This is a genomic window from Nostoc sp. JL34 (assembly GCF_017114945.1).
Lineage (GTDB): Bacteria > Cyanobacteriota > Cyanobacteriia > Cyanobacteriales > Nostocaceae > Nostoc.
This window is the reverse complement of the sequence record NZ_JABXKQ010000039.1, coordinates 1-57,671: the sequence shown is the minus strand read 5'-3', so window position 1 is coordinate 57,671 and position 57,671 is coordinate 1. Positions and strand designations below refer to the sequence as shown.

43 protein-coding genes and 1 tRNA gene (1 of these 44 running past the window's edge) are annotated in these 57,671 nt (G+C 42.3%); 25 read left to right on the top strand and 19 right to left on the bottom strand.

The window, feature by feature from the left end; all coding sequences use genetic code 11:
• The 3 genes from HWQ44_RS06840 to HWQ44_RS06830 all read right to left on the bottom strand — a co-directional run.
• On the bottom strand, nucleotides 1-1,685 hold the 5' portion of the coding sequence (locus HWQ44_RS06840) for a response regulator (protein ID WP_292716653.1). It extends 205 nt beyond the left edge of the window; the window shows 1,685 of its 1,890 coding nt (coding positions 1-1,685); its start codon is at nucleotides 1,683-1,685; the stop codon falls past the left edge of the window.
• Nucleotides 1,651-2,148, bottom strand: a complete 498-nt coding sequence (locus tag HWQ44_RS06835) for a response regulator (RefSeq protein WP_292716650.1) — start codon at nucleotides 2,146-2,148, stop codon at nucleotides 1,651-1,653. Before HWQ44_RS06835 ends, HWQ44_RS06840 begins: the two co-directional genes overlap by 35 nt.
• Nucleotides 2,149-2,471: 323 nt before the next feature.
• Nucleotides 2,472-5,822, bottom strand: coding sequence for a PAS domain-containing protein (locus HWQ44_RS06830; protein WP_292716647.1), 3,351 nt, complete (start codon nucleotides 5,820-5,822; stop codon nucleotides 2,472-2,474).
• 539 nt (nucleotides 5,823-6,361) lie between these two features.
• On the opposite strand from HWQ44_RS06830, the gene HWQ44_RS06825 reads away from it, so the two are divergent.
• The 3 genes from HWQ44_RS06825 to clpB all read left to right on the top strand — a co-directional run bounded on the left by HWQ44_RS06825 (nucleotide 6,362) and on the right by clpB (nucleotide 11,437).
• A complete protein-coding gene (locus HWQ44_RS06825; protein ID WP_292716644.1) occupies nucleotides 6,362-7,621 on the top strand; it encodes a DUF4912 domain-containing protein in 1,260 nt (419 codons plus the stop codon).
• An 86-nt stretch (nucleotides 7,622-7,707) separates the two neighbouring features.
• Complete coding sequence (locus tag HWQ44_RS06820; RefSeq protein ID WP_292716642.1) at nucleotides 7,708-8,634, top strand: phosphodiester glycosidase family protein; 927 nt, start codon at nucleotides 7,708-7,710, stop codon at nucleotides 8,632-8,634.
• A 184-nt stretch (nucleotides 8,635-8,818) separates the two neighbouring features.
• The gene (clpB, locus tag HWQ44_RS06815) at nucleotides 8,819-11,437 is read left to right on the top strand and encodes an ATP-dependent chaperone ClpB (protein WP_292716639.1); all 2,619 of its coding nucleotides are present in this window, start codon (nucleotides 8,819-8,821) and stop codon (nucleotides 11,435-11,437) included.
• Nucleotides 11,438-11,701: 264 nt separating this feature from the next.
• Here clpB and HWQ44_RS06810 read toward each other — a convergent pair whose 3' ends face one another.
• Nucleotides 11,702-12,256 carry an SRPBCC family protein gene (locus tag HWQ44_RS06810; protein ID WP_292716637.1) on the bottom strand — a complete coding sequence of 185 codons (555 nt, stop codon included), beginning with the start codon at nucleotides 12,254-12,256 and terminating at the stop codon, nucleotides 11,702-11,704.
• A 421-nt stretch (nucleotides 12,257-12,677) separates the two neighbouring features.
• Here HWQ44_RS06810 and HWQ44_RS06805 point away from each other — a divergent pair, with 421 nt between their 5' ends.
• The 5 genes from HWQ44_RS06805 (at nucleotide 12,678) to lpxD (ending at nucleotide 16,920) form a co-directional block, all read left to right on the top strand.
• The gene (locus tag HWQ44_RS06805) at nucleotides 12,678-12,872 is read left to right on the top strand and encodes a hypothetical protein (RefSeq protein ID WP_292716635.1); all 195 of its coding nucleotides are present in this window, start codon (nucleotides 12,678-12,680) and stop codon (nucleotides 12,870-12,872) included.
• Between the two features lie 76 nt (nucleotides 12,873-12,948).
• The gene (gene rd, locus HWQ44_RS06800; RefSeq protein WP_292716632.1) at nucleotides 12,949-13,113 is read left to right on the top strand and encodes a rubredoxin; all 165 of its coding nucleotides are present in this window, start codon (nucleotides 12,949-12,951) and stop codon (nucleotides 13,111-13,113) included.
• A 49-nt stretch (nucleotides 13,114-13,162) separates the two neighbouring features.
• Nucleotides 13,163-14,404, top strand: coding sequence for an NAD(P)/FAD-dependent oxidoreductase (locus tag HWQ44_RS06795; RefSeq protein ID WP_292716629.1), 1,242 nt, complete (start codon nucleotides 13,163-13,165; stop codon nucleotides 14,402-14,404).
• Between the two features lie 238 nt (nucleotides 14,405-14,642).
• Complete coding sequence (locus HWQ44_RS06790) at nucleotides 14,643-15,734, top strand: hypothetical protein (protein WP_292716626.1); 1,092 nt, start codon at nucleotides 14,643-14,645, stop codon at nucleotides 15,732-15,734.
• A 133-nt stretch (nucleotides 15,735-15,867) separates the two neighbouring features.
• Entirely contained in the window at nucleotides 15,868-16,920 is a 1,053-nt protein-coding gene (gene lpxD / locus HWQ44_RS06785) for a UDP-3-O-(3-hydroxymyristoyl)glucosamine N-acyltransferase (protein ID WP_292716624.1), read from the top strand.
• A 320-nt stretch (nucleotides 16,921-17,240) separates the two neighbouring features.
• On the opposite strand, the gene HWQ44_RS06780 is transcribed toward lpxD, so the two are convergent.
• Complete coding sequence (locus HWQ44_RS06780) at nucleotides 17,241-18,755, bottom strand: glycoside hydrolase family 18 protein (protein WP_292716621.1); 1,515 nt, start codon at nucleotides 18,753-18,755, stop codon at nucleotides 17,241-17,243.
• A gap of 341 nt (nucleotides 18,756-19,096) precedes the next feature.
• Entirely contained in the window at nucleotides 19,097-20,683 is a 1,587-nt protein-coding gene (locus HWQ44_RS06775; protein WP_292716618.1) for a calcium-binding protein, read from the bottom strand.
• Between the two features lie 360 nt (nucleotides 20,684-21,043).
• Here HWQ44_RS06775 and HWQ44_RS06770 point away from each other — a divergent pair, with 360 nt between their 5' ends.
• From HWQ44_RS06770 to HWQ44_RS06755, 4 genes are all read left to right on the top strand, one after another.
• Entirely contained in the window at nucleotides 21,044-22,474 is a 1,431-nt protein-coding gene (locus HWQ44_RS06770; protein ID WP_292716615.1) for an AAA-like domain-containing protein, read from the top strand.
• Nucleotides 22,475-22,522: 48 nt separating this feature from the next.
• On the top strand, nucleotides 22,523-24,928 hold the full coding sequence (locus HWQ44_RS06765; protein ID WP_292716612.1) for a CHASE2 domain-containing protein: 2,406 nt from the start codon (nucleotides 22,523-22,525) through the stop codon (nucleotides 24,926-24,928).
• A gap of 132 nt (nucleotides 24,929-25,060) precedes the next feature.
• Nucleotides 25,061-25,822, top strand: coding sequence for a DUF928 domain-containing protein (locus HWQ44_RS06760; protein ID WP_292716609.1), 762 nt, complete (start codon nucleotides 25,061-25,063; stop codon nucleotides 25,820-25,822).
• Nucleotides 25,823-26,052: 230 nt separating this feature from the next.
• The gene (locus HWQ44_RS06755) at nucleotides 26,053-26,499 is read left to right on the top strand and encodes a thioesterase family protein (RefSeq protein ID WP_292716606.1); all 447 of its coding nucleotides are present in this window, start codon (nucleotides 26,053-26,055) and stop codon (nucleotides 26,497-26,499) included.
• Here HWQ44_RS06755 and HWQ44_RS06750 read toward each other — a convergent pair.
• From HWQ44_RS06750 to menA, 3 genes are read right to left on the bottom strand one after another with little or no spacing between them, the layout of a single operon-like run.
• Nucleotides 26,492-27,958 carry a 2-succinylbenzoate--CoA ligase gene (locus HWQ44_RS06750; RefSeq protein WP_292716603.1) on the bottom strand — a complete coding sequence of 489 codons (1,467 nt, stop codon included), beginning with the start codon at nucleotides 27,956-27,958 and terminating at the stop codon, nucleotides 26,492-26,494. The genes HWQ44_RS06755 and HWQ44_RS06750 overlap by 8 nt on opposite strands.
• Complete coding sequence (locus HWQ44_RS06745) at nucleotides 27,943-29,010, bottom strand: o-succinylbenzoate synthase (protein WP_292716600.1); 1,068 nt, start codon at nucleotides 29,008-29,010, stop codon at nucleotides 27,943-27,945. Before HWQ44_RS06745 ends, HWQ44_RS06750 begins: the two co-directional genes overlap by 16 nt.
• A gap of 47 nt (nucleotides 29,011-29,057) precedes the next feature.
• On the bottom strand, nucleotides 29,058-29,954 hold the full coding sequence (gene menA / locus HWQ44_RS06740) for a 2-carboxy-1,4-naphthoquinone phytyltransferase (RefSeq protein WP_292716597.1): 897 nt from the start codon (nucleotides 29,952-29,954) through the stop codon (nucleotides 29,058-29,060).
• Between the two features lie 307 nt (nucleotides 29,955-30,261).
• Between menA and HWQ44_RS06735 the strand changes: the two genes are divergently transcribed.
• Nucleotides 30,262-31,677, top strand: a complete 1,416-nt coding sequence (locus tag HWQ44_RS06735; protein ID WP_292716594.1) for an isochorismate synthase MenF — start codon at nucleotides 30,262-30,264, stop codon at nucleotides 31,675-31,677.
• Nucleotides 31,678-31,757: 80 nt separating this feature from the next.
• The gene (locus HWQ44_RS06730) at nucleotides 31,758-32,267 is read left to right on the top strand and encodes a GNAT family N-acetyltransferase (RefSeq protein ID WP_292716592.1); all 510 of its coding nucleotides are present in this window, start codon (nucleotides 31,758-31,760) and stop codon (nucleotides 32,265-32,267) included.
• 63 nt (nucleotides 32,268-32,330) lie between these two features.
• On the opposite strand, the gene HWQ44_RS06725 is transcribed toward HWQ44_RS06730, so the two are convergent.
• Nucleotides 32,331-33,638 carry a glutamate-5-semialdehyde dehydrogenase gene (locus tag HWQ44_RS06725; RefSeq protein ID WP_292716590.1) on the bottom strand — a complete coding sequence of 436 codons (1,308 nt, stop codon included), beginning with the start codon at nucleotides 33,636-33,638 and terminating at the stop codon, nucleotides 32,331-32,333.
• A 408-nt stretch (nucleotides 33,639-34,046) separates the two neighbouring features.
• Here HWQ44_RS06725 and HWQ44_RS06720 point away from each other — a divergent pair, with 408 nt between their 5' ends.
• Nucleotides 34,047-36,044: a zinc metalloprotease HtpX gene (locus HWQ44_RS06720; RefSeq protein WP_292716587.1), complete on the top strand. Its 1,998-nt coding sequence runs from the start codon at nucleotides 34,047-34,049 to the stop codon at nucleotides 36,042-36,044.
• A gap of 99 nt (nucleotides 36,045-36,143) precedes the next feature.
• Here the strand turns inward: HWQ44_RS06720 and HWQ44_RS06715 are convergent, their stop codons facing one another.
• Nucleotides 36,144-38,438, bottom strand: a complete 2,295-nt coding sequence (locus HWQ44_RS06715; RefSeq protein ID WP_292716583.1) for an ATP-binding protein — start codon at nucleotides 38,436-38,438, stop codon at nucleotides 36,144-36,146.
• Nucleotides 38,439-38,787: 349 nt separating this feature from the next.
• Between HWQ44_RS06715 and HWQ44_RS06710 the strand changes: the two genes are divergently transcribed.
• Nucleotides 38,788-39,069: a hypothetical protein gene (locus HWQ44_RS06710; protein ID WP_292716580.1), complete on the top strand. Its 282-nt coding sequence runs from the start codon at nucleotides 38,788-38,790 to the stop codon at nucleotides 39,067-39,069.
• Nucleotides 39,070-39,145: 76 nt separating this feature from the next.
• Nucleotides 39,146-40,348: a transporter substrate-binding domain-containing protein gene (locus HWQ44_RS06705; RefSeq protein ID WP_292716577.1), complete on the top strand. Its 1,203-nt coding sequence runs from the start codon at nucleotides 39,146-39,148 to the stop codon at nucleotides 40,346-40,348.
• A gap of 52 nt (nucleotides 40,349-40,400) precedes the next feature.
• On the opposite strand, the gene mazG is transcribed toward HWQ44_RS06705, so the two are convergent.
• Nucleotides 40,401-41,219: a nucleoside triphosphate pyrophosphohydrolase gene (gene mazG, locus HWQ44_RS06700; protein ID WP_292716574.1), complete on the bottom strand. Its 819-nt coding sequence runs from the start codon at nucleotides 41,217-41,219 to the stop codon at nucleotides 40,401-40,403.
• A gap of 50 nt (nucleotides 41,220-41,269) precedes the next feature.
• Nucleotides 41,270-41,857 carry a metal-binding protein gene (locus HWQ44_RS06695; protein ID WP_292716571.1) on the bottom strand — a complete coding sequence of 196 codons (588 nt, stop codon included), beginning with the start codon at nucleotides 41,855-41,857 and terminating at the stop codon, nucleotides 41,270-41,272.
• A 185-nt stretch (nucleotides 41,858-42,042) separates the two neighbouring features.
• Between HWQ44_RS06695 and HWQ44_RS06690 the strand changes: the two genes are divergently transcribed.
• A tRNA-Val gene (locus HWQ44_RS06690) sits at nucleotides 42,043-42,115 on the top strand.
• A 139-nt stretch (nucleotides 42,116-42,254) separates the two neighbouring features.
• Here the strand turns inward: HWQ44_RS06690 and HWQ44_RS06685 are convergent.
• The 3 genes from HWQ44_RS06685 to HWQ44_RS06675 are packed head-to-tail and all read right to left on the bottom strand — an operon-like array spanning nucleotide 42,255 to nucleotide 47,483.
• Entirely contained in the window at nucleotides 42,255-43,643 is a 1,389-nt protein-coding gene (locus HWQ44_RS06685) for a TniQ family protein (protein ID WP_292716568.1), read from the bottom strand.
• Nucleotides 43,633-44,784 (bottom strand): ATP-binding protein, encoded by a 1,152-nt coding sequence (locus tag HWQ44_RS06680; RefSeq protein ID WP_292716565.1) that lies wholly within the window; start codon nucleotides 44,782-44,784, stop codon nucleotides 43,633-43,635. Before HWQ44_RS06680 ends, HWQ44_RS06685 begins: the two co-directional genes overlap by 11 nt.
• A 2-nt stretch (nucleotides 44,785-44,786) precedes the next feature.
• Entirely contained in the window at nucleotides 44,787-47,483 is a 2,697-nt protein-coding gene (locus HWQ44_RS06675) for a DDE-type integrase/transposase/recombinase (protein WP_292716563.1), read from the bottom strand.
• A gap of 173 nt (nucleotides 47,484-47,656) precedes the next feature.
• On the opposite strand from HWQ44_RS06675, the gene HWQ44_RS06670 reads away from it, so the two are divergent.
• Together HWQ44_RS06670 and HWQ44_RS06665 are read left to right on the top strand one after the other, a co-directional pair.
• Nucleotides 47,657-47,917 (top strand): helix-turn-helix transcriptional regulator, encoded by a 261-nt coding sequence (locus tag HWQ44_RS06670; protein ID WP_235115745.1) that lies wholly within the window; start codon nucleotides 47,657-47,659, stop codon nucleotides 47,915-47,917.
• 52 nt (nucleotides 47,918-47,969) lie between these two features.
• On the top strand, nucleotides 47,970-48,959 hold the full coding sequence (locus tag HWQ44_RS06665) for a TniQ family protein (RefSeq protein ID WP_292716557.1): 990 nt from the start codon (nucleotides 47,970-47,972) through the stop codon (nucleotides 48,957-48,959).
• Nucleotides 48,960-49,387: 428 nt separating this feature from the next.
• Here the strand turns inward: HWQ44_RS06665 and HWQ44_RS06660 are convergent, their stop codons facing one another.
• Both HWQ44_RS06660 and HWQ44_RS06655 read right to left on the bottom strand, forming a co-directional pair.
• Nucleotides 49,388-49,693 (bottom strand): hypothetical protein, encoded by a 306-nt coding sequence (locus HWQ44_RS06660; RefSeq protein WP_292716554.1) that lies wholly within the window; start codon nucleotides 49,691-49,693, stop codon nucleotides 49,388-49,390.
• A 400-nt stretch (nucleotides 49,694-50,093) separates the two neighbouring features.
• On the bottom strand, nucleotides 50,094-50,924 hold the full coding sequence (locus tag HWQ44_RS06655) for a DUF3800 domain-containing protein (RefSeq protein WP_292716551.1): 831 nt from the start codon (nucleotides 50,922-50,924) through the stop codon (nucleotides 50,094-50,096).
• Between the two features lie 242 nt (nucleotides 50,925-51,166).
• Between HWQ44_RS06655 and HWQ44_RS06650 the strand changes: the two genes are divergently transcribed.
• Nucleotides 51,167-51,601: a hypothetical protein gene (locus HWQ44_RS06650; RefSeq protein WP_292716548.1), complete on the top strand. Its 435-nt coding sequence runs from the start codon at nucleotides 51,167-51,169 to the stop codon at nucleotides 51,599-51,601.
• Between the two features lie 250 nt (nucleotides 51,602-51,851).
• Nucleotides 51,852-52,100, top strand: coding sequence for a hypothetical protein (locus tag HWQ44_RS06645; RefSeq protein WP_292716546.1), 249 nt, complete (start codon nucleotides 51,852-51,854; stop codon nucleotides 52,098-52,100).
• A 685-nt stretch (nucleotides 52,101-52,785) separates the two neighbouring features.
• Here HWQ44_RS06645 and HWQ44_RS06640 read toward each other — a convergent pair.
• The gene (locus HWQ44_RS06640; RefSeq protein WP_292716543.1) at nucleotides 52,786-56,064 is read right to left on the bottom strand and encodes a leucine-rich repeat domain-containing protein; all 3,279 of its coding nucleotides are present in this window, start codon (nucleotides 56,062-56,064) and stop codon (nucleotides 52,786-52,788) included.
• 591 nt (nucleotides 56,065-56,655) lie between these two features.
• Between HWQ44_RS06640 and HWQ44_RS06635 the strand changes: the two genes are divergently transcribed.
• The 3 genes from HWQ44_RS06635 to HWQ44_RS06625 all read left to right on the top strand — a co-directional run bounded on the left by HWQ44_RS06635 (nucleotide 56,656) and on the right by HWQ44_RS06625 (nucleotide 57,623).
• Nucleotides 56,656-56,949: a helix-turn-helix transcriptional regulator gene (locus HWQ44_RS06635; RefSeq protein ID WP_292716541.1), complete on the top strand. Its 294-nt coding sequence runs from the start codon at nucleotides 56,656-56,658 to the stop codon at nucleotides 56,947-56,949.
• 130 nt (nucleotides 56,950-57,079) lie between these two features.
• Entirely contained in the window at nucleotides 57,080-57,388 is a 309-nt protein-coding gene (locus HWQ44_RS06630; RefSeq protein ID WP_292716712.1) for a hypothetical protein, read from the top strand.
• A 76-nt stretch (nucleotides 57,389-57,464) separates the two neighbouring features.
• The gene (locus HWQ44_RS06625; protein WP_292716537.1) at nucleotides 57,465-57,623 is read left to right on the top strand and encodes a hypothetical protein; all 159 of its coding nucleotides are present in this window, start codon (nucleotides 57,465-57,467) and stop codon (nucleotides 57,621-57,623) included.
• Nucleotides 57,624-57,671 lie beyond the last annotated feature (48 nt).

The window sequence follows — 57,671 nt, the reverse complement described above, 5'->3', positions numbered from 1 at the left end:
TCAGTTAATACAAGAGAGATTTCATCTCGATGTTCTGCATATAAGGCTATTGCTTCAATGCCATCACTAGCTGTGATTGCTTTGTAGTTATGGCATTCTAGAGATGTTTTTGTCACATCTCGAATTGCGGCTTCGTCATCTACAACTAAAATTAATTCTCCTTGACCTGAAGGTAATCCCTGTTCTTGTTCTTCTATAGTTTCTTTCGCATCTTGTGCTGGCAAATACACCTTAAATTGGCTGCCTTTTCCTTGTTCGCTGTATACGTCGATAAAACCGCCGTGGCTTTTAATAATGCCAAGTACTGTAGAAAGACCAAGACCAGTACCTTTACCAAGTTCTTTGGTAGTAAAAAATGGCTCAAATATCCGATCTAAAATTTCTGTTGGAATACCAATTCCCCCATCACTAATAGTAATAACAATGTGATGACCAACTTTAGCATCTATATGCATCTTGGCGTAATTTTCATCAATTAAGAGATTTTCCGCCAATATTTTCAAAGTTCCACCATTTGGCATAGCATCACGAGCATTGACACACAAATTCATCAGTACTTGATGCAGTTGGGTCGCATCGCCGCATACAGTCCAAAGATTTTGGGGAATTTGAGTAGAAACCTCAATAGATTTGGGAAAAGTTTCTTTGATAATTTGCTGAATTTCTATTATTAAATGCTTTAATTGTAAAATTGTGCGATCGCCTTCAAGCCCGCGAGTAAAAGATAATACTTGTTTGACTAAATTTGCCCCACGTTTAGCGTTTGTAATTAATATTGGTAACAGTCGCCGAGAACGCTCATCATGAACTTGTGCTTCTAACAGTTGGGCTGTCATCAGAATCGGGGCAAGAACATTATTCAGGTCGTGGGCGATACCACTCGCTAAAGTGCCAATACTTTCCAATCGCTGGGCGCGGAGAAATTGCGCTTCTAATTGTTTTTTTTGTGTAATATCCGTGTTAACAACGAGGAAAGATTGTGCTTTATTACCAAATTCATGCACTAATGTCCAACGGCTTTCAACAATAATTTCTTTACCTGATTTTGTTTTTTGCTGTAACTCGCCCTCCCAAGAGCCATTTTTCATCAGAATACTGAGTGCTTCTTGAACTTGAGACAGATGTTTTTCATGCCAAAGAACTCGTGTCTTCTTATTAAGAGCTTCTTCTTTTTTCCAACCGTACAGACTTTGGGCAGCTTTGTTCCAAAATAAAATTTTATCGTCTAAATCACGGACAAAAATTGCATCGGTGGCAACATCTAGTAAGGCAGCTTGTTCGCGGATTTTCTGTTCTGTTTGTTTCCGCTCAATGGCATAGCGGATAGAACGCTCTAACAAAGGCGCAGTCAACTTACTTTTTTCGAGATAATCTGCGGCTCCAGCTTTCATCGCTTCGATATCTATTTCCCAGTCGCCTTGACCAGTCAGCAAAATTATCGGAGAACAACAGCCGTTGGCAATTGCTTCGCGCAAAAGTTCCAGTCCATTGTGTGGCCCCAAACGGTAGTCTACAAGATAAATGTCATGTTGGTAGCGAGCGATCGCATTCCTTGCTGCTTCATAATTGTTTACCCATTCCAGCTCACAGTTTGCTACCTGAAATTCATTAAACCAATAACGAGTCAAAATATAGTCGTCTTCGTCATCATCAATGAACAGAACTTTGATAGGGCTTTTGTCCATGTTTTTCTCCCACTGCTTCTAGTGGCAGTTTCACAATTTCAAACCAGTATTTAACTAAAGTTTTCATAACCTCAACCAATGAGGCAAAAGCCACTGGCTTAATGATGAAAGAATTCGCGCCCAAATTGTAAGTATTATATATATCTTCTTCTGCTCGTGATGTTGACAGTACTACAACTGGAATTTGCCGCAGTTGTGGGTCAGCTTTTATCTCTTTGAGTGCCTCAAGACCATCAATTTTCGGCATGTTCAAATCTAATAAAATCAAACCCGGATGCGGCGTCTTGCTGTTGTTAGCATATCGACCACGGTGGTACAGATAATCCATTAATTCTTCACCATTACTCACAATGTATAGTTCAATTGGCAATTGACTTTCTGCCAAGGCCTCACGAACTAAGATGCCGTCGTCTTCATCATCATCAGCCATTAAGATTGTGAGGTTTTTTTCTCGGCCCTTCACTATGCATCGTCTCCTTTGCATTGGTTTATTAGTATGAATCAAGTTGTTAACTTGGAACAGATGGCAACTGTTACGTTGACAAAAAGAATCAAATATGCAATCTATGTGTTTAGATATGAAAGTTTTATTTTTTCAATACTAAGAAGCGATATTTAACGACAAACCGCTGTGGTAGTCGCCAATAGTCTGAAATAATCGAATCCTATTAAGAATTAACATGATGGTTGATTTGTACAATGCATTAGTCCTACAAATTACAGAGTGCAGTTGTACAATTAAGCTAATTTTGGGATCTAGTATTAATCCCTCTCCAGGAAGAAAAATCAAGAATCAGAATTAATTGACAATGTGATCGTAAATTTTGCTCCTTCCCCAGGTTTGCTTTGGGCTGTGATATTTCCATGATGACGCTCGATAATTTTCCGGCAGATTGCTAAACCTATGCCAGTGCCTTCGTATTCAATGCTACTATGCAAACGTTGAAAAACATTAAAAATGCGCTCCAGATACTTTTCTTCAAAACCAATACCATTATCTTCTACGATGATTTGACAAACTTCAGAATTAGCAGATAGGTTATCTGCTTGATTGTCTAAAATATTACCATATATTTTGATCGCAGGTGGTGTCTGGGGGCGGTGAAATTTGAGGGCATTACCGATCAGGTTTTGCAGCAATTGGCGCATCTGTAGAGGATCAGCTTTAATGGTGGGTAATTGTGTTATTTCTACACTTGCGCCTGTTTGCTGGATATATACTTCTAAATCAGACAATACCTCTTGGGCAATCTTTGACAGATTTACTGATACAAAAGGCTGTGCCCTGGTAGTAACTCGTGAAAGTGTCAATAAGTCTTCAATCAATGTCTGCATTCTGTTGGCGGCATTCTGCATCCGTTCTAGGTAGTCACGTCCCTGTTCGGTTAACGTGTCGCCACAGGTGGTTTTGAGCCGATCGCCAAAAGTTGTAATCTTACGCAGTGGCTCTTGCAAATCGTGGGAGGCGACAAATGCAAATTGTTGCAGTTCTTTATTGGAACGAGCGAGTTCTTGCCGTTGCCGAGTTTCTTGTTCTAGAATCAGGCTTTGAGCTGAGGCAATGCCTATTTGATCTGCCAGTTGTTGTAAAAATTCAATTTCCCAGTGAGTCCACTGGCGGGGATGGGCGCACTGATGGGCAATTAGTAGCCCCCACAGTTGATTTTTGAGGAAAATCGGGACTATAAGGTTGGCGATGACGGCGTATTGTTGCAGCAATTCAATGTGGCAAGGTTGGATATCAGCTTCTTTGATGTCGCTAATAGAACTAATTCGCCCTTGGCGGTACTTTTGGATGTAATCGTCGCGAAAGCAAGGGTCGATAATTTGTTGACCCATAACAACAGGTAAACCAGGAACTACTGCTTCTTGAACTGCGATGAAAGAGCCGTTTGGCTGTAGCTGCAAGATTAGTACACGGTCGGCAAGCAGTAGCTTTTGTACCTCTGTGACGCTGGTTTGAAGAATTTCATCGATTTGTAAAGACTGACGAATTTTCAGAGTGATATTAGCGAACATTTGCGATCGCATATTTTGGCGTTCTAATTCTGCTTGTACCCGATTGCGATCGCGCTGTGCGGCTTGCCGTTCGCTAATATCCATCATCGCCCCGATCATCCGCACTGGCTTGCCTGTTTGGTCATGGACGACATAACCGCGATCAAAAACGTAAGCATAGGAACCGTTACCGCGGCGAAAGCGGTATTCATTTAACCAGAGTTTTTCACCGCTATCTATAAGTGCCATCGTTTCCGAGGCGATTTTCTGTCTGTCGTCTGGATGGATATGTTCATACCACCAATTAACATTGAATGTTATTTGCTCTATCGAGTAACCAAAGAGTGTTTGTAAAGCTTGATTCCACCACACCTCATCAGTCAGCAAATCCCAGTCCCATAAAAGATCATTGCTAGCACGGGCAACTAATTGAAAACGTTCTTCGCTCTGACGCAATTGTTCTTCTGCCTGTTTGCGTTCAGTGATATCTGTATAGCAACTTGTCATCCGCACTACATTACCATCTTCATCCCATACTGCCTGACCGCGATCCAAAACCCATTTGTAGGTGTGATCTTTACACCGGACTCGATGTTCGCTGATAAAAAACGGGGTAATTTTAGCAAAGTAATCAGCGATCGCTTCTCTGACAAATCCAATATCATCTGGATGCACTCGTGTTGCCCATTCGTCGAAATGATTGGAAATCTCATGTTCTTCGTAACCAAGCATTTCCTTCCAGCGAGTGGAGAAAAATACTTGATTATTTTCAACGTTCCAGTCCCAAATCCCATCATTATTACCCTGGACGGCTAACTGGCAGCGTTCTTCGCTTTGTTTGAGTGCGTCTTGCATCCGTTGGCGCTCAATGGCTGTAGCGAGAACGTTGGCAACAGCTTGCAGAAAAGAAATATCATCTCTGGTGAAGGTGTGGTGTCTGGTTGTGTGTGCCCCGAAGACACCAAAAGGACGCTCTTTGCCATGAATCACCACGCTAATACCGCTCACTACTTGATGGTCATGTAGCAGTGGTGGGCCATTAAATCGTGTTTCGGCACGGAGGTCATCAACAATCACTGGTTCTTTGGAAAGCAGGGTATAGCCAGCTTGAGAATTCATTCCCGCACTAACTGTTGCCTTTCCCACAAGTCCAGGTTGCCAACCTACTCCGGCGCGTAGCAGCAATCTTTGATCGTCTGGCAGTAGTTCCAAAATTTTGCAAGACTGAACTTTGAGACATTGGGCGACGATTGTCACACATGAGTTCATCAGTGTAGTCAAGTCTGTACTAGCTAAGGCCATTTGACTTAGTTCTGCCACCATCGCTTGCTGGTGAGCATGAACTTCTAGCGCCTCCTCCGCTTGCTTGCGCTTGGTGATGTCCATGTATACCCCAGACATTTGCACAGCCACCCCAGACGCATCCCCAAAGACAACTCCTTTACCTGCTAAAAAGCGAATTCTCCCATCGGGTAAAACAACGCGAAATTCGATGTCATATTTGACTCGCTCCTGAATAGCTTGCTGATGCGATCGCCTGACATAATCGCGATCGTGGGGATGAATGCAGCAGATAAAAGCTTCATACGTGTAGTTGAAAGTCCCTTTTTCTAAGCCAAAAAGTGCTTCCAGATTCTCTGACCAAGTAATTTTGTTCGTTAGCAAATCCCAGTTCCAGATGCCCATGCGAGCAGCGTCTAATGCCAGGCACAATTGTGCTTCCCGCAATTGTGCCTGGGCAGTTTGCTGTCGTAATTCCTGCACAGCCCGATGAGCTTCCAGAAGACGGTGCAATCTTTGACGTAATATTGGCCATTGAATTGGCTTGGTAATAAAATCAGCTGCACCCACAGCAAAAGCTTTCTCTACGGTAGCCTGATCAGAAAAAGCGCTAATTATTAACACTGGTGTATCTTTGCCATCGGGGAGTGCTTGCAGTTGAGCGCAGCAACTAAACCCATCCATCCCCGACATCAGGGCATCTAACAGTACTATATCTGGGTGGAGGCGAGTGTAGGTAGCGATCGCCTCTAAACCGTTACTCGCTTCTACCACTTGATACCCTGCTTCTGTCAATAGCTCACTCAGATGCATTCGCATGAAATCGTCGTTGTCTACAACCAGAATCAGGTTATTCATTAGAGTTTATGCTGGGAGCGATCGCCCTTCTTAATTTGGTCAAACTCAGTGCTTTTAATTCAGCACTCCTCATTTTCCTAATTATTTTAACCCCCTAGTCCCCAATGCCCCATGCCATTCCCTGTGAGCAGATTGCGGTTTTTGGCTAACCCACAACCCAATGTCATGAAAAACTTACATTATCCCCATCGCTCAACATGTAGCTAGCTGCTAATGTTATGAAAACGTGACATTGAGATCCCAGAAGGGCTGATAAATTCGTGAAACAGGCAAAAAACCTATTGAAAACACTTGATCCCTAGATATGCTTAGTGGTTAATATTAACTTAACAAAAAGAACTCCTTCGATCCCAAAGAAATGCTAATTTTGGCATAACTAGGAATTGCAAGGAAATGACCTCAATTTAAAAACAGACTAAAAAACTGGGCAAAAACCAGGAGTCAGGAATAAGAAATTCATCTGGAATGGATGACATTTTAAATAGCATTCTTTAACCAGGGGAAATCATTTACCGCTTAAACTACTGGAGGCCAAATTAATGGCAAAAGAACGCCCGCCACTAGAGGAGATGACCTTACGCCAACTACGCAAAGTTGCTAGCGAATATAGCATCTCTCGCTATAGCCGAATGCGTAAATCACAACTGCTGGCATCAATACAAGAAGTTCAGCGGAGCAAAAACTTACTCAGTCCATCTCGTTCATTGGAGGCACAAGAAACCGTGGAAGCTGCAAAGTTTGAATTAGGTCAGGAAGATCGAACAGGCGGATCTTTGGCTGATGTTGATGAAGGACTGGCAGATTTGCCATCTGGCTATGGTGACAGCCGGATTGTACTCTTACCACGCGATCCTCAGTGGGCTTACACTTACTGGGACGTTCCCAATGAACACAAAGAGGAACTGCGCCGCCAAGGGGGACAACAACTGGCACTACGGATTTATGATGTCACCGACATCGATATTGAATACCAAAGCCCCCACAGCATTCAAGAATATCCTGCTGATGAACTAGCTAGAGAATGGTATATACCAGTTCCAGTTAGCGATCGCGATTATGTGATCGATATCGGCTATCGGGCTGCTGATGGCCGCTGGTTGGTACTAGCTCGTTCTACTAGAGTACACATCCCTCCCGTCTATCCTTCTGACTGGATAGAAGATGTCTTCATCACTGTTGAATTTGAAGAAGATTTGCGTGGCAAAACTCAGTACGAACTAGTTCCCCCCGCCAAGAAGATTGCAGCTACCGCCAATGGTAATGCTGTTGTAAATGGTAACGGCAACAGCAACCCCATTTACGACGAAATATTTGGTTTAGCAGAATCTGCCGAAGCACTACGGGTTGCTGGTTCTATCTTCGGTTCCCAGCAGCAAGTACCAGGTGCAGCGCAAGCTATTAGCTCTTACATTTTCCCCTCTGGTGTGGGTCTGTGGGCACTTCCCACCGTGTCTGGCTTAACCGCTTCCGGTGCTGGAATGTCAGGTGTTGGCTTCTCGGCTTCCGCCGTCCCAGTGCGTCCGCGCCAGTTCTGGTTAATTGCTGATGCTGAGTTGATCGTCTATGGTGCAACCGAACCCGATGCTACCGTAACCATTGGCGGCCGGCCAATTCAGCTAAATCCAGATGGGACATTCCGCTTCCAGATGTCCTTCCAGGATGGTTTAATTGATTATCCGATTTTGGCTGTAGCCGCTGATGGTGAGCAAACTCGGTCAATTCAGATGAAATTTAATCGTGAGACACCATCTCGGAATACTAACACCAAAGAAGAAGCTGTTTTAGAATGGTTCCCTTAAGTTTTGGCTCTGAGATTAACTCGATACTAAAATTTTAAATTATTCCCCGCTATAGTAATTCTGTAGCGGTTTTTTTTGCATTATTTATGTATACACAAAAATTATTTTTCTTATTTAGCTTGATAGTTGCGGCAAGTTTATTATCAGGTTGTCAAGAGATTGAAGCAAATTCAGTCCCAAAAGCATCTAAAACTTGTCCTGGCAAAGATGCCAAGTTCAGTATTGATTTTTTTAAAACCAATAATCAAGGTAAAAAAAATCAAAGAGGTATTAACAATGTGATTATTTTTAATCCCAAGTCAGCAGAATTAGATTTCAAAGTTAATGTTGGTTTATCTCATCAACTCTATGCCAAAGATGCCAGGGGGAAACTGCGTAAAGAATATGTCGCAAAACGGTTTCATGAACTCATTGCCGATGAGAATGCCAAATTAAACGGACAGCTACCCATTGCCGCAATTAATGCCGACTATATAGGTACTGATGATCAACCACAAGGCTTAAATGTTTCTCGTGGCATAGAGTATTCAGGAGCATTTAAAAATAAACGTTCTTCCTTTGGGATATCAGGAGGTACACCCAACCAGCGACAGGCTACTATCCAAGCTGGTAGAAGAAAAAGCGATATTCTCAATTACAATTTAGTGGGTGGTAATGGCAGATTCTACCGTCAGGGTAAGTTTAAAGATATTTGTCAAGATTTGGGAGAATTTGCCTGTAAAAATGCTAAGAATCGCTCTCTGGCAGCGATCACGAATCAAGGGTATGTCATCCTCCTAGTTAATGACTTGAAAGCTAATTCAGATATAGAATTATCTCAAGTTAATCAAGAGTTACTGCCAGATATGTTTGATAATGTCTTAGAAGGCATTGCTAGCAATAACTGTTTAGGTAAGATTCAAGAAGGGATTTTATTTGATGGAGGCATGTCTCCAGGATTGTATTATAACCAGAAAACTTATGTAGAAAACCTTGGGCCGATTGGTTCAGTTTTTTTGATTTACAGAAAATAAACAAAATCGCCAATGGAAAATGGTAACTACGGGAAAATACCACTTTTACAAGACGTGAACACCGATCTAGGCGATGGCTCTCCTGTTCTTACAATATCTATGTGAGAACAGAAATTTTCTTTACTTGGTGTTCTGGTGGTAGCCTCCGAAAAGCTGCTGCGCCTCTACGTTCCTGAAAAAGCCTATGCAACCTACTAATCCTAACCAATTTACAGAAAAAGCCTGGGAAGCGATCGCCCACACCCCCGATATTGTCAAACAATATCAACAACAGCAAATTGAAAGTGAACACCTGATGAAAGCCTTGCTAGAACAAGATGGTCTAGCAACTGGAATTCTCACCAAGGCAGGTGTTAACCTCCAAAAATTGCGCGATCGCACTGAACAATTTTTTCAACGGCAGCCGAAAGTATCTGGTAGCAGCAGTTCTGTCTACTTGGGACGCAGCTTGGATACACTTCTAGATCGGGCAGATGGATATCGCAAAGAGTTTCAAGATGAATATATTTCAATTGAACACTTATTGCTGGCTTACGCTAAAGATGACCGGTTTGGCAAAGGTTTATTCCAAGAATTCGGTTTAGACGAAGGCAAGCTAAAAAATATTATTAAACAAGTTCGTGGGAGCCAAAAAGTGACCGACCAAAATCCAGAAGGCAAATATGAAGCACTGGAAAAATACGGGCGTGACCTCACCGAAGCTGCGCGTAAAGGTCAACTCGATCCAGTAATTGGGCGAGATGATGAGATTCGTCGCACTGTCCAAATTCTTTCTCGCCGCACCAAGAATAATCCTGTGCTAATTGGTGAACCAGGTGTTGGTAAAACTGCGATCGCTGAAGGATTAGCACAGCGGATTATCGCAGGTGATGTACCTCAATCCCTCAAAGACTGCAAGCTAATTGCTTTAGATATGGGTGCTTTGATTGCAGGGGCAAAATTCCGGGGTGAATTTGAAGAACGCCTGAAAGCAGTATTAAAAGAAGTTACTGAATCTGCCGGCAAGATTGTTTTATTTATTGATGAAATTCATACCGTTGTCGGCGCTGGTGCAACCCAAGGCGCAATGGATGCTAGTAACTTGTTAAAACCAATGTTGGCGCGGGGCGAATTGCGTTGTATTGGGGCAACAACCCTGGATGAATACCGCAAACATATCGAAAAAGATGCCGCACTAGAAAGACGTTTCCAACAGGTTTATGTCGATCAGCCCAGTGTAGAAGATAGTATTTCGATTTTGCGCGGGTTGAGAGAACGTTATGAAAACCACCACGGGGTGAAGATTTCTGATAGTGCTTTAGTTGCAGCAGCTGTATTGTCGAGTCGATATATTAGCGATCGCTTCCTCCCTGATAAAGCCATCGACTTAGTAGACGAAGCCGCCGCTAGACTGAAAATGGAGATTACCTCCAAACCAGAAGAACTCGACGAAATTGACCGTAAGATTCTCCAATTGGAAATGGAGAAGCTATCGCTGAAAAAAGAAAGCGATGCAGCTTCTCGCGAACGTCTAGAAAGACTGGAAAAAGAAATTGCCGATCTCAAAGAAGAACAAAAAACCCTGAATACTCAATGGCAGTCGGAAAAAGATATTATTGACAAAATTCAGTCGGTTAAAAAAGAGATTGAACGGGTTAACTTAGAGATTCAGCAAGCAGAACGCGATTACGACCTTAACCGGGCTGCGGAGTTGAAATACGGCAATTTAACCAGTTTGCATCGTCAATTGGAAGCAGTAGAAGCTGAATTGGCAAGCACTCAAAGAAGTGGAAAATCATTATTACGCGAAGAAGTCACAGAAGCTGATATTGCCGAAATTATTTCTAAATGGACAGGAATTCCCATTAGCAAATTGGTGGAATCTGAGAAAGAGAAACTGCTGAACTTAGAAGATGAACTGCACCACCGCGTAATTGGACAAGAAGAAGCAGTGACAGCTGTAGCGGATGCAATTCAGCGATCGCGGGCTGGACTAGCTGATCCTAATCGTCCCATCGCTAGCTTTATTTTTCTTGGGCCTACGGGCGTGGGTAAAACTGAATTGGCGAAAGCATTGGCGGCGTATATGTTCGATAGCGAAGATGCGCTGGTGCGAATCGATATGTCGGAGTATATGGAAAAACACGCCGTCTCTCGCTTAATTGGTGCGCCTCCAGGATACGTGGGTTATGAAGAAGGCGGACAACTTACAGAAGCGATTCGGCGGCGTCCTTACTCAGTGATTCTCTTCGATGAAATCGAGAAAGCACATCCCGATGTATTTAATATTTTCTTGCAAATTCTCGATGATGGTCGCGTCACTGATGCCCAAGGTCATAAGGTGGACTTCAAAAACGCTATTATCATCATGACCAGCAACATCGGTTCGCAGTACATTCTTGATGTCGCCGGGGATAACGCCCACTACGATGAAATGCGCCGTCGAGTCATGGAAGCGATGCGAAATAGCTTCCGTCCAGAGTTCCTCAACCGGATTGACGAAATCATCATCTTCCACGGTTTGGATAAGAAAGAATTGCGGCAAATTGTGCTGTTACAAGTGGAAAGATTGCGGCAAAGACTGGGCGATCGCAAAATATCCCTCAAACTCTCGGATTCTGCACTTGACTTTTTAGCAGAAGTAGGGTATGACCCAGTGTATGGGGCGCGTCCACTGAAGCGGGCGATTCAGCGGGAGTTAGAAACTCAAATTGCTAAATCCATCTTGCGCGGTGAATTCAACGACGGTAACACCATCTTTGTAGATGTGCAGAATGAGCGTCTTTCTTTTAGTCGCTTACCTGTTGAGGTATTTAGTAGCTAATTAGAGCAATTCTTAGTTATTGGCCCATAACCACCCGACACTAACCATTAGCAAGACGCTTTCTCTTTTAGAGAAAGCGTCTTTGTAGTGAACTATTCTTGAAAAATCAACTTAGCTGCTGCAAAAACTCCCCTTCTTCTGAACTTTAGCTAAGATTCAAAATGCTTTTGCAATGCGGAAAGCGCCCAAAACTCTCAATATTTAGACCAAGCCGATTCATCCGTAGGGTTAATCTAAAATCTGAAATCTAAAATCCAAAGTTAATTAACCCTTACAAAGCACTTGTCGCATCTTACGCATATTTGCAGGCAACTCTAAGTTCATTGCTTGTTGAATGAAAATTGATGGAATTGGAATCAGAGGGGTAGCTTGCACAGTATAAGCAAGGATTGTGCCATTACCATAATCTTTTAGTTCTAAATTGGCGTTAAAATCCTCAAAAGTCCCTTTTTCCATACGAAATTGAATTTGCTGCCCCAGCACTTCTACAACGCTGAGGTAAATTTCCACTTGAGCCGTGAAAAAGAAGAAGGCTTTTTGTGCTGCTTGATACAGACGTTTGACTTCACCTTTTTGTACTATCTCGCTTTTGGTGATATCGGGAAAATATTGCACCCACCGGGGGTAATCAGTTAATTGCTGCCAAACGTGCGATCGCACCATCGGCACATACATCCAGGCTGTCACCGCACCACCACATGTCTTGTGCGATCGCGTTTCTACCAAAATTTCACCCTGTACCAGCAACTTTTGCTTGTCTTGACTCCAAGCCATATCTGAACCTGCAATAATTGAATCTGATATATAAGACGCAGACATAATGATTTAAGTTACTCCTCAACTCATCCACCTAAATGGAGTTGAAATTACAAGCCATAAAACTTGATTTTGATCCAACTCATTAAATTTAGTTCCAGTCTAATCCCTATCTTTTCCGGAAACGGTGATTTTTTGCTAATTATTTCAGTTACTTTACTGTAAAAACTGTATTTCTTCTCAGAATTAACACAATTAGCACTTAAGTGACTTTTATCAAAGTAATACTTGTAGATGAACAACTGTGTTATTAACAGCTAGAATGGCACAAACACGACTTAATATCAAGTACCTTACCCCAGCGTTTGGATAGCATCTCTCGATTTTTACGTGTTATTTCTGATGAAACTGCAACTTCATCATAACTTCATATCTTAATTATCAATATCAAGTGTAATGTCTGTTGAGTTGAGAGGAAAAGTAAGTGAGTCAATCTTCTTTAAATCGTAGATTAATCCAGATTTTTGGTATCCTTCTTGGCGTTAGCGTCGCCGTCTGGGTACTGAGAGGTATTGGTATTCTCACTTTTATTCCAGGTGGAATTATTTGGCTACTACTACTTGGAGCGATCGCGATCGGGATTATCAGTTACGCCCAAAGGAGATGGTGGCGTTTTTAACAAGAGAGGCAGAGGAGGTAGGGAGAGAGAAATAAAATAGTGAAGCAATGCCAACAATTTACTAGGAAAAACGAACATGGCAAAGTATATATGTACTGTTTGCGGCTATGAATATGACCCAGAAGTAGGCGATCCAGATAGCGATATAGCACCGGGAACAGCCTTTGAAGATATACCAGATAATTGGGTATGTCCGACTTGCGGTGCCACAAAAGACCAATTTGAAATAGTTGAAGAGTGAAAATAACGGCTAGCCTAGTAAAGTACGTGCTATTGAGAAATTTTAGAACTTGCTACCGTTACAAATTGTAGTTATTGGGGGTGGGGCAGCGGGATTTTTTGGCGCGATCGCTTGTGCTAAAGCCAATCCTGATGCCCAAGTTACCTTACTCGAAGCCAGTCGTCAACCCCTAGCGAAAGTGCTAATTTCTGGTGGCGGACGCTGCAACGTTACTCACGCTTGCTTTGAGCCGGAGGAGTTAGTGCAAAATTACCCTAGAGGTGCAAAAGCTTTGCGGGGTGCTTTGACTCGGTTTGGGCCTCAAGACACAGTAGCTTGGTTTGCTGCTAGTGGAGTCTATCTAAAAACTGAAGCTGATAACCGGATGTTTCCTGTCACCAATACTTCAGAAACCATTGTGGAATGTCTGATTAAATCGGTGGCGAAAGCTGGTATAAAACTCCGTATCGGTACACATGTAACTTCGGTGAAACGAACCGCAGCAGATGGGGGTTTTGATATTCTTCTGAAATCGGGAGAGACGATTAAATGCGATCGCCTCCTTCTGGCAACCGGTAGTAGCCTTGCGGGTTATAAAATTGTCCGAGAGTTAGGTCATCAAATTGAACCGCCAGTACCCTCGTTATTTACCTTCAACATTGTCGATCAAAAGTTGCGGGAATTGGCTGGAGTAAGCGTTAACCCTGCTCAATTGCGGTTATCTGCGGGCGGAAAATCCCAATTGCAACAAACTGGGCCATTGCTAATTACCCACTGGGGTTTGAGTGGCCCGGCTGTTTTGAAGCTTTCTGCTTGGGGTGCGAGAGTTCTGCACGAAAGCCGCTACCAAGCCACATTATTGATTAATTGGCTACCTAATTTGCACCAAGAACAAGTGCGAGAAAAAGTTTTAGCAGTTAAGGATGAATGGGGAAAGAAAGCGATCGCATTGCATCGCGGCGTTGATCTCCCCCATCGTCTCTGGCAATATATCATTGCCCGTGCAGGCATTACCATAGAAGACCGTTGGGCAGAAATATCTAGTAAAACCTTAAATCAACTAGTGCAAGAGCTTACTCAAGGACAATACTTAATTAATGGCAAAGGAGCCTTCAAAGAAGAATTTGTTACCTGTGGTGGTGTCAAGCTCAAAGAAGTCAACTTCAAGACAATGGAAAGTCGGTTAGTTCCTGGTCTTTATTTTGCCGGAGAAATCTTAGATATTGATGGCGTTACCGGTGGGTTTAACTTCCAAAGTGCTTGGACAACCGGATATTTAGCAGGGATAGCAATGGCGACTAGCCACGAATAGTCTGCCGATCCAAAGTTGATGGATTTGGAGTGACACAAAGACGCGGAGATTTTTCTCCGTGTTAACCCGAACCCATTTACCAGTTCTTTAGGAACAAGCGATCGCTACTTAACTATATTTACTTATCAAAATTTGTACTAATCTTCTAGCATTTCCCACCTTGCCACTCTACATTCACACCAGCCACCCTAGAGAAGACTAATTTTTCAGGGTGTATTCGTTTTTCTATAAAAAATATATGAACACTGATAAAAATACTGCGTCTGAAATTATGTTGCAGGCAAGCCAGTATATGCTGCACGGCTTTCCAGTGCTTGGTGTTCCTGATGAGGAGCGGGCTGTAAAATACTTCAGTCTCAATCCATTTCTACCCAATGTCCAAAATCGTTGTCCGATTGAATGTGCCTATTGTGTCTGTCATCAAGACCGTGACTGGCATCATTATCCACAAAACTTTCAAGATGTCTCAGATCCAGTTGAGCTGCTCGATCTTTTGCTAGACTACATTTTTGCTACTCAGGAGGGACAAAAGGGTTTTCCAATTTCATTGTGCGATTACTCTGACCCCTTTATTCCAGCCCATCGAGAACGTGTACTATCAATTCTGGATGCACTGATTGACCGCAAAGCTGCCAATATAGTCTACATCACCACCAAAGTCCATCCTGGTCAATCTTTTCTAGAGCGCCTCAAAACAACTCTAGAGCGACCTCATTCACTTCGAGTCACTGTTTTTGTCAGTCTACCACCCTTGAAACCAGGCTATGAGCAAGCCTCAATTCAGAGCCGGGTACAGTTGTTACAAGATTTAGTAAACCTTGGGATTCCCTGTTGTTGGTATCTGCGTCCACTAGTTGAAGAGTGGTTTGATGAAGCCTTAATGTGGCAATTAGCACGGACACTATTGCCCCATGTTTCCCATCACGTTATTCTATCTGGGCTTGTGATGTCTGAAGACATTGAAGCAAGTCTGTTAAAACAGGAATTAATCGTTCCAGAATGGGATCGAACACAACCAGGACGTAAGCAATACTTGTCATTGGATTTCGAGTCAAAACTGCGCTCAATTCTCAGCGCTGTCGCTAGTGAGCAAAATACTTCTCTGGGCCCAGTGATGGGACATCGCCTATGCGGTACTAACGGCAATCATGCCTATGGCTGCCTGATTTGCGCCAAACAAAACCGTTATTGCCAGCTTTTTCAGCTTCATCACTATGGTGAAACGATCGCCGCCGAAGATAATCAACGCCTCAAGACGCTACTGAGACAAGATTCTGTGAAAGTAGGCTCATCTTTACAACGAGAGCCATCAACAGAAGAATGTCGGTGAAGTACTCCAACCTAGAGGGAATTTAGGAACGGTCTGATTGCTTTACTGCTATGCGTCTACAAAATTATTGTATTGGAGCATAAAGAGGGAAAATTATCTTGCGATTGTAGATCAATTTTGAACACACCCAACAATGAAATTCAGCGAAATCCTCCGTCAATTTGGTGACGCGGCCACCAATCATAGCCTGACTAGCAACCCAGACCAAGACCCAGAAATTACAGGGGTAGCAGCCATTGATGATGCTAGCAACGGTACTCTCAGTTATGTAGAAGGTGCAAAATTTGGGTCTTTTGTCGGCAATACCAATGCTAGTGCTTTAATTTTGCCCCAGTCCGAAAAATTACAGACGCTTGCACAAGAGAGGGGTATTGTCTGGCTAGCAACCTCAGATCCGCGATTATTGTTTGCCAAAGCGATCGCACTTTTTTATCAACCATATCGCCCTACCCCAGAAATTCATCCCACCGCTGTGATTCACTCTACCGCAAAAGTTGGTAGTGATGTTTATATTGGCCCCCATGCTGTGATTCAACAAGGGGTAGAAATTGGCAATAGTGCAATCATTCATCCCAACGTGGTGATTTATCCAGATGCCAAAATCGGCGATCGCACCACCTTACACGCCAACTGTACGATCCACGAACGCACCCGCATCGGTGCAGATTGCGTCATTCACAGTGGTGCTGTCATCGGTGCAGAAGGCTTTGGTTTTGTTCCTATCCCGACTGGTTGGTTCAAAATGGAACAATCTGGCTATACAGTCTTAGAAGATGGCGTAGAAGTTGGCTGCAACAGTGGCATTGACCGCCCATCCGTCGGAGAAACACGGGTAGGTCGCAATACAGTAATTGATAGCTTAGTGCAAATAGGTCATGGTTGCCAAATTGGTTCTAGCTGTGCGATCGCAGGTCAGGTTGGCATGGCGGGAGGTGTCAAACTGGGAAATCGCGTTATTTTAGCTGGACAAACAGGAATAGTCAATCAAGTGAAGATGGGAGATGGGTCGATGACATCTGCTCAAACTGGAATTCACAACGATGTTGCACCAGGAGAAATTGTCTGCGGAACTCCAGCCCTTCCTTACAAACTATATCTCAAGGTATCTGCTGTTTATGGTCGCCTGCCAGATATGTATCAATCACTAAAACAATTGCAACGTAAATTCAAAAATAGCAATGATTAAGTTGAAAGTTATCTAAATTGCATAACCAAATTTAAAATAACTCTTGTGATCCGGGCATCTTGTCCGTTCCACAAGAGTTGAAGAGTACTTGTCCGAGAAGTATTGGGAGGTGATTGAGTGATATCATCTCCGCCTAATGAGTTATAATTCCCGCATCTGTGCAAAAACCAGGAAACGCTCTTTCCCCCTGCCCCCTGCCCCCTGCCGTCTTAATGATAAGTCTTGAACCGGACACGATATGATGCCTTCCTCAACATTGGGGAGGGGAAGTTGGGTTAGTGCTTAAACAAATATCCACAAATGGTACACAATATCTGAGGCTAGACAGGTGCAGCTTGGCTAACTTTTTCCACACCCACAGGTACGTTAGGGTATTGCTGCTTTTTAGTGTAGAAGCCACTGATTGCACTCAAGTCTACTGGCAAATCTTTTGCCTGGTATAGTGCTTTGATGATACTTTTATTCCCTTGCCAGTCATCACCAGTAATATCCCAAACAATAACCCCTTGGACTCCGACATACTTTAAAAACTTCAATTTTTCAACAGCAGTTTCTGGAGTTTCAAAGTAGATATTGTGAGCATATGGATAGTTTCCTGGAACATGACTGACGAAATCAGGTCTTGGTGTACTTCCTAGCTCTTTAATATTGGCATCAGGAGCAGTATCAGAATAAGGATAATTTCTGACAATATCCTTGTACTGAATCACTTTATATCCTGGAGGTATCTCATGACTTTGGGGATCTTGATCTTTTTTATAAGCAAAGTCATACCCATACGTAGGTACTCCAAATGCCAGCTTATTCCTTGGAAGTCCTTGTCCCTTAGTCTGCCAGTTGACAAAATATGAGTTTGACCAGTACCACAAAGAATCTTCCACTGAAATAATCGGATTGTCATCAGGTTTTGGAGGTCTTTCTGGTAACGCTGGCCAAGGTTTCTCCTGTTGCTCTGGTATATAAGCCTTTTGCTCTCGGATGCTAAAGAGTTTTGTATGTGGGCCTACAGGAGATTTATCCGAAGCACCAGTCAGGTCATAGCTCATCACGCCAATCCACTCTACATAATCGGCCAGCTTTGGGTCATAGTTATTTCCATACCAAGATGTGGCAAACACAGCTGCTGAAACTGTTTTACCTAGCGGCAAAGCTTGCTTTAATCGCTCGGCAAATTTAGTCAAACCTAATCCGGCAGGATGGGGATCACCTGTAGGTCGGCCTCCCTGGTCAGGGTCTCCTGGATTTTTAGCCCACCAGCACTCCAAGTCTAGGTCTACACCATCTAGAGAATGATCGTTGATAAACTTGACTACCTTATTTACAGTTTGCGGGAGAAGTGGATCTGAAGGATTATTTCCTATCTTCTCCATGAGATACAAGAATCCATAATCTGTTGCACCTCCCAGGGCAATCAAGATTTTGGCATTATTTTTGTGTCCTGTGGTTACAACATCATCAAGGATTTCATTAACATCGTTTACTGATGTCTGAGTAAATTCACCAAGGTTTTTCTCCTCAAACATGAGAAATGAGATGATGCCATGAGTAATATTTTGATAAATCTTCTCATTAGCATAGTCAAAGCCTTCTGTCTTCCTCCAAGTTGGGATATAAGCAATAATTTTGGCTTCTTGAGTGTGAGTTTGAGATGTTAGATCATACAACTCATCATCAAATCGCCATCCATTCTCTTCAGGATTTCCTACCCCTGGTTCTGAACCCCAGAAAGCTGTTTTAAAGATATTTTGGTTATATCTGACTGTGACTCCTGCTTGGTATCCTTCAGGTTTATTCACCCAATCAGGAATGCCTAAATAATCTGTAGATAATCCCATTTTCTACCTCTTATGACTAACAATGAATCCAACTACGAATTAGCCAATAATCAATAGATTCGTTCTCTGACTGCTTGTCTTGTTAATTGGGTAATTACGTTGATGGTTAACAATTAAAGTTAGATATCAATTATCAATAACTCGTCTAACTTGAGAAATATATACGATTTAATTTCTCCTACATCCCAAGTTAGATGAATCTCAATAAAAATCAGGTATTTTATGACATTAATCAATGAATTTGATTTCGGTGTGGCGAATACATACCCAAAGAGATGGATAGGATGACCGGGAAAATCAGCGATCGCAAGGTTATGTGCGATCGCTAATGACTGAAAGCGTTAGATAGTAAATGTAATTCCAGGAGTGAGCGCACTCAAACTGACATCTTCAGCCACAGCAATCACGTCGCCGAAAGCGGGCGCTCCGAAGAAGATGACCGTATCTAAGATAGATGAGTCATTTGAAAAAATACCACTACCAATACTATTATTAGTATTGAAGTTTTGCTGTACGAATGTGTAATCGCTAGCAGAACCGCGAAGAGTGATCTTGTCCCCATCTAGTAGAGAGAAATCTGTGATCACAGCATGACCAGCTTGCCGATAAGAGTCACGTAGGTTGAACGTATCAACAGATTGAACCCCTTGAAATAGAACTCCTCCTGTTAAAATATCTATTTCTTGGCTATTAAAGCTACCACCACCTGAGAGGGTATCATTACCCTTACCTCCGGAAAGAATATCATTGCCAGAGTCACCATTTAGGCGATCGTTACCTGCGCCTGCGTCAAGGCGATCGTTGCCCAATCCACCAAATAGTACATCGTTGCCGCTACCAGCTAGCAGAATATCACCGCCATCGAGACCATTAAGAACTACGTTGACGTTTTGGTTGGCGCGACTGGCATCTATGCGATTGCTGCTAGCGCCTCCTTGGATTTCAACGTTTTCAATACCTTGGAGGGTATCTGTACCTGTGGCTGAATCATCTAGATTAGCTCCAGGGCCAAACTTGCCACCTTTGAGTTGGCTTTTATTTGGGTCATTGGCAAATGAGAACAGCTCAAAGTTATTGTCACCATTTATAAATAGGAAGTCTTCACCTCCTCCCCCGATATATTGGTCATCACCTGCTCCATCAAAGGCACTATCGGAAAAACTATCCCTCCCGGCTCCACCTTGGAGGAAGTCATTCCCTTGTCCTCCATTCAAATTATTGTTGTCATTTCCACCGATAAGAGTGTCATTGCCATTATTTCCACGCAGGAAGTTAAATCCCGTTCCTCCTACTATGCTGTCATTACCATCACCACCGTTGATCTGGTCAAGACCACGGCTACCTATGATGGTGTCATTACCTGCACCACCGAAGAGAAAGGTTCGCCCTGACAAAAGAGCCTGAGATGCATTAATCGTGTCATTACCGGAAGTACCAGTGAGCCTGACATCCTCTATCTCAGAAAACTGGTGGGCTAAATTACCGACAAACAACTGATTATTGGTTAAGAAATAATTTGAGGCTCCCTCAACACGCAGCTCGTCATTACCGACACCGCCAATCAGGGTATCGCCAACATCACCTATAGCCGGAAAGTTGCCGTTTTGAGCGATGAGAATATCGTTACCCGCACCGCCATTAACGCGATTGTTTCCAGTCCCACCAGAAAGGATGTCGTTGTCATCGCCGCCGTTGAGAGTGTCATTACCTGCGCCACCATCAAGGGTGTCTCTGTTGAATCCACCATCGAGGAAATCGTTACCAAGTCCCCCAAATAGAGAATCATTGCCAAAGTTGCCTATTAAAGTGTCGTTACCCGCGCCACCATTAACCGTATCGTTACCCGCTAGAGCATCGATCTTATCGTTGTCCCCATTAGCGATAATTTTGTCATCAGCAGGGGTTATGGTTCCACTAATAATCGCCATAATTTTGAGTCTCCTTTGATTTGGTTATGAGTTTGTGTATTATTTACCTGGTTTAGAGTTTGGACATTTCAATAAAGTTAGATTTATCCAAATCCCAATCGCTGCGGTTGCTGTTATTACAGATTGCCTTTTGCACTCAAAAACGTAAATATGGATAATTTAAGGAGTTTGATTCCCAGAAATTAAACGACAAAAGAAGTCAATTTAAGGTTAAGTAAGAAAATTTAAGGGGAGTAATCTTTGCTGAAATAGGCAAGGTAAGGATTACAGCCATTTGAATATAGTTTGGTGAAAAATCTGGAAAGTTGAGAATTCGGACTGTAGCTAAATATATAAATAGTTGTTATTCATTCCTGAGCAATGGACTTTGAAACAGCATTCAAAATATTAGATGCAGCAGTTGTTGCCCAGACAAAAAGACATCTGAAAGATATTGAAGTAACAATACTTCGTAGCTCTTGGCAAGGAAAGAAGTATGGTGAAATTGCCCAAGTTCATGGCTACACTACCGAATACCTACAGCATGATGTTGGCCCGAAGCTATGGCAAATGCTGTCAGCAGCATTTGGCGAAAAGGTTAGTAAAAAGAATTTTCAGGCAGCATTAGAGCGGCAGCAGCTTTCCGATACTGCTGCGTTACCAAAGCAGTTAGAGGCAACTTTACAGCCACAGCTAAAAAGGGAGAAAATGACATCCCCCAACTCCGGTTCTGAAGGAAATGAGGAAGTATTACTAACTAATGAACGACCTCAACTGAACACAGAACCAGAGTTTCCGGTAGGTCAAGTCCCTCTCACTTCTAGCTTTTATGTTGAACGTCCTCCAATTGAAGATCGCTGTTTTCAAGAGATTTTGCAGCCAGGTGCCCTAATTCGCATCAAAGCATCTAGACAGATGGGCAAAACCTCGCTAATGGCCAGGATTCTTGATGAAGCTAGAAAGCATGGCTGCCAAACAGTAGCTTTAAGCTTTCATTTAGCAGATAAAGCCGTTTTCACCAGCTTGGATACATTTTTACGCTGGTTCTGTGAAAGCGTTGGCAGGAAACTGAAGCAGCTTCATCAGTTAGATGATTATTGGAGCATTTATGGCAGTAAGGATAAAACCACTGCTTACTTTGAAGAATGTTTGTTAGAAGAAATCGACAGCCCATTAGTAATTAGCTTGGATGGCGTCGATCGCATTTTTCCACATCGGGAAATTGCTGAAGACTTTTTTAACCTGTTACGAGCTTGGTATGAGTATGCCAAGTATGGCGATCGCAGTAGCGAAATCTGGAAAAAACTCCGGCTAATTTTGGTACATTCTAAAGAAGTTTATATTCCGCTAAATATTAATCAATCTCCCTTTAACGTCGGATTGAGTATTGAATTACAAGAGTTTAATCAAGAACAAGTTCAAATTTTGGTTGAGCGTCATCAAGGACTAAATTGGATTGATACTCAGGTCGAAAAACTGATGGAGATGGTAGGAGGACATCCTTATTTAGTCCGGCTAGCTCTTTATCACGTTCAACATCAGGACATCACACTTGAGCAGTTGTTGGAAACAGCCCCAACTGAAGCGGGAATTTACAAAGACCATCTTCGAGGGCATTTGTGTAATCTCAACGATCATCCAAATTTAGTGGCAGCTTTTAGCCAGGTTGTGAAGAGTTTTGTACCGATAGAACTAGACTCGGAGTCAGCATTTAAATTACATAGCATGGGTCTGGTGGTATATTGTAATGACAATAAAGTGATGCCACGCTGCGATTTATACCGCCAATATTTTCAAAATCGCCTCAGTTAGTTATAAATTTTAACCAAGATGACACGTTGCTCATAGCTGAAAGTGAGGATGCATCCAACGAGCCAAGCAAAAAACTCGCCTTACAAATATCAAGTCGGAGGGAGTCTACAAATTGATGCTCCAAGCTATGTGCAGCGGCAAGCCGACAAAGATTTTTATGATGCACTAAAGGCTGGAGAATTTTGTTATGTCTTCAACTCGCGGCAGATGGGCAAGTCTAGTCTGCGAGTCCAAACAATGCGTAAACTGCAAGCAGAGAGTATTGCTTGTGGTGTTGTCGATATTACGGCAATTAGTAGTCAAGATATTACTTCATCTGAGTGGTATTTGGGCATACTGCGGAGGCTAGCGCGTAGCTTCATTCCCAAATTTAAAGTCCTGAATTGGTGGAGCGATCGCACTGCACTATCACCAATACAATGCTTGAGTGAGTTTATTGAGTCAGTGCTGTTGGCAGAAGTGTCTCAAAACATTGTGATTTTTGTAGACGAAATTGATAGCATTCTCAAATTAAACTTCAAGGATGATTTTTTAGCTTTGATTCGGGCTTGTTATAACAAACGAGCCGATAATCCAGCTTACCAGCGCCTTACCTTTGCTCTGCTAGGGGTGACTACTCCCTACGATTTGATTCAAGACAAACACCGCACACCTTTTAATATTGGTCGAGCAATTGAATTAAGCGGCTTTCAATGGCATGAAGCTCAACCATTAGCTGAGGGATTAGTGGGTATCGGTAATCCTCAGATAGTGTTGCGAGAGATATTAGCTTGGAGTGGTGGTCAACCTTTTCTCACTCAGAAACTTTGCCAGTTAGTGATGGCTACGCGAACGGCGAACGCATCTTCTCCCATTTCAGCAGATGGTGAAGCCGAGTATGTTGAGAAACTGGTACGTTCTCAAATAATTGCCAACTGGGAATCCCAAGATGAACCGGAGCATCTGAGGACAATTCGCGATCGCATTTTTTACCGACGCACTCAGCAATTGCTGGAGCTTTATCAGCAAATTTTACAAACAGGTCAAATCACAGCAGATAGCAGTCCTGAGCAAATAGAATTGCGGCTATCAGGATTGGTTGTCAAGCAACAGGGTTTATTAAAAGTTTATAACCGCATTTATGCTACTATTTTTAATCAAAATTGGGTTGATAAAGCCTTATCAAGTTCACAATCGGGAGAGCGATCGCGTCAAACATTGCCCAACAAGCGCCGTCTTCAAACTGTGCTTGTTTTAAGTGTGGTTGTCACAGCCTTGGTAATGGGGGTGCGACATCTGGGATTACTACAAGCTGCGGAGCTAAAAGCTTTCGACCAACTGCTGCGACTGCGCCCTAGCGAACAACCAGATCGCCGCCTTTTGGTAGTGGCGATCGCTGAAGATGATTTTCAGCTTCCAGAACAGCAGCAGCGAAAAGGGTCGCTCTCAGATCGGGCACTTGCTCTTTTGGTGGAAAAACTAGAGCAATATCAACCACGAGCCATTGGCTTAGATATTTATCGCGATTTCCCTGTAGATGCCAAAGAAGCACCTTTAGCTAATTGGATGCGGCGCAGCGATCGCTTCGTTGCTATTTGTAAAGTCAGCGAACCTCAAATTAATGAACCAGGCGTTTCACCCCCTCCAGAAGTTCCAATAGCGCGTCAAGGCTTTAGCGATTTTGTCAAAGACAGCGATGGTATTCTCCGCCGCCATCTGCTGGCGATGAAACCAAACGACTCATCCCCTTGTACTACGCCCTACGCTTTCAGCGCTCAATTGGCATTTCGTTATTTAGAGGCAGAAGGCATTTCTGTCAAGTACACCAAAAAAAAAGATTTGCAGATTGGCCAAGTTGTATTTAAGCGATTGCGATCGCACATGGGTGGCTATCAACAACTGGATGACTGGGGTTATCAAGTATTGCTAAATTACCGTTCCTTTAACTCTCCCTTAAAGGCTGTTGAGCAAATCACCTTAAAAGATTTGCTCAGGGGTGCGATCGATCCCAAAATCGTCAAGAATCGAATCGTACTTATCGGCATCACTAACCAAAGTGCTGGTGATTATTTTTCCACCCCTTACACGACCGATCATAAGCAGGAAATCCCAGGAGTTATTGTTCATGCTCAAATGGTGAGTCAAATTCTCAGTGCAGTTTTAGATGGACGAACTCTATTATGGATTTGGCCAGTTTGGGGTGAGGCTTTATGGGTTTTTTACTGGTCAGTTTTTGGAGGGATATTAGCATGGCGCATTCGTAATTCCTGGCTTTTAGGACTGGCGGTAGTTACTGTAATTGGGGTTATATCCGCAATTAGCTTTGTTATGCTTCTGAAAGGCATTTGGATACCGCTAATTCCTGGTGCGCTGGCTCTGGTTGTTACAAGTAGTAGTGTAGTCATCTACAGCATTTCTCAAGGTAGTAATAGTAGTATCAATCTGTCTAGGCAAGAAAGATCAGAGCAGGCGTAATTTCCGAAAATACCTTTCATTCTTTTGAATATCTAAATATCCTTCATCAGTCCGTTTATTATGCCCATTAGATATCTGTAAAATTGGATACTTACTAATGAAAATAGGTAAAAATTTTGAGTTACTACTGAAATGAATTTAGGTCTTAGACAGCTTAAACTTGCCTTCGGAATCAGTTTAGTATCGCTATGCTTCACGCCAGTACAAGCACAGCCCGTAAAATCGGAAATTCTTGCATCGGGGATTTTTAACGCACCTCCTCCCCCAGATGACATTAACGCACCCGGTAATCGCGTTGGAGGAGGAAAGCGCGGCTGCGAAAGCATGGACAAGCAGCTTGCTACATCCAAAAAAAAGCGACTAACAGCTTTAGTTCCGGTTTATCAGTTCTCAAATGCGGAATTAGTCTTTGGATTAACGACTATCTCCCATCCAACTTTCTGGTTTTACGTTCCTTATGATGTGGCCACAGTTTCCGCAGAGTTCGTGCTACAGAATGAAGCGGGGCAGACTATATATCAAAGCCCTGTTTCACTGTCTGGAACGCCAGGGGTTGTTAGCCTCTCTCTGCCATCGACAGCTTCCCCATTAGAAATTGGCAAGCGTTATCATTGGTATTTCAATACTTACTGTAATTTACAACAACCACCTGTTTTTGTTAATGGTTGGGTTAAAAGGGTCGAACCCAACCCAGTTTTAAAAAGTCAGTTAGAGACAGCAACACCAAAACAGCGCGTTGCTCTTTATGCCACTAATGGTATTTGGTACGAGTCCCTGACTGCTTCAGCCGAACTTCGCCGCCTAGACCCGAAACGTACTGATTGGGCTAACATGTTGCAATCTGTTGGTCTGAATGATATTGCTTCAGAAGCGATAGTAGACTGCTGTGAATAGCTGTAGGGGTACGGCAGTGAAACCCAACATGAACAAGGATCAACAAGCGTTGGGTTTCGTTCCTCAACCCAACCTACAGATGTTATAAGTATTTAACCAAACCTGATATTAGTCATTGCTACTTATGACTAAATTAGCGGGGATGCTACGCAGTGAAATCACGTTAACATTAGTTTGTAGAGCAGGCAATAAACCTGCTATTTTTTGTTTTTAATACTCAATTATCAAAAATGTCTTTTACTTATAATCGCACGGTTCGCTTTCAAGATACTGATACCGCTGGGGTAGTTTATTTTGCTAATGTTTTGGGTATTTGCCATGAAGCTTATGAAGAATCTTTAGAAGCATCAAGTATTAATCTCAAAGATTTTTTTACTAATCCATCTGTGGCTTTCCCGATTGTTCATGCTAGTGTAGATTTTTTGCGCCCTATGTTTGTCGGGGACAAGTTGCTGATTAGCTTAATTCCCCAAAAAATAGGTGTTGATAAGTTTGAAATTACTTACGAAATTACAGTGACTGAGGTGGTAGTTGCTAAGGCTATTACTAGGCATGTTTGTATTGATGTGAGTAGTAGAAGTAAGCAGGAATTACCTGATGAGATTATTCAGTGGTTGGAAACGAACCGCAGAGACGCTGAAGGTGCAGAGAGAAGAAGGTCGAGAGAGATTATGTAATGGGATTTTGAAGGAATTCTGTGGCTATTTGCTGTAATTTTTGGCGGTTAATTTTACCTTGGGAGTTGCGGGGTAAGTTGTGCTGAGGAATCCAATATTTAGGGATTTTAAATTTGCTAAGTTTGTCTTTGAGTAAGGTTTGGATTTTCAAGGCAGAGGTATCTGATTGTTTGGGAATGTAAATTGCTGTTAAGGCTTGTCCCCAGTGTTTATCTGGGATGCCTATGATACAAATATCAGCAACCATTTGAGTTGCTTGTATCGCTGATTCAATCTCTGCTGGGTAAATATTTTCTCCACCCGTAATAATTTTGTCACTGTTTCGTCCGACAATATTTAAATAACCTTGCTCGTCTAAAAAACCTAAATCATCTACTTGGAAATCAGTTTTACTTTCTCTGGTTTTAGGATAGTAACCAAGGGCTAAAGATTGAGCATAAATGTTAATATTTCCGATTATATTTGAGTTTAAAATTTCACCTTGCTGATTGCGAATAATTATCTGGGCATGGGGAAGAATTTGACCACTGCTAATTTTACCGCTCAGAAAATCATCTGGTTTTAGGGTAGCAATTTGAGAGGCTGTTTCTGTCATACCATAGGTTGGTGCTAACCGGATGCGATGAAATCTTGCTTTTTCTAAGAGTTCATTCCATGCTGGCGCACCTCCCAAAAATACAGTATTAAATTGGGAGAGCCATTCTGTTAATTTTGGATTTTCGAGAATTCGTTGTAACTGTGTTGGTACTAAAGATATGAAAAATTCTGATTGTTGAATATTTAATATTTCCCCTGATTCTAGTGATTTTAATGGTTGAATAGCCAGTTTACCTCCGGTGGTGAAAGAGCGCATAAATTGCATTAAACCGCTAACGTGATATAACGGTAAAAAGCAAAATGAATTGACTTGTTTTAGTTGAAAATATTCTGTAAATCCTTGTACAGATGCTATGAGAGTTTCCCAAGTGTGGATGGCAAACTTAATCTGTCCTGATGAACCACCTGTGGGAATCATAATCATTGGGTATGGGGCATGGGGGAGGCAGTGCGGTCTTCTGCCAAGGGGAGACGCTAAAAGCGATGGGGTTTCCCCAAGTGGAGCAACTGCCGTCATTGGGCATTGGTAATTATTCCCATTTCTCATTCCCCATTCCCTATTCCCTATTCCCCAAATAATATCTGGTTGTACTAAATCAAAGACTTGTTGCCATTCTTGTGTTCCCCAATCGGGGTTACAAAGAAAAACTGGACAATTAGCTGCACAAGCGGCAATAAAACTTGCTATAAATCTTAATGGTTCGCGTTCGGCTAAGATAATTTTTGGTGGCGTTCCACACGTTGATAACTGTGTTAGTTCTGAATATAGTTCTTGAGCTATTTGATTAAGTTGATGGTTGTTGTAACCGATAAGCAAATCATTTTTAGCCAGGTTATTAAAATAGTCTAAAGGTCGTTCCATAAACTTTGAAGCCAGGTTTCTTCTTGTTCAAAAAAATGGTCGATGCCAAAACCAATTGCCCTGTTGTTTCGGGATAATTCTGCTGCTAGCTGGAGTGCTGCAAGTCTTGCGATCGCAGTTTCAAATACTGATGAAAATACAGTATCAATTTGATGTTGATGGCAAAACTTTCTCAGACGAGATGGTGAGCCGACTATCCCAGGTTTAATCACAAAAATGCCTCGCCAACCTTGTTGATAACAGGCGGCGAGTTGCCCAAGTGTGGCGACAGATTCATCTAAAGCGATCGCAGTTTCATAACTCGTACTCAATTCCAACATCTGCTGAAATTGCTCAACGGGTAGTGGTTGTTCGATAAATTCAATTTCTAGGCGTAGTTCTGGATTTGCTTTGAGATTGTCGCAAGTCCACAGCCATAAGTTAGCTTCCTCATAGCTGAGTCCACCGTTGGCATCTAATCGCAGTTTGGTAAAGGCTGGTAAGGTGTGTATGAGTGACTCAAAAATTTTTAGTTCATGAGCGATCGCATCCACACCAATTTTCCATTTAAACGTGCGATATCCCTGTTGCCACAACGTTTCCCATTGATTTAAAGCTGCTTCCCCTGCTGGTAATAAGCCACTGAAAGATTGGGCATGGGGCATGGGGCATGGGGGAGGCAGTGCGGTCTTCTCCCAAGGGGAGACGCTAAAAGCGATGGGGTTTCCCCAAGTGGAGCAACTGCTGTCATTGGGCATTGAAAAGAATTCACTTCCCATCTCCCATGCTGACTCAAAGCCAAATTGACAAGCTGGTAACTCATCTGGGATAGAGAAAATCGTTTCATCTGTGATTTCTCTTGGAAGTTGGCGACAGAAATCTAAGGCTTGTTCTAGGGTTTCCGAACCGAACCAGCTAATGGGGGCGATTTCTCCCCAGCCGACTTTACCTGATTCATCCGTGAGACGGAGGATAATACCTTCACGAATATCCCACCTACCATGATTGGTGGTAAGCGATCGCAAAAATCTTCGCTGATAGGGACGAAATTCAAATTTGTAGTCATTAGTCATTAGTCAAGAGTCATTAGTTATTTTCCCCATGCCCAATGCCCAATGCGCTAAATCATAAATCCCAATCCCAACAGCAAGCAAGCCCAGAAATGCACGGCTACGGCGATGAATTTGCAGTTACTAACTTTGTCCGGTTGGTTGTGATTTTCTTGGACATGGCGGCATAATTTAATAGCAAAGGGTAAACTTACCCAACTCAGTAATGTCCAAGGTGGAGAAATTCCCCACAGCACAAACAGCAAGGTGAGGGGATAAATACTAGCGGTGAACCAAACTAGGAGTTGGGCCCCTTTTTGGGTTCCTAGACGGACGATAGGCGATCGCTTGCCTGCGGCTATGTCATCCTTAACCTGGTGAAAGTGTGAGCAAAACAAAATTAAGGTTGTGGTAATCCCAACAATTACTGAGGCTGCTAAACTCGTTATTGACCAAGTTTGGGTTTGGCTGTAATATGCTGCCTCCACAGCTAAGGGGCCAAAGGCAAAAAAGCAAATAATCTCGCCTAAACCCTGATATCCCAAGCGAAAGGGAGGCCCTTGGTACGTATAGCCTAGACCGCAGCACAGCAAAATTATCCCGATAACAGTTAAGTCTTGTTGCCAAAAGGCGATCGCTAGTATGCCTAGCAACCCCAAACCTAAACACAAATTTCCTATCCAAAATATTAATGGCTTATTGCCTGTTAAGTTCACCAGAGAATGGTGCTTATTTTGATCAATCCCTGTTTCGGAATCAAAGACATCATTACTGATATTTTCCCAGGCAAGAATTAAGATTGCCGCAGCGACAAAAGTAGAAAATACTGCACCATTGAAAATTTTAGTTTCGGCAAATGCTACTGCTGTTCCTACCCAAATGGGCATAATGGCAACGCTGTACATTGGCGGTTTAATCGCTGCCATCCATAACTTAGTGTTGGGATATAAAATCTGTTTGGTGGTCATCAGTCGTGATTAATTAAATTGCCGGAATATTACTCACACTTGAGATTTTATGATTTAAAGAGACGCTAGATATTCATGAGCTAAAAACAACTGCTACTTTGACTATGGCTCGTTAACCTTGCGTTGCTAACACTCCACCCTCACGTTGCAGCCTAAGGCTGGAACTGGCTTGTCAGGGTCTAGGAACACCATGAACAAAGCAAATCCTACGCTGGTGAAATGACAACTTAATATGTTACCTGTAGAAATACGACCACGATTAATTACACTTTAGGAAGTTAACTTAAAAAAAATTTACTATAGATCCATGACAGTTTCACCATGTCGTAACAACTTCTTTGTAGAGCACAAAGATTTATATCAATTTCTGGTAGCAGTGCAAGAAAAGTGCGTCAACAATAATTGTAGGCAAATTGTCAGTATCTCCCAAGAGATCGATTTAGTTGACCCTTTACTTGTATTGGATAAACTTACACAAGCAAATGAAATAAATTTTTACTTTGAGGACAGAGGTAAAGGAGAAGCGATCGCGGCAATTGATGCTGTAGCAAAATTACAGATTGATGGCGTAGACCGTTTCAGTCAAGCGGAAGATTTTATCAAATCTTGTCTAAAAAATATAATTAATTTTGGTAACGCTAACCAGCCTTTTTCCGGCCCTCACTTTTTTTGTTATTTCAGCTTTTTTGATAAAAATGCCCAATTAGATTATCCATTTCCATCTGCCACCATCTTTCTTCCCCGTTGGCAAGTAGCTGTCAAAAATCAGCGTTGCATATTAGTAACAAATATAATTATCAATGCAAATGTAAATATTGAAAGATTGTTGAAAAATCTGCAAAACAAAATTGAATTTATCCAATCTTTAGAATATTACTCTGCTAGTATTGATTGTTTCCCAGCTAATTTCTATAAAAAATCTGTTACTAATGCTGCTCAGTTTAAACGTTCAGTAGTGTCTGCTTTAGAAAAAATTCGGTCTAGTCATTTAAGTAAAGTTGTCCTAGCAGATATATTAGACGTAAAGTCAAGCAACCACTTTAACTTAGTTAAATCCTTAAATAATCTTAGGCAAATACATCCTAACTGTTATATTTTTTCTACAAGTAATGGCAAAGGACAAAACTTTATTGGTGCAAGTCCAGAAAGATTAATTAGTATTAATAATCAACAGTTAATCACTGATGCTTTAGCTGGTTCTGCACCACGAGGCAAAACCCCTGCTGAAGATGCAGCTAATGCCAATCGCTTACTCAATAGTGAAAAAGAAAAGCACGAACATTTGCTGGTACTTGATTTCATTACACAACGCCTATGCCAGCTAGGTTTATTCCCTCAAATATTAGCACCGCGTCTACGACAATTATCCAACATCCAACATTTATGGACACCAATAAATGCTACAGTTCCTACTAACATACATCCATTAAAGATTGTCGCTCAATTGCATCCTACACCAGCCGTTGCCGGTGCATCACGAGATGTTGCTTGTGCCGAAATTCGTCGTTATGAAAGCTTTGAAAGAGGTTTGTATGCTGCGCCTCTGGGTTGGATAGATTCTCAGGGAAACTGCGAGTTTATTGTGGGGATTCGTTCAGCATTAATTGATGGCGATCGCGCGAGATTGTATGCTGGTGCTGGTATCGTTGCGGGATCTAATCCTGACAAAGAATTTGCAGAGGTGCAACTGAAACTTCAGGCGTTACTAAAAGCGTTAGTTTAAAGAGATTTATAAATTAAAAAACATCCAAAGATTTCTCTGTATGAGAGCTTATATTCTAGTTCCAGTATCGGAGATTTTTTATGAAAATAGAAGTCATAAAAGCTACTCAAGAACAAAAGTTAGTGCTGTGTAGTTTAATGGAACTATATCAGTATGACTTAAGTGAGATAGAAGCTAAAGATGTAGATGTCTGCGGCTTGTTTAGCTATCGATATCTTGATTACTATTGGATAGAACCTGAGCGACACCCATTTTTAGTTAAAGTTAATGAGAAACTGGCAGGGTTTGTACTTGTTAATCAGCACACCTACCTTCATCAAAATAGCAATGCTATGTCTATTGCTGAGTTCTTTATCCTCAAGAAGTATCGAAATCATGGCATTGGGAAACAGGTAGCTACTAACATTTTTAACCAGTTTCCCGGCAGTTGGGAGGTACGGCAGACTGCTTTGAACTTAGGCGCACAAGCTTTTTGGGATAAAGTAATTAGTCAATACACTAATGGAGCTTTTAACGAGGTTTTCTTAAATGATGACCGATGGCATGGCCCAATTAAAATTTTTGACAATTCAGATAAACTATTAACATAAAAAATACACCGATTTCTCCGGTGTATTTATAGCGTTACTAAAGCATATCCTTTTGACGATGTTTTACACTAAATCCTGATGAGTAAAAGCTTTAGCATTCGCCCCAGTGTAAGTAGCAACAATATGACCATCACCAGTCATTTGATATTTGTATGTCACTAATCCTTCTAAACCAACGGGGCCACGGGGAGGCATTTGTTGCGTACTAATTCCTACTTCTGCACCGAAACCATAACGGAAACCATCAGCCAAGCGGGTAGAACAATTGTGGAATATATTAGCTGAATTTACTAGTCCAAAGAAAGTTTCCACAGATACTAAATCTTCAGAAATAATGGCATCGGTATGACGAGAACCATATTCGTTAATATGTGCGATCGCATCTTCTATAGAGTCTACAATCTTTATCGACAAAATAAAATCGCTATATTCTGTTTCCCAGTCGGTTTCTGTTGCAGATACAATGTTAGGTAAAACTTTCAAGGTGCGTCGATCGCCTCTTAATTCCACATGGTGTTCTTGCAAAGCTTCAGCAACTTTCGGTAAAAATTCTGTAGCAATTGATTGGTGAACTAGCAAAGTCTCAATTGCATTACAAACAGCAGGATATTGGGCTTTGGCATCGACGGTAATCGGAACTGCTTTAGAAAGATCGGCAGCTTTATCTATATAAAGGTGACAAATCCCGTCAGCGTGACCTAGTACCGGAATGCGTGTATTCTCCTGCACAAATCTAACAAAGGAATTAGAACCTCTAGGAATAATTAAATCCACATATTTATCTAACTTCAACAGTTCTAGAGTTTCTTCTCTGGTTGTGAGCAAGTGTACTGCATCTGGGTTAACAGCAGTTTGAGATAATCCTTGTTTAATTGCCTTAACTATCGCTTCACAAGAACGGACAGCTTCTTTTCCACATTTGAGGATCACACCATTTCCCGACTTGATCGCCAAGGAAACAATTTGAATCGCCGCCTCTGGACGAGCTTCAAAAATAATCCCCAAAACGCCTAAAGGACAAGTGATGCGCTTGAGAATTAAGCCACTATCAAGTTCGCGGTGAATCTGTACTTTACCAATTGGATCGGCTAGTTTACCAACATCTCGTACCCCAGCGATCGCATCTCTTAATTTATGTTCATCTAACTGCAAGCGCTTATAAAGTGGTTGGGGAATCCCTTCGGCAGTAGCAGCTTTACAATCAGCAACATTTGCTTGTAAAATTTCATCTCTAGCTGATTCTAAAGCTTGCGCGATCGCAACAATTGCCTGATTTTTTGCCTCAGTGGAGAGAATCGCTAGCTTACTTGCAGCTTGGCGGGTTTGCCCTGCGATCGTAATTAGGGAAGAACCAATATCAAGAATAGTCATAGTACAAATATTTACCTTTTCTTCATCTTATCAATCTCAGGTTATGTTCATCATTTGTCTTCCTCCAATCGGGTGAACCATTTGGGTAATCAATAATTACCCTGATCGGGTGAGGCAAGACTTGGTTCAAAACATTTATTCTGTGATTATGGAACACAGATCAAGAGGTAGTAAGTTTACAGACTTAAAAATATTCTAAGTATCATTACATATTTTATTTGAAAATCCTAAATATGATTTATGCGTTCCCCAGGCTAGATAGACATATTAATCTATGTTTCTCTAGCCTTTTACTTAAGTAAATAATTTATACTACTATTATTTTAATTTTTACGAAATTGCAGTGACGAACGCTGGATCTATTGAGTATTGATAGATCAAATACCACTCCTTTGCTAGGGAGATCCTATGTCATTGCAATCTGCATTAGATGCCTTAAAACAGAAACGTTATCAAGAAGCGGTTGAATTACTCGAACAATTCTGCCGCGATTGTGTTGAACACGATTCCTCAGATTATCTTTCAGCACAGATGTGGCTGATGAAAGCCTATCAAGCCACAGGCGAAACCGAAAAAGCCAAAATGCTGTGTCAAAAGTTAATCATGAGTGAAAACCCACAGGCTCGCAGTTGGGCAGAACAAGCTAGTCAATCCTTCCGTCAAAAGCCAGCAACTCAGTCTAACGCTAGCCAAAAAGCTGGTCGCGCCGCTACTACTGGGATGAAATTAGCGATGGGGGGTGTGGGTGGTAGTTTGGCGTTAGCTTCTGGTGTCACCATGACCTTGCTGTTTGGCATGGTGTTGGCTTTAGGTTTGAGCTTAGTATTTATTTTGGGTAACGATAATCCCCTCCAAGGATTAGCGATCGCTATTGGTATTACCCTAGTTTTTAATCTCGCCGCTTTTTTCATATCTCCATTCATCATGGACTTAACCCAAGGCTGGCTTTACCAAACTCGCTGGGTAGAGTTGGCAGAAGTTGAAACCCTCAGTCCAGAGACAGCTAAAGTTATTCGCCAAGTCTGTGAGCAGAAAAAGCTGAAAACGCCCCGTTTGGGAATCATTAACGACCAAAACCCTACGGCTTTTACTTATGGTTCATTGCCGAACAGCGCCCGTTTAATCGTCAGTCAGGGACTTTTCACATACCTAGATGACGATGAAATTGCTACTGTTTACGCCCACGAATTGGGGCACATAGTCCACTGGGACTTTGCAGTGATGACAGTAGCTTCTACCTTAGTGCAAATTTGTTACTTGATTTACAGCACAGCCAGAAGATTTGGGCGTGGTGGTGGCGATAGCAAAATCAAAGATGCGATGCAAACTGCTGCCTTGGTTGCCTACGTGTTTTATATCGTCGGTACTTATCTAGTGCTGTACCTCTCCCGCACCAGGGAATACTTTGCCGACCACTTTGCAGCCGAAAGTACAGGTAATCCCAATGGATTATCCCGCGCTTTGGTGAAGATTGCCTACGGAATTTTGGAAGAAGGTTCACGCACACAAGAACCCAGCCGTTTAATTGAAGGAACTCGCGCCTTGGGTATCTATGACCATAAAGCTGCCGCTTCCACAGGAACCGCTTACCGCATTGCATCCGATACCCAAAAAATTGGTCGCGTCTTTCTGTGGGATATGTTTAATCCTTGGGGCTGGTGGATGGAGTTAAATTCCACTCATCCCTTGACAGGTAAACGAGTTCGTGCATTAAGCAACTATGCCGAACAATTGGGTTTACCGACCGAGTTTGATATGGGGCGAGTTATTGGAGAAGGTAAAACTCTTAATAAAAGTAGGCTTTACGGCAACTTCTTTTTAGATGTTGTGCTGTACGGCGCTGAAACTATAGGTTTCTTTGTTGGCTTGGTAATGGGTGTAATTCTGTGGTCAAGTTCTCCAAACACAGGTTTGGTAATAGGTGCGCCACTTATTGGCTTAGGGATCGGAATTATGGTCAAAGCCTTGGTGATGTTTCCCGACTACAAGCAAGCACCAGAAACCGATATTCTCACCCTGATGTCAGACCCCTATGCCAGTCCGTTACGTGGACAACCTGCAAAACTTGAAGGTCAACTCATTGGTCGTGGCGACGCTGGTTATAAATTTGGTTCCGATTTAAAAATTCAGGATCGTAGTGGGATGCTTTATCTGCATTACACCTCACGCTTTGGCCCCATTGGCAATTTCCTATTTGGGATGAAACGAGTCCAAAGCTTGATTGGTGAACAAGTTGGGGCTGTGGGTTGGTTCCGTCGAGGTGTTGCGCCTTGGATGGATCTGATTCAACTCCAGAGTGAAAATGGCACTATTGTCAACAGTTACCATCGCTTCTGGTCATTCATGCTTGGCGGTGGATCGATTATCCTAGGAGTGGTCTTGACTATGTTTTTGAGCAGCAGATAGCTGAGTTTCTAGTCTGCTGTCAAAGCATTTCTCAGTCCATCCAAGCTTTAATTTCTCAGGAGGTGGTTAGTAACTGCCTCCTTTTTTTAATGCAACTCGTTAAACTTGTTTGCTGCCTTTGGTAAGGTTCGCTACCACTGTCACCAACTTTTCTGGCTCGATTGGCTTGGATACATGAACTTGGAATCCAGCTTCCAGAGCGAGTCTGCGTTCTTCATCTCTAGCAAATGCTGTTAGCGCTACAGCTAGAATCTTCTTTGCTTGCTCTGCTTCCTGCGTCCGTACTTTCCGAATCAGAGAATAACCATCCTCATCTGGCATTCCGATATCACTGACTAGAACATCTGGTTTTAATCGTTCTAGTGCTTCTAAGGCTTCACCTACTGAGCTAACCGCCGTCACCTGCGCTCCAGACTCTTCAAGAATGAAGGCAATTAACTCACGCGTATCGGCATTGTCATCGACAACGAGTATTTGCAAACCATCGAGTACTGAGAGGTTATGGACTTTTACTTCACTCTCTTTAATTAAATGCTCTGGTTGCGGTTCTACTAGAGGTAACAGCACTGTAAATGTTGCTCCCTTTTCTTCCCCTTCACTAACTGCGTAGACTGTGCCTGAGTGCATTTCTACTAAGTGGTGGACAATTGCTAGCCCCAGCCCCAAACCATTGTCTACTCTAGTCGTTGTGCTATCAGCTTGACGAAAGCGTTCAAAGATATAAGGTAGAAACTCAGTAATAATTCCCTTACCTGTATCAGAGACAGTTATCTGGGCATTTGAGTTTACCTGTTTTAGATGTACTTCAACTCGCCCCCCGCTAGGTGTGAACTTGACGGCATTGGAGAGCAAATTCCAGAAGACTTGTTGAAGGCGTTCTGCATCACCCATAACCTGACCAACTGAGGAATCCAGAATATACTCAACTTCAATACCCTTAATCTCAGAGGTGGGATATACAGCTTCAATTGCCGTCTGAATTATAGGCACAAGGTCAACTTTACGGATATTTAGGCGGATTTGACCTTGTACGATGCGTGAGATATCCAGAATATCTTCAATCAGTTTTCTTTGAAGTTTGGCATTTCGCTCGATTGTCGCCAATGCCTTAGAGGTAGTTGCTTCGTCCCATTTTCGAGTCCGTATTACTTGAACCCAACCCAGCATAGAATTGAGGGGTGTACGAAGTTCGTGGGAAACGATCGCTAAAAACTCTTCCTTGATGCGGTTAGCTTCTTGGGCTTGCTGATAAAGCTGTGCATTTTCAATGGCGAACGCTGCCCGTTGAGCAAGTTCTTCAGCCATTTCTAGGTCTACAGTAGTATAATGGCGTCCTGGTTGTGCAGACGCAAATACAATTGTCCCCAGCTTGCGGTTACGCACCAACAGTGGTACTACCATCTGAGACTTAATTTGGAGTTGGTGCAACAGACTCAGGTGTTCCTCGTTCGAGGCCTTTCTGTGTAATGAAGATTCAAAAATATTTGTAACTAGTTCCGGCTTACCAGTCCGTAAAACCTTTGGTGGCCCATAATCAGCATCAACAGGAATTGGATAGCGTTGTTGGAGTTCTCGGATCAGTGCTTCCTTCGCTGGTTCAGATGCAGCGATGACTGGGTTACTGAAGACTGGGAAATTATTTTCGACGACATCCACAATACACCAATCAGCAAGGGTAGGTACTGCTAATTGGGCGACGCTAGTTAGGGTAGTGCGGTAATCTAAGGAAGATACCAATACACTACTTGCTTCAGCCAAAAAATTAGAGCGCCTCTCTGCTGCTTGGGCTGCAATTCGGGCGGCTTGCTCATTGGCAAATAACTGCTCGCGCTGCAACTCTAAACGCCGACGCTGGCTAATGTCGCGCATTAGCCAGCGCAGAGCAACTGGCTTACTTTTTTCGTTACGCACGGTAACTACTGTCAAAGCAACATCAAAACAAATTTTTTCCCGTGGTTGTAAACACACTTCCCATTCCCCGCCTCGGTCAAGATATTGCAACTGAGTTAGGTAATTAAAAAAAGCTTGATGGTCTGACTGGGCGATGAAAGTAATCAGCGGTTTACCAATCAAAAATCGCTGTAAAACATTGATGTGTATGGTAGCAGCACGGTTAGCTTCAAGGATAGTGCCGAATGTATCAGTTACCAGGTAACCATCAGGCGCAAAATCAAATAATTCTTGGTAACGCTGACGCTCCTTCTCTACTACCATTCGTGTTGCTTGCAGCTCTTCGCAGGCGATTTTCAGTTCTTCCGAAGCGATTTGAAGTTCTTCAAAAGCTTCCGCTGTTAGCTCTTGTTGTGAATATGGCTCACTTGCAGTCCTTTGCACTAATCCCGTCACCCGTGAGCGCAATGTCTCTATTTGTTGACTAAAATCGTCTACATTCATGTTGCTCACTTTGCAAAGACTAAGAAGCGCACCTTAGAGAAAAAATTAAGAAAGTACTAATTTAACTATACGCTAAAAGTTGGTCTCAAAACTATTGCTCAAAAGATAGAGGTTTGTCTTTCCAACGCGAGTTCTACAAAGTGAATTAGACACAATACAATATAGTTGTCTCAACCTCTTACTATGACTTTAAAACAAAGAATTCATCAAGAAATCCACCTAGAGTGCTGTATAGCAATAAACACAAGAGGTAGATTTATCGCAAATATTTTTATCGCTTAAAGAGGGACTGATCGTTATAGCAACACTGCCAGAATAACAGGTCAAAATTAGCCCAACCAATTTGCTAATGAATAACGAGTGGATAGAAAGTATTAGCGATGTCTACGACGGGCTACGCCTACGCCGATTTGAAATAATCAACTCCACTACAGGCGAGGTGATCTATTTTCCCAATCCCCAATCCCCAATCCCCAATCCCCAATCCCCAATCCCCAATCCCCAATTCCCAGTCCCCAATTCCCAGTCCCCAATTCCCAGTCCCCAATCCCCAATTCCCAGTTCAATAATCTTATACAAGTCTAGTTTTAGCCATATTCATCTCCCTAAATCTGAAAAAAATCGGTTTTAGGGGGATGATGAACGTGATATTTGATATGGGGTGGGCATGATAAATAGACATTGCACACAACCTTAAGAAAATTTTGATGATAAATGCGATCGCTACTAGATTTCGCCAACTTATGGCTGGGAGAAAAAGCCCGATAGGCAATTTTGACAGAAGATATAACTGCAAAAACAAAACCAGGCGTTCCTTAGCACTGTATACCTGCATAGGATTAGCAGGCACAATTCTGGCATTGTTGTTAATGGCGTCCCCAGGACTAGCCCAAAAACCACAACTCCAACAACCGTTATTAATAGCTACACGAGTTATACCGCCTTTTGTGCTACCAAACAAAGGTGAACTATCAGGATTCAGTATCGACCTCTGGCGCAGCATCGCTAACCAAATAGGTGTAGAGTCTAAATTTATTGAATATTCCTCTGTACCGGAAATACTTTCTGCTATTAAGGACAACAAAGCTAATTTGGGGATTGCAGCTATCTCGATTACAGCCGAACGCGAGCAAAATTTTGATTTCTCATTACCCATTTTTGCTGGGGGGCTGCAAATTATGGTACGAAATCCAGAGAACAACGATAGTGCTTTCCCAAACATTTTGCAATTGTTTTTCTCTGCTAGCCTCTTGCAGGTAATAGGAGTTGCCCTAGTACTAATTGTCGTAGCAGCCCACATTATTTGGTTATCTGAGCGCCATCACAAAGATGGGATGATTCCCAAATCATACTTTCCTGGAATTTTTAAAGCCTGTTGGTGGGCAGCTGCTACATTAGCAACCCAAGCTGATGAAATGCCCAAGGGAGTAATGGGACGCCTAGTAGGTATTGTCTGGATGTTCATTGGAGTACTTTTTGCCGCTTACTTTACAGCCAGCGCTACTACTTCATTGACAGTACAACAGCTTCAAGGCGATATCAGGAGTATAGACGATTTACCAGGCAAGGTAGTGGCCACAACTGCGGGTAGTACAGCCGCTACATACCTCCGAGAACATAAGATTTCAGTTCTAGAAGTTACCAAGATTGAGCAAGCTTACAATGCTTTGCAAACAAAAAAAGCTGATGCCGTGGTGTTTGATGCGCCTGTACTCCTCTTTTATGCTGCCAATGAAGGCAAAGGGAAAGTACAGATTGTTGGCAGTATCTTGCGTGAAGAAAGCTACGGCATTATTCTGCCCAATAACAGTCCCTACCGCAAACCAATTAATCAGGCTTTGCTGAGTCTCAAAGAAAATGGCACTTATCAATCACTATATGATAAGTGGTTCGATGCTCAAAAATCTTGAAGAAGGGAGTGGGGAGCAGGGGAGGCAGGGGAAGAAAACTAATCACAAATGACTAATACCCTTCTTGAGCAAGTTGAGCTTTTGCCTGTTGCCAGAGAGTTTCTAACTCATTCAAACTGTAATCAGAAAGGGGACGGTCAACAACCGCCTCCATTTTTTCTAATCGCTGGACAAATCGCTGATTTGTGCCTTGCAAAGCGGCGCTGGGGTCAAGATTATGCCAACGGGCTAGCTGAATAACTGCAAATAGTAAATCACCTAATTCTGCTTGTTGTCGTTCGGGTGTTTCTTCAGCTAAAGCCTGCTGCAACTCTCCCAACTCCTCATGAAACTTCTCCCAAACGCCCTGAATATTTTCCCATTCAAAACCGATCGCCGCAGCCTTTTGAGAAATCTTCATCGCCGCAGTCAGTGGGGGAAGAGTACGCCCATAACGACCGAGTTTAGCACTAAGTTTTTGCGCGTCTGCGGAAGGTTCGCCTTTTTCGGCAGCTTTAATTTGTTCCCAATTTTGCCGCACCTCATCCACACTTGCTACCGACACATCACCAAATACATGGGGATGACGGCGAATCAACTTTTGGGAAATTCCCTGAGTTATTTCTTTGAGGGAAAATTGCCCAGATTCGCTAGCGATTTGGGCTTGCAGTACCACTTGTAATAATAAATCGCCTAACTCTTCTGCGATCGCACTCTGATCTCCATTCTTAATCGCATCCACCACCTCATAAGCTTCCTCAATCACATAAGGCGTCAGCGTTTCGGGAGTTTGTGCCAAATCCCAAGGACAACCACCATCAGGCGATCGCAATTTTGCCACCACCTCAATTAATTCCTGCAACGCCGCCAAAGTCTCATTTTGATTTTCCATACCTCTGTGTACCTCTGCGCTTCTCTCAGCGTTCCTTTGCGTTTAAAAATTTATTTCTTTACTCTCGGCCGACGACTACCTCTCATCACTTTCCGCTTCTTAATTTTGCCACTAGGAAACAACCCACGAATGCCCTGTTTTTGCACGCGCTTGTATGCCGAACCGCCCCAATCGCTGAGAGAATGACTCATTGCACCGAGTTCTAAACCCAAAAACAGGGCGATATATTCAGTATCGTATTGGATAAGCGATCGCCCCACACTTCCACCCAAATCTTGCCAAGTAAAACTCAGATTCCACAGTTTTTCGGCAATTGCCAAAACGAAAATTGCCAAAATAGCTAGTAAACTGCCGAGATAAAGTATCCGCAGGATAGTGCCAATAATCGGCCCGTGGGATAAAAAAGAACGATGACGGAGACTTTTTTGATAAGGTAGCCAAATCCAGCGCAAGAAACCCCAGCGTTGAAATTGCACAGAGTAAATATCCAAATCGGGGCCAAACATCAGCCCTCCAAATAGAAACCCGCCTGCAACCAACAAAGTTGCATTGCTACTGCGAGTCTGCCAGAAAGTAATGCCCGCCACGAACGGCAAAGCATACATAGTAATGCGATCGTGCGTCCGACCAGAGGGCATCCTAAATCCTGAGTGCTGAGTAACTGGATTACCGAACTTCTGAGCGGCGGTTCGCCTTTGGACTTCCCGCAGGGTAGCCGCCGCTCAGAGTTCTCACTGAGTCAGTATAAGAGAAAAAAAGATTTTCTTAAAACTACTAGCGCAACGCGAAATGTTTTGCTATATTAGTTAAGGATTAGTGAAAAGGGCGGTTAGCTCAGTTGGTAGAGCGCCTGCCTTACAAGCAGGATGTCATCAGTTCGAGTCTGGTACTGCCCATCTTTAAAAAGCCGCCACATGGCGGCTTTTTGTGACTTTACCCATAACTTTGCCGCAACGGCAAGCTTATGCTTCCAATAAAGGGTGGCAAAGTTATGGTTCCAGTTATATAAGCTGTTCTAGTTTTACATATAACAGCTTACAAACCAAACTCACGTCGTGCATCATTAAAAGCAGCGCGGACTTGTTTATATCTAAAACACCCCGGATTTGGCATTAATTCACAAACACGACCTTCTGTGGGATACACACCCTGAGCATTAAGGCTAAGGACAATCTCTCTAACTTTGCTGCAAAGTTTTTCTATGCTTTTGAGACGGCAAGCTTTATTGTAATTACGACATTTAGCAGAAATAGCACTACACAAATCTGGAAAGTGTCTAGAAATAGTTCTGTTGTGATGACCTAAACGCTTTCCAACTTCTTCCATTGTTGGTGGTGGTTCTTCATTACCTGCAAGTATTGCTAATAAAGTATCTTTTACTTGATATTGGTCGAAAGATTTTGGAGATACCCTTGGTGTGCGAGAAAGTTGGAGGTGCTTCTGCGAGATTTTTGTAAAAGATTTAGTAATTAGATTTTTTGGAGTAAGAAATTCTACCAACGATATCTCTAATTCGTAACAAATTTTCAGAAGTGTATTTAGCTCTGGCAAGGTTTTAGTAGACTGCCACATCCACAAACTATTTTTTGGTACTCCAATAAGACGAGAAAATGCAGCTGCATTATTTTCCGCAACTTTATCAATAACTATATTTAATGATTTTGTAATATTTTCTTTTGATGGGGCAGATTCAAAGCATTGAGCAGCTAAAATTAGCTCTCCTACAACATTGGCAGTCCAAGACTGCCACTCCAACTGTAATTTTATTGATCTTTCACCATCTGTAAATGTTTTAAGGTATTGATTTATGCCTAACCATTCTCCACACTTTGAGCAGTAACCAGGTCTTGATTGCCAGTTTAATAAAGGTGATTTATGATTGCAGCGAGGGCAAAGATCAACCAAGGGTTTTTGATGCTGAGGGCAAATTGTAATTAGGTTGATTGTCCAAAGCAATTGCTCATAAACTACCTGCCCATTTTGATGCCGCTCTTGATAACAAATTGGACACCAAGCTTTGTTGGTGCGAAATAAATTGCGTGGAGTCAAAATGTTAGACCAAAACAGCATGGTTAAAAAATGCAAGTCATCTCTAAGCGTCAATTTTTGTAACACTTGAACTAAATCTGCTGCCATCTCTCCCATGCCATTTAACGCTTGACTACGGTTGAATATTTCACGAAAACCCCGATTAGCTCCATTTTGGAAATATATTTTATTGACAAGCGGAGCAATTTCTCTAGTTATCAAGACTCCTGGAAGAACTCCATGCAACTCTGCTATCCGTGCGATATAACCTGTTAAACTCTCTATGTAAGGAGTCCCAAGACCTACAGGTTGAGGTTGATAGAGGCGACTACGTTGTGGAATTAATGGCTTTTTTAAATCCCAAGATTGGTATGTTTCTAATACACTAGCTAACATCTTGCTGCACTCCGATGGGATCTCTTTTAGGTTTGCGTTTACCAACCTTTCCTGGCGGACGAGTAATTTTTGGAGTTTCTTCAGGTAGCACAATTGGTTTTGCACCAAGCCCTAATGCAGAGCGTAAGTTTTGTATATCTGTTTCCGTTTCAGATAATTGTCGTTCGCCCTCTTGAATTTCCTTGAACATTCTCTGACACTGAGCAACCGACCAAGCACGTTTTTGTAAGTCTTTGAGAGTGACTGTTGTTGCTTGTCGATCCAGAGCATCTTTAAGAGCGCGTGTTAGCCAATTTTTCAGTATGCCAACACATCCTAATGTACGTTCATAAAAATATTCCCAATGACTAACCAAATCTGGAACTTCTGCAAGTGGCATCTGCTGTTGAAAAGTCAACAATACACTTTTAAAAGCCTGTACGTCTTCTGGGCTGTCAGCACAATAACGGCGGAAATGAATATCGACGCTACGGCGTGAGAGTTGACCGCTTAAATTACGGAATGTCAATAATTCGTATGTTCCTAATAGACAATGCAAGATACCTGTCATATTTGCCACAGATTTGAGGCAGTCTAATTGATCTTGTAGCTTGTATCCACTTGCCATCTTGCCAAAATGTTGTGCTTCATCTACAAAAAATACGTCTGGATGACGGTGGATAAGAGCATTTTCTAAAGCTCTGCGTAAAGCAGGTGCAACTACTTTCGACTCAACATTAATTTTTCCAAAATTATCGCGAGAGATACCACGCACGCCGTAATCAAACTTGTGATCGATTAAGGGTTCCTCTAAGGCGATTAAGGCGCGTGTGTAGTAATCTTTCCAGTTGAAGTTTCTCGATTCTGGGGCTACAGCTTCAACACCAACAACAGGAACACGACTGCGAGCGCTTTCCAGTTTAGGTAATGCTAGTTCTGTTAATTTCTGCTCAACGCGGAGTCGCAAAGTTGTTTTACCAACACCACTAGCACCGTAAACAAAGATAAATGAAGCTCCTGCGGGTTCGGCAATCGTTCGCATGAGAATTTCATAGACTTCTTTAAGTCGAGGATGCGCTACGGTGTAATTTTCAAAGTAAGCAAGCCTTTCTGTAGCAGGTCGTGTGAGGAGTTCAAGAGGAAATCCAGTAGATTTTGTCATAATTAAAACTCCTCATACACTACAAGTGTTTCTGGGACAATCGCTTCGTCTTCATCCGCTTGAGAATCGGTATTAGCAAAAGTAACTTGAATGAGTTTTGGTTGTTCGTTACGGCTTGTTGTCGCTTTTCCACCCTCAATTACTCTAAAGACTTCCTTAACTTCTGCATCATAGGAACGCTGTTCTAATAGAGCTTCTTGAGCTTCTACCGATGCTAAAAATTCTGCTAAATTCTTAGCCGAAACTTTAGATTGTTGTGCATGATTTGAAGACCGTTTGCGTAACTCGATACTAGCTAACTTCAGTTCTTTTTCTGAACGACCTTGCAGTTCTGCATAATATTGAGAGATACACTGTACCCACTGTCCTCGAACAAAGGCGTAAGCGATACCAATATTAAACGGGTCGTATCTTATCTGCACAGAGGTATTTTCAATTTGGGAGTCGCGGAAACTATTAGACCAGTAGTAGATTGAGTTAATTTTTACACCACGTCCGACTTGAACTTTTGCTTTCCCCTCTGAGGTCGTAGGTAGGGTAAGAATCTGAAAGTTTTCATCGTAAGAAATCATGCGGTGAACCCGACTGCCTCCAATCGCCATACCCGCAGCAAACGCATCCCTCGGACTCTGGAAAAGTGCCGGATGTTCGTCTGTATCGTAAACTTCGTAAGCCCAAGCACAAAGATATTCATAAAGTAAACCAAGTGTCCATACAGCTAGATTTTTAGGGTTAACTGACTTGGTGACTTGGCGGACGTTACGAGTTATTTGTGTATTACCGAGTAAGTTATGGACAAATTGAGTATTGGAAGTTCCAAATAGGCGTTCGCAAACCGAACCAAAACGAGCTTTGGCTGGGGGTCTTTGCTTTTTTGTACATTCAAAAGTAGCTAGTAGTGTTTCAAAATAAACGCTGTGAAACTCTGCACCGTTATCTACCACTACAATTTGGGGAAGCCTGCCGTGACGCTTGACACAAATTCTTAGCACCATTAAGCAAGAACGATATGAGGGTGAGTCAAACGTTAGGTAAACTGCCAGCAATCGCCGTGAGTAAGCATCTACGAGAAATGTTGCCCAAGGTCTGCCAAGATTGCGACCTGTATCAGAGCAAACTAGCTCTACATCTAACTGAGTATGGTCGATATGGCCAATTTCAAATGGGCGATCGCCGTGTCTTGGGGTAGTTATAGCAAGCTCCCAATAGAAGGATTCATGCTGATAAGCAGCACGACGACCTTGGCGTTTTTTAGTCTGTTCGTAATTAGGACGGCGTTTTACTTCTTTAGTAAATGCTTTGTAACTCGGAGTAATTACACCAGCTTGTTCGCAAGCTTGAACTAAATCCCCATAAACCTCCCACATTCTTTTTTGTTTAAGAGTTTCATAGTCTTTTAAAATAAACTTCTCCATAATTGCTAAGGTGTCTTCGGGCAGCTTGCGCTGACGATTACCTTTGACACTGCGATGAGACAAAAGCCCAATGTAGCCGCAACCGTATTTTTGAATTGCAGTTAGATATTTAGCTTTCCAGTGACGAATGGTACGGGCTGGTATTGTTTCGTTTTCTGGGGGATGGCCGTTTAAGTAAGGTTCGATACTTCTGTAGCGTTCAAGAGCTTCTGCTTGGTCTTCAGGACTAGCTTGATAAAATCGCTGCCAAGATTCTGTGCTAATAGCTGTTTTTTCTGGTGTTTGGAGACTTGTGATTTTCCCTTGGCGAACCAGATTCTCAAATATAGCTTTTTTGAGTTCAATTAACTGATTATTTTCTGCGCCAAGTATAACCTCTGTTTCCCCAACATGGATGATATTTAAACCTTTGCCGTCCCAACTAACAAGCGTTCCGGTAACAATATTGACTACAGGAGAGATAGCCGGAAAACTTATACTTGGCTGTTCAACTATTAATTTATAAGCGCTAGCAGTTTGTTCGTCACGGAAGATTAGACATCTTTCTGGTTCAGCTAGTGGTGTAGCATTTAAATCAATATAGATTTGCTCTTGAAGAATTAAGGTGTAGATATCGTCAGATTTAGCTCCTGTTGACTGATTGAGTAATTCTGCTAAAGTGATTCCTGGTTGAGATGACACAACTGCAAGTAATGATTGAGCGATCGCTTCTTCCACTACTAGAGATTCTGAGCGATAATAATCTTCTAAAAATTGCAGATTACGTTGCAGAACCCAATTGATTTCCCGATCTGAGCGAATGCGGTAATAAAGCCCAAACTGGTTAGCATAGTCTTCTCCTGGCGGACAATGCAATTGATTATCTTCTTCAGAGTAAAAGTAACGATTGGGGTTTTTCTCTGCTAGTTTTTTCAAATCCTGCTCAGTTTTACATTCTTCCCAACCAGCCGAATTGGTTCGGATGACAAAGAAATCTGGGGTGTGTAAAACACCTAATCTACGTCCGTTACTTGCTTGATAGTCAAGTTTAATTTGCGGTGGTTGATCGTAGAATTCAAGAACATCTTCATCGTGTTCTAACTGATAGATAATTGGCAGTTCAACCCGATGAGACTCAAATTGAATCGTGACTCCCATCTTGCGGCTAGGGTAGCGTCCCGAAACATTCTTGCTACCGCCACCAACGCGACGGGATGGCTCAGATGAGCGAACTTTCTCAATAATTTTTTGCCCTGCCTCGGATATTTGAAGGCGAGCAACCCATTGTTCAAATTGCTCTTTCATATACTCCTTAGTAAGCGCAAAGCGCTTTATTTTATGAATCTATCAAAATAAGACCATAAAGTTAGGAACTTGCTTGCCTGATGCTATACTACTTAACTTTATAACACTTATATTGTGCAAAAGTCCACTGATAGTAGATAGATTTAATGGTGATACTGGTTCAGTATTGTTTTGTGACGCAAAAACACCCCAGTATTGAGTACCGCTTTGGCAAAGCCATTAGGCGGCGAAGGCGAGAGTTAGATTTATCCCAAGAAGAACTGGCTGAAAAGTCAGGACTTCATCGCAACTACATCTCAGGAATCGAAACCGGAGAGCGTAACCCTTCGTTAAAAAATATTGTTAAGTTAGCGGCAGCTTTGGAGATATCTGTCTCCGATCTCTTTGTTAATTACGGTATCGAGGTTAAGAGTGAATCGGAAACTAATCCCTAAAATTTAGCTGTTAAAACTAAAGTACCAGCGCGTTTAGGTTAATCCAAGAGGGATGACTATTTACTCAGAACATTGGAGCCTAAAACCTCTAGAAATCCCGCAACGGAGTCGGTTATTTTCTCTTGAACCTGTGGCAGTAGGAACTCCCTATGCAGAAAGTCTTAGTAGCTACCTCCATCGTTTGGCACAGGCGCATTGTTTAACCTCTCAAAAGCTCGTTATGGGAGAAATTGCGCCACTTATCCTCAAAGATGAGGATAAATCTGAGCTATTAGCAAAAAATCTGAGTCACCTATTGGGAAATAGCGATGCTAAACCGGCTATTAACGGAATGCGAGAAATGACAGAAAAGTTAGTCACTGTCTTAGAAGAGTTAACAATGCGTCAGGATTTACGCTTTTTGACCCTTTTAAGCTGGAAAGGAATGATTTATGACAAGGGATTATTTCGGAACTATCGCGCTTGGTGTCCTTGTTGTTGGGAAGAGTGGATGCAGGAGAATAAAACTATTTATGAACTATTATCATGGTCATTTAAGGATGTAGAATTTTGTTTGATTCACAAACAGCGATTAATAGAACAATGTCCTCATTGTGGTTCCCGTTTACCTGTGATGGCTAGGTTTTCACCTGCGGGATTTTGTTCTCGTTGTTACGGGTGGTTAGGACAGGAAATTAAAGGCGAAGAGGACGTAGAGAAATATCGAGTTAATATTCAAGGAATTAGCGAATTAATTGCACTTACTCCCCAATTAGGATACGAACCCATCCCCATTGAGTTAACCCGAAAATTACAATTGATTTTGTTAGTGTTTGAGCAAGCAATTGGCAAGGATGTGAAGTTATTGGGAGATTTAGGAGGAATCATGGAATCGTTGAAGATAGCCTCAAGAACAAATCAAAGTCAACCTTATCATTTGGTAAAGTTGATTATTCCTGTGTGCGAGAAGGCGAAGATTAGTGTATTCCAGTTGTTTGGGTCAGATTTTAAGGAATTGGGCAAGATATTGTTCGGGAATTTTAGTCTGGAATTAAAGTTGTAGAAGTTTAATATAAATAAAGATTTATGCTTAGATGAACTGCAAATTCTACGGCAGCGAGTTTATGAAAAATTTTTCAAGACTAAGCGATGTTTGATGCCTAGTTCTAGAGTAGCCCAAAATTAGCTTTGGTAATCTTTTTCTATTTATTTTTCAATAGCTCAGAGTTCACCCCTTCACCCCACCCATCTTATTACCATAGCCCGTTCTTGTTTAAAGTTTTTTAATTCACGCAAATGATAGTGAAAAACTTTTCACAATCTTCAAAGTATCATCAACGTATTTACTGCTCTGTGCAATCAGCAAGAGCGATTATCTGCTTGCCTTCAGTTACCGACCCATGTCGCAATTCATAAATAGCTTGATGTAGTCCAGTGTGAGCATTACACCCTGCTGCGTCACCGAAGAGTCAGCCGCAGGCATCGCCCTCTCTAATACCTGTGGGTCTGGTTGGTAAGGATAATTTTACCTCGATCGGCATAAGGTAAGAAGTGATCGCGCTGGACAAAAGCATCCCTGCTTGGATATCTAGGTATCCAATAGACAGCGATCGCTCCACTTGTTGAAGAATTTTTCAACCACTGTGCCTTGTTAAAGCTCATCCAAAACAAGGATATTGCGACGGCGATCGCTCTAACCAAGGGCATCCATTTTGCTCGGATATTTAAGTATCCACTCTTACTAGGCAGAGCAAAGAATAGTTGAAAAATTTTCCAGCTTCTCCCCCAAGCCAGCATAAAAAACTCACTTTTATGCTGTATCGCCCTCATCTCTAGTGAGATTACAGCAGAGCCGATAAGAGCTAAGATAATGGCATTACAGCAGCAACATAGTGGCACTACAGTAGAGATATAACGACAATGCGATGACACCACAGTAGAGATATAACGTCATTATGGTGCTATTACAGTAGAGATATAACGACAATGCGATGACACCACAGTAGAGATATAACGTCATTATGGTGCTATTACAGTAGAGATATAACGACAAAACAGTGACACCGCAATAGAGATATAACGACAAAACAGTGACACCACAGTAGAGATATAACTGCAAGACAGATATAATATATTTAGTGCTAGGGACAAAATTCGGCTTCATGCCGTGTGATTGGAGGGCTGCGGCTTAACGATCCTATATCCCTGGCATTTTTAATATGGTTAAAGGGTTTTTTTGGGTATAGTAAACCCCATATCTTTCCTGCCTAGTGTCGTCAGTGTCATGCACTACTTTAAAGGCTGGCCAAAGATACTCAAGATATCTCTCTTCACGACGTTCATATAGCCGTTGCAGTGCCCACAAGAAATAATCAACAGCTTGCAGACAAGGAGCATGAGGCGGTGTGGTGGCAGTAATATTAATAGGGGCAATACTGGCTATTCCACATTCATAATAAAAGTTAGCTCTAGCTACCTCTAAAGCTTTTCTTAAAGCGGCTGTTCGGTCAGAACCGCCCCTTGCAGCAAAGCAGATATTATATTCATCATCTTTGTGCAAGCGTTCTTTGAATAATCTTCGTGTTAAATAGTCGTATAATTCATTGTGCTGATAGCGATAACGAGGATCGTTCTGATTACGACCCTTCACATATTCCAGTAAATTTTGCTTATCTCTAACTACTGCAAAAAATCTTAAATCATACTTCTTCAATAAATTAAATACTTCACGTCTAATTTCAGGAATATCGTCTTTAGCATGAAATCCTATAGCTGTTTTTCGTTGCTCTGGTTGCATTGATGGAACATTTTTGAAATATGGATCTGCTAGTAAATCAGACCTGAGTCCCTCTAGATTTCTTGCTAAAGACTCCGGTTCAGCCACATCTAACAACCCAAGTATAAAAAAGCGGGAGCAACCTTCAGTGTCAACAATAATTTTGCCTTTGCCATTAAACAGTGTTGGATCTCCAGCTTCATCAACAAAGTAATGACGAACAGAAGGTGCTTTTTCTTTTAAGTCACTCATTCACTTCCACGCAAAATTCTAGCAATTGTCTGGACTTAATTTATAGCAACTGCCACCAAATATGTGACGTTAAACACGTAGAAATTTGATGGAAGATTCATTTATCAAGCGATCCTAACATAAGCATTGCAGACACCGCTTGAACACATGGCATTTTGATTTAGAAATCAAGTTTTGTCGCGATCGCTCTGGACAAGAGCATACCTCTTTGCTTGAACTTGCGATCATCCTATTAAGGGATTATGAAAAATTTTTCAACAATGGTGATTTTGGCGTTGATCTTGGGAGCTATAAGTAGAGAGCCAAAATTCCTATATCCAAATGAAACTGATATTTTTAGGCACTGCAATGTAGTTTGTGTCTTGAGTGCCTGTTCTTCACAGGGAGTGCGATCACAAGCTCCCTTAATCCCCTCAACTCCAGCACTTACACCTTCCCCTGCTTCATCAATAGATATTGAAAGGCAAAAAGCGCGTGAGATAGTAAAGAGGATGGACAAAATCTTGCTTGAAGGCAAAGAGAGGAGCGAGAAAAGAGAGGAAGAGTACCAAAAAACCAAATTGTGCAGAACCGAAGAATACAATGCTAATTTCAGCCCTAACGACGACGTGGAACTAAGCGTTGAATGCAAAAAGCGATTAGCTGACTTGGACAAGGAAGCAAGCAAAATTCCTTAATTGCGATCGCCGTCTCATGCTCAAAGCTTTACAAACTCATCGCCCCGAAAGGGGATAGAAACTCGTTCTGTTTGAAGTAGCCCTTCGTCTCTAAGAAGTTTTCAAATCATTACCCCTCACGGGGATGGAAACGCTCTTCCACTCTCTCCCAACACCACAAAGTACGATGTTTTTATTTTTACATTGATAGTTTTGCTATCAATTGCTACATTTAATATGCAGTGAATAGCGCATTAAACGCAGCTTAATTATGACTCTGAATATCAATAAACTCAAATCAACAACCCTCAACATCGAAAATATACAAGCTCCAGAACTTGGAGAACTTTCAGATGAGGAATCAATGGAAGTGACAGGCGGAGTAACAGTAAAGGCAACTGTAACGGACGATTCTTTAATGCCAATATACGCTCCCTTTTTTGGCGTAATGGGTTCAGCCTCAGCAATGGTATTTTCAGCACTTGGAGCAGCTTATGGCACTGCCAAATCTGGAGTTTAGATTAGTCAGGACTTACGCACACTCTACAATTCTTCTCTTCAAGACACTATGCGTTGGCGTCTTGGCGGTTCGATAAATTAAGCAAGGTTGGCGATTTTTGTGTAAGTCCTATTGCCGAGAAGTGCGACAGTATATTGAAGATACATTGCTGTTGCCAGTTAAACCTAGCTCAATAGTGCATTTTGAAGAACCGCATCACACAATTGATTCTTGAAAAGTTTTTCATAAGGTAGCCATCATCATCTTTGAATCGAGGGGAACCCAAACCATGATGTAATGCTATCGCATCTTACAACTTGCCAACACGCCGCGATCGCTCTCTGTCTCCAGTGCTAATCCCGTAGACTATGCAGCGAAACTCATGAATGATTTATCAAGGGGACAAGTCGTGGGTGCGGGTTTGTGAAAAGTTTTTCAGGATGCTTCACAAGTAAAAAAGAGGAGCAAAAGCGATCGCTTATTCCAAAAGCACTGATTTTTACTTTGATATTTAAGTATCTAGTGGACTAAGTAAGAGCCAAAACGATCGCTCTATTCAGGTTGATGAAAAATCTTTCTCTAAATGGAAACGCGAGCGCTTGCTGATTGATTGATTTAAGTATCTCGAACAACACTAAATTGGCTCGATGACCCCAATAGCAGCGACAACACTATTTACATTTAAAAAAAGTAGATTTCTCTTTTTTTAGAATGGTATTATATCAGGCATGATGTACGACTTATTCGTTACCTTCTGAAGTTCAGCGGCTTTTTTTTGAGACTCATTTGCAAATAGTAGGACTGTCTGGGGCAGCTTCATAAGGGCGGTAAAATCATAGACTTGGGTGTCACTCAAATTCAAATGTTGTAATTGACCCAGAGCAGATAGCGGTGACAAGTCTTGAATCGCAGTCCTGCTCAAATTCAAGTATCGTAATTGGACCAGAGCAGATAGCGGTGACAGGTCTTGAATCGCAGTCCTGCTCAAATCCAAATTTTGTAATTGACCCAGAGCAGATAGCGGTGACAGGTCTTGAATCGCAGTCCTGCTCAAATCCAAGTCTTGTAATTGACCCAGAGCAGATAGCGATGACAGGTCTTGAATCGCAGTCTTGGTCAAATTCAAGTATCGTAATTGACCCAGAGCAGATAGCGGTGACAGGTCTTGAATCGCGGTGTCGCTCAAATTCAAATGTTGTAATTGACCCAGAGCAGATAGCAGTGACAGGTCTTGAATCGCGGTGTCGCTCAAATTCAAATGTTGTAATTGACCCAGAGCAGATAGCAGTGACAGGTCTTGAATCGCGGTGTCGCTCAAATTCAAATGTTGTAATTGACCCAGAGCAGATAGCGATGACAGGTCTTGAATCGCAGTCTTGGTCAAATTCAAGTATCGTAATTGACCCAGAGCAGATAGCGGTGACAGGTCTTGAATCGCGGTGTCGCTCAAATTCAAGTATCGTAATTGGCCCAGAGCAGATAGCGGTGACAGGTCTTGAATCGCAGTCCTGCTCAAACTCAAGTATTGTAATTGGCCCAGAGCAGATAGCGGTGACAGGTCTTGAATCGCAGTCCTGCTCAAATCTAATTTTTGGGTGTGGACGAGAACTTGACGCAGATAAGCTTCCTGCTCAAACACGCCATATCCTTTCCCAAAAAGCAAGAGTATTTTCCGAAAATTCTTTGCCTTGGGGTCGAATCTTGCTTTGGCATAATCAATTAACTGCTGCATCGCTGCTGAACTACCAATTTCGATCAGGGCTTCCATACAGTACGCAGCTTGGGTTGCACTAAACTGGGAGTTGTATCCTAACAAAGGCACGATCGCATCCCCTGCTCTAACAATAGTGGCAACCTCATCATCATTTTTGGGTGGCAATAAGGCTTTGGCACAGTCTTCAATTTGCGTTCTTAGCTCTGCTTCAATTGGTACACCCGTTTCTAAACAGGCCACTGTCAGAAGATGGAGATAGTGCCGTTTTGCAGTGTCTTTTTCTCCATGTTCCAGCAATCCCTTTAACAACTCTCGTCGCTGAGGGCGTGTCCCTTTACCCACAGCGGTGATAATTGCTTCTCGCCATTGGTCATCTTCAGCATGATTCAACAACACCCCCAAATCGTCACGATCGAGGACTGCCTTTGCCGCCAAATATTCCTGAAACGTGCGATGGACAAAATCTATTCGTCCTAGTAGGGGTTCTCGCAATAGCCCCGATCTTTCCAGCAATAGTTGCCGGATATCTCGTCCAGTCACATTTGGCAGGTTGTATTCCCTCGCATAGTCCTGAAACTGGCGATCGGCTTTTTCCACTTCGGCATCGGAGTAGTTATTTCGCATTAGCCAGTAGGCGAACTCCATCAGGAATCTTTCTTTCTGTTCCAGAGTGATATGAATGTCTGATTCAATTTCCCGCTGTTTATCTCGCTCCTCTAATAGCATCTCTATGCACTTGTCATACAGTCGAATCCGAGTTTCAGGTAAAGTTCTTTCGTTTTCGTAGTGCAAGGCGCAAATCATCGTACATAAAAGTGGCGTTGCTGCCAGTTGCCGAATTTCCGATCGCTGCCGTAACTGACGCATCAGACTGTTGCCAATTTGCTGCGGATCTTTATCATCATGCCGACTCGGTTCGGGTAGAGAGCTATGCCAACGACTGACAAACTGCTCAATTTCAGGCAATGTCATCGGCTCCATTGTGCAGTTAGTAAACCCTTCCGCTTCGATCCAATTTTCCAACTCTACCCATTCCTCACCATTCTCATCCTTCAGCCCCGCTGGGCGCGATGTCGTAATATAAATCGCGTAAGGGAACTCGCTCACCAGCTTTTGCAACGCTTCAAAGAACTGTTGCCGCTTGCCACGCGGCAATTCATCTACTCCATCAATCAACACCAGCGCACACCCGTTATCAAGCTGCTCTCTCACCCAGCCCTTGGGCATTTCATCGATAATATTTTTAGCAATTGGCTGCACAAAATCTTTAACTGCTGGAAAGCCCTCGTCTACCCAATTTCGCAGTCGAATAAAAAATGGCACTCGGCTATTCCAGTGTTGGAATGGAGCATCAAAATCTTGACGTGCTGCATGAACCGCCAACCAATGCATCAGGGATGTTTTTCCTGCTCCTGCGCCACCCCGAATCACCAAACGACGGCGCGTACTCAACACTTTCTCAATGTTCTGCGATCGCTTCTCCAAATGCTGATGACGGGGGAATACCTCCTCTTTCAATGGCGGCTTATCCGCAGATTCTTCTACCGTTTCTGTAATCGAAAGCTGGACATAGGCTTCACATAGCCGTTGCTGACTCAGCAAATTTTTCAGTAGCGGTACTCCAAATTTATCTGGTTTATCCAGTTCACTTGCAATGATGCGGCGATATCGAGCCAAAAACTCATCGCGTTGCTGCAATGCCATTTCTTTGTGCGATTGCATAAGGCTGACTACTTCTTCAAGTTGCCGCAGCATTGCCTGCGTCACACTCAATTGGAACCCCTCTAGCTGGGGAACAGCTTCAATTAAACTTTCACTGACAACTGCGATTGCCTGCCGATAAAGTGACTTTTCGTTTTCCGAGAAGCCTACGATTACTCTGGAATCTGCTTTAAGCAACTGTTGTGTTAGGCGTTCAGCATCTAATCCAATATTCATCAGTTCATCCAAACCGACGCTGCCTTGCAATAGAGTTTGCGCTACTGCCAGTAAAATAGCTTCTTGACCACCCTTATCAAGATTTCTTGCTTCTGCTTCTTCAAACAGAGGCCGCATGTCTCTTTTTAGACGGCTTGCCAAATCTTGAGTCTGCTTTTCTAGCGATTGTCGCTTTTCCCCTTCAGGCAACGCATCCGTAGCTACATCGATCGTTTGCTCCAGCACTTTATTAGCCAGATCGTCTGCAATCCCAAAATTTTGCAGCAATGTTTTGGCAACAGCAGGAGCAACTATTTTCAAAAGAGTCCCTACTACGGAAACCGTTAAAGACATACAGCAATCCCAGATTAGGTCATTAATAAAAAATTATACTAACTAATCTCATCGGCAATAAGTATACGTATTGAGTCGATTATGAGATAGTGTCACCGCTATCAAGCTTCTCTTCATAATGCCACTAAACGCAGAAGGTTTAGATATTGCTCACTTCAGTCTAAGTATGAGCTAGAAGTTGAAAAATTTTTCAAGAAGCGGTAATTTGTGCAGCGATTTTGGAAGCTATAAACAGAGAGCCAAAATTCCTATATCCAATGAAACTGATATTTTTATGCACTGGGTATTGAACCCCATTCAATCAGCCCTCCTATCCCCCGTCACTGCCAATCGGAGTACCGATGTGACGGGGGATAGGAGGTTTAGATGGCTTACCAGGAATCAAAATCTCAACTTTGCGATCACATTTTTATCCATAGCAAGGCAAAATCCGCAAGTTTGGACTTCTGTTGATAAGAATGAAAACTAAATAACTTTTGGTACTTGAGCGTCAGTTTTTCTCAAGGAGACTCACTTTCACTCTAAATCGTTATAGTTTGTAAACTGTAGTAGCTCAGGAATTTATATTTTGTTTACTGTTGTAGCTATTATATGTCCAACAAAGGTGAAAAAGAAACCAGAATTTATATTTACATTGAGGACGTTGTATTTGTAGCCTGGAATAAAGATAGAGGAACAGTTTTAAAGCGACTGCGTGGAAAAAAATCACGTCAGAAGCTGGCTGATGAAATTGCTGCCAGAGGCGGTGAGTGTTCGCATCAAAATTTAAAAAAACTAGAGTATGGTGAGTCTGAAAGCGTCTCTTTGAAAGTATTAGAGGCTATTTGTACAGCATTAGAAATATCAGTAAGCAATTTTTTAAGCACAGTCGAAGTGACAAATTAAAGTTTTAAACTCACTCGTTGATTTTAGCTACTAAAGTTACTAATATATTGATGTACTCAAAAAGGCGATCGCCCTCCGTCCAAAGATTGCGATCGCCTTTTGTTCAACCCCGTTAATGAGGTTACTCATGATGATTGTACAAGATGACTTTAGTAACTCAGCCTTGGCTGAATCAGAGTTTGAGGAATATATTGACCAGTTTGCCGACCCAGTAGCACCAGAAATTGAAATTGACTCAGTAGCAGATGACTTGGGTGAACTGTATCGAGTCTGGAATGGTTCTCAACTACTTGGCACTTTCTACCAAAATCTAGAGGGGAAATGGGTAGCACAACCCTGTAATAGGGATGATAGGCCATGTTGTGATAGTCCTTTAGCAGCACAAATAATCATCATCGCTGTTAATGGTTTACTGGTAGCCGACGCAGCAGCAGCATAACACACAAAGCATTTATCCCATCACTTGGAGACGTGATTCAGTTCACGTCTCTTTCTTGTGTAGAGGAATAATTGAGTTGAACAATTTAAGTTTTACTACAGCAAAAATTTATGCGATCGCATTTTTGATATTTGGTAATCAAGCTGACTCTAACTCTTCTATGCTGATTGTCGAATTTCACCTTCTGCTTTACAAAGCTAATTTTCGTTCTCGTAGTAAGAGTTACACTAAGTAAGACGAGGTGAAAAAACCAAACTATGTAAAGATAAGTAAATACGTACAA

Coding starts and splice junctions, on each gene's coding strand:
- HWQ44_RS06630 (WP_292716712.1), top strand. CDS start 57,080: ATGATTGTACAAGATGACTTTAGTAACTCAGCCTTGGCTGAATCAGAG.
- HWQ44_RS06745 (WP_292716600.1), bottom strand. CDS start 29,010: ATGACTAATGACTACAAATTTGAATTTCGTCCCTATCAGCGAAGATTT.
- HWQ44_RS06640 (WP_292716543.1), bottom strand. CDS start 56,064: ATGTCTTTAACGGTTTCCGTAGTAGGGACTCTTTTGAAAATAGTTGCT.
- HWQ44_RS06790 (WP_292716626.1), top strand. CDS start 14,643: ATGAACACTGATAAAAATACTGCGTCTGAAATTATGTTGCAGGCAAGC.
- HWQ44_RS06665 (WP_292716557.1), top strand. CDS start 47,970: ATGACTATTTACTCAGAACATTGGAGCCTAAAACCTCTAGAAATCCCG.
- HWQ44_RS06810 (WP_292716637.1), bottom strand. CDS start 12,256: ATGTCTGCGTCTTATATATCAGATTCAATTATTGCAGGTTCAGATATG.
- HWQ44_RS06660 (WP_292716554.1), bottom strand. CDS start 49,693: ATGCTGGCTTGGGGGAGAAGCTGGAAAATTTTTCAACTATTCTTTGCT.
- HWQ44_RS06675 (WP_292716563.1), bottom strand. CDS start 47,483: ATGAAAGAGCAATTTGAACAATGGGTTGCTCGCCTTCAAATATCCGAG.
- HWQ44_RS06645 (WP_292716546.1), top strand. CDS start 51,852: ATGACTCTGAATATCAATAAACTCAAATCAACAACCCTCAACATCGAA.
- clpB (WP_292716639.1), top strand. CDS start 8,819: ATGCAACCTACTAATCCTAACCAATTTACAGAAAAAGCCTGGGAAGCG.
- HWQ44_RS06735 (WP_292716594.1), top strand. CDS start 30,262: ATGACAGTTTCACCATGTCGTAACAACTTCTTTGTAGAGCACAAAGAT.
- lpxD (WP_292716624.1), top strand. CDS start 15,868: ATGAAATTCAGCGAAATCCTCCGTCAATTTGGTGACGCGGCCACCAAT.
- HWQ44_RS06680 (WP_292716565.1), bottom strand. CDS start 44,784: ATGACAAAATCTACTGGATTTCCTCTTGAACTCCTCACACGACCTGCT.
- HWQ44_RS06685 (WP_292716568.1), bottom strand. CDS start 43,643: ATGTTAGCTAGTGTATTAGAAACATACCAATCTTGGGATTTAAAAAAG.
- HWQ44_RS06710 (WP_292716580.1), top strand. CDS start 38,788: ATGAATAACGAGTGGATAGAAAGTATTAGCGATGTCTACGACGGGCTA.
- HWQ44_RS06695 (WP_292716571.1), bottom strand. CDS start 41,857: ATGCCCTCTGGTCGGACGCACGATCGCATTACTATGTATGCTTTGCCG.
- HWQ44_RS06655 (WP_292716551.1), bottom strand. CDS start 50,924: ATGAGTGACTTAAAAGAAAAAGCACCTTCTGTTCGTCATTACTTTGTT.
- HWQ44_RS06725 (WP_292716590.1), bottom strand. CDS start 33,638: ATGACTATTCTTGATATTGGTTCTTCCCTAATTACGATCGCAGGGCAA.
- mazG (WP_292716574.1), bottom strand. CDS start 41,219: ATGGAAAATCAAAATGAGACTTTGGCGGCGTTGCAGGAATTAATTGAG.
- HWQ44_RS06715 (WP_292716583.1), bottom strand. CDS start 38,438: ATGAATGTAGACGATTTTAGTCAACAAATAGAGACATTGCGCTCACGG.
- HWQ44_RS06635 (WP_292716541.1), top strand. CDS start 56,656: ATGTCCAACAAAGGTGAAAAAGAAACCAGAATTTATATTTACATTGAG.
- HWQ44_RS06775 (WP_292716618.1), bottom strand. CDS start 20,683: ATGGCGATTATTAGTGGAACCATAACCCCTGCTGATGACAAAATTATC.
- HWQ44_RS06730 (WP_292716592.1), top strand. CDS start 31,758: ATGAAAATAGAAGTCATAAAAGCTACTCAAGAACAAAAGTTAGTGCTG.
- HWQ44_RS06780 (WP_292716621.1), bottom strand. CDS start 18,755: ATGGGATTATCTACAGATTATTTAGGCATTCCTGATTGGGTGAATAAA.
- HWQ44_RS06760 (WP_292716609.1), top strand. CDS start 25,061: ATGAATTTAGGTCTTAGACAGCTTAAACTTGCCTTCGGAATCAGTTTA.
- HWQ44_RS06765 (WP_292716612.1), top strand. CDS start 22,523: ATGCATCCAACGAGCCAAGCAAAAAACTCGCCTTACAAATATCAAGTC.
- rd (WP_292716632.1), top strand. CDS start 12,949: ATGGCAAAGTATATATGTACTGTTTGCGGCTATGAATATGACCCAGAA.
- HWQ44_RS06825 (WP_292716644.1), top strand. CDS start 6,362: ATGGCAAAAGAACGCCCGCCACTAGAGGAGATGACCTTACGCCAACTA.
- HWQ44_RS06720 (WP_292716587.1), top strand. CDS start 34,047: ATGTCATTGCAATCTGCATTAGATGCCTTAAAACAGAAACGTTATCAA.
- HWQ44_RS06820 (WP_292716642.1), top strand. CDS start 7,708: ATGTATACACAAAAATTATTTTTCTTATTTAGCTTGATAGTTGCGGCA.
- HWQ44_RS06750 (WP_292716603.1), bottom strand. CDS start 27,958: ATGGAACGACCTTTAGACTATTTTAATAACCTGGCTAAAAATGATTTG.
- HWQ44_RS06755 (WP_292716606.1), top strand. CDS start 26,053: ATGTCTTTTACTTATAATCGCACGGTTCGCTTTCAAGATACTGATACC.
- HWQ44_RS06830 (WP_292716647.1), bottom strand. CDS start 5,822: ATGAATAACCTGATTCTGGTTGTAGACAACGACGATTTCATGCGAATG.
- HWQ44_RS06650 (WP_292716548.1), top strand. CDS start 51,167: ATGAAAAATTTTTCAACAATGGTGATTTTGGCGTTGATCTTGGGAGCT.
- HWQ44_RS06770 (WP_292716615.1), top strand. CDS start 21,044: ATGGACTTTGAAACAGCATTCAAAATATTAGATGCAGCAGTTGTTGCC.
- HWQ44_RS06705 (WP_292716577.1), top strand. CDS start 39,146: ATGATAAATGCGATCGCTACTAGATTTCGCCAACTTATGGCTGGGAGA.
- menA (WP_292716597.1), bottom strand. CDS start 29,954: ATGACCACCAAACAGATTTTATATCCCAACACTAAGTTATGGATGGCA.